The sequence below is a fragment of the Caballeronia zhejiangensis genome (assembly GCF_022879815.1).
Lineage (GTDB): Bacteria > Pseudomonadota > Gammaproteobacteria > Burkholderiales > Burkholderiaceae > Caballeronia > Caballeronia zhejiangensis.
Genome location: NZ_CP084286.1, coordinates 57,672 through 114,079 on the forward strand (window position 1 = coordinate 57,672; position 56,408 = coordinate 114,079).

Below are 56,408 nucleotides of genomic sequence, written 5' to 3' on the forward strand. Positions count from 1 at the left end.
GAAATCGCACCGCAATCGGAGACGCTCTGGGAGCAGGAAGCGTTTCCCTACGCGATCTGGCGGCAGGCCGGCGAACTCGGCTTCACGGGCTTGCCGTATCCCGATGAATTCGGCGGCGGTGGCGGTGACTGGCTGTCGTTCGTGATCGTGCTCGAAGAACTCGCGCGCGTGGACTGCGCCGTCGCCAATGCGCTCATGGCGAACTCGACCATCGCGAGCCTGTTGAACAACTACGGCACGCCGCAGCAGAAAGCGCGTTTCTTGCGCCCGATTCTCGACGGCACGCAGATCGGCGCGATCGGATTGTCCGAGCCCGACGCCGGTTCCGATGCGGCGAATATCGGCACGCGCGCGGTCTTCGACGGCGAACGCTGGATCATCGACGGTGCGAAGACGTTCATCAGCAATTCGGGTACGGAGATCGGCGGGCCGACCGTGATCGCGGCTGTCACCGGCACGCGACCCGACGGCCGCAAGGAGATCTCCAACTTCATCGTGCCGCAAGGAACGCCCGGCTATGGCAAGGGCAGAAAGCTGCGCAAGATCGGCTGGCGCGCATCGATCACGCACGAACTGTTCTTCGAGCAATGCGCGATTCCCGCCGATCAACTGCTGGGCGAACGCGGCGCGGGCTTGCGTCAGACGCTCGCGCAGATCAGCACGGGGCGCATTCTGATCGGCGCGCTCGCGCTCGGCATCCTGCAGGGCTCGCTGGATCGCTCGGTCGCGTACATGAAGGAGCGCCGCGCGTTCGGACGCGCGATCGCCGAGTTCCAGGCGCTGCAATTCAAGATCGCCGACATGGCGGCCGATGCGCACGCCGCGCGTCTGATGCTCTACGACGCCGCCGCGTCGAAAGATGCCGGCGCGCCCTTCGATGTGCAGGCGTCGCAAGCCAAGCTGTTCGCCACCGAGCACGCGATGAAAGCCGCGCATCAGGCATTGCAGATTCACGGCGGCTACGGCGTCATGGCCGAGTTTCCCGTCGCGCGCGCATTCGGCGATGCGAAGGTGCTGGAGATCGTCGAAGGCACGTCGGAAATACAACGCATGATCATCGCGCGCACGCTGCTCGCGTGATCGCGCGCTGAAACCGAGAGGAGAATGTTCATGCTGGAAGGCATCAAGGTGCTGAGTTTCACGCATTTCCTGCAAGGCCCCGCCGCCGTGCAGATGCTCGCCGATGTCGGCGCGAATGTCATCAAGGTCGAACCGCCCGGCGGCGCGTTCGAACGTAGCTGGACCGGCGCGGACGCGTTCATCGAAGGCGTGAGCGTGTTCTTTCTGCTCGGCAACCGCAATCAGCGCAGCATCTCGCTCGATCTGCGCGACGAAGCCGCGCGCGAGATCGTGTGGCGTCTGATACGCGAAGCCGACGTGCTCGTCGAGAACTATCGTCCCGGCGTGCTCGACAAGATGGGCTTCGGCTACGCGCAGGTGCACGAAGTCAATCCGCGTCTCGTGTATTGCTCGTGTACCGGCTACGGTTCGTCCGGGCCTTATCTGAAACGTCCGGGCCAGGATCTGCTCTTGCAGGCGATGAGCGGACTGACCATGCTGTCCGGCGATGCCGAATCGCCGCCCACGCCGGTCGGTTCCGCCATCGTCGATCAGCATGCCGCCGTGCTCGCCGCATTCGGCGTGGTGGCCGCGTTGCAGGCGCGCGAGCGCACGGGCGTCGGCACGCGCATCGAGAGCAATCTGCTCAACGCCGCGCTCGATCTGCAAATCGAGCCGTTCACGTATTACATGAACAAGGGGCCGTTGTGGGCACGCACGCATCCGCCGATGGGCAGCCGTTTTCATCCCGCGCCGTATGGCGTGTACCGGACGCGTGACGGTTATATCGCGATGTCGCTCACGCCGACGCAGAAGCTCGCGAATGCGCTGTCGTGTCCCGCGCTCGCCGAATTCACGCATCCGAAGGACAACGTGCGAAGGCGCGACGAGATCAATCGCCTTGTCTATGACACGCTGAAAACGCGCACGACCGAGGACTGGATGCGCACCTTCGAGGAACACGATATCTGGTTCGCGCCCGTCAACGACTACGAGCAGGTGGAGCAGGACCCGCAAGTCGCGCACAACGAAATGATCCTGTCGTTCGATCACGAGGAAGCGGGACCGGTGCGCGTGCTCGCGCATCCTGTGCGCTACGACGGCGCGGCGCCGCCCTTGCGGCGGCATCCGCCGAAACAGGGACAACATACCCGCGAAGTGCTCGCGGAACTGGGCTACACGCCGCAGGAAATCGACGGCTATGTCGAACGCGGCATCGCATTGACATCGAGGAGAGAAGCATGAGCGCACAACCGAACAACTGGCCGGCGCTCTTGCGCTTCGACGACGTCGAGATCGGCCGTACGCAGGTGAACGTGCACACGGTCACCGAGGCCGAAGTGGACGCGTTCGGGCACCTGTCCGGCGATCTGAACCCGCTGCACATGCAGCACGCCTTCGCCGAATGCTCGCCGTTCGGACGGCGCGTCGTGCATGGCCTGTTGACGGCCGCGCTGGTGTCGGCGGCGCACACCGAACTGACAGGGCCGGGCTTCGTGTATGTCGGACAGGAGCTGCGTTTTCTGGGGCCGGTGTATATCGGCGATACGGTGACGATCAGCGTATGCGTCGTCGAAAAGAAGCCCGCGAAACACATTCTCGTGATGGACACGACCGTGCGCAATCAACAAGGGCACGTCGTGCTGAGCGGACTTTCCGCGCTGAAGGAACTGCGCTTCGATCATGCGCTGATGGCGCGCAGCGCGGCGGCGTGACATCGCCGCGCGGGCCGCATGGTGTAAATGCCAGTTAACCGGCGGGCGCGGGCACGGCTACACTCGTGCAGTTGCCCGCGCAGCGCGGGCATGCAGGCGGGCGCGAAGACACTCGCCGCCGACGGAGGAGACAGTTGGATACCGCATGTTGCTGTCACGTTCCGGTGATCCGGATCGAGGACTACGAATACGGCGCACACGTCAAGACGCCGGACTTTCATCTCGCGCCGATCGAGGCGCTCAAGTCGACGCTGGTCTATCCGCATCGGCACGACTTCTATCACATGATGTGGGTGCTCGCGGGCAGCGGCTCGCATGTGATCGATTCGGTGCGCTACGACGTGCGTCCCAACACGCTCTACTTCATGGCGCCGGGACAGATTCACGATCTGGATCTTTCGGCCGACACGCTCGGCTATTCGCTCAGCTTTTCGTCGGAGTTTTTCGCGTTCCGCGTGCAGAACCGCCATACCGAAACCGAAGTGCCCGTCTACAACTTCGAGCAGCTCGCGCCGTGCGTCAATCTGAGCGACGCGCAGGTGCGCGAACTGGCGCGCGTGATGGACGGCATTCGCCATGAGTATCAGGCGGAACAGGTCGGCTACACCGACGCGATCTGGGCCTACTTGCACGTTTTCCTGATCAAGGTCGCGCGCATGTGCGACGCCGCCGCCATGCGAGATGCCGCCGCGACGCGCAGCGTGCTGCTGTCGCGCCGCTTCAAGAGTCTGCTGGAAAAGCATTTTCGCTCGGTCAACGAGGCGGCCGATTACGCGCGCCTGCTCAACGTCACGGAGCGCGCGCTCAACGAGGCGACGCGTCAGGCGCTCGGCAGCACCGCGCCCAAGCTGATCCGCGAGCGCGTGATGCTGGAGGCCAAACGGCTGCTGCTGCACTCCGAAGTGAATGTCGCGGAGATCGCCGCGATGCTCTCGTTCGACGATCCCGCCTACTTCAGCCGATGCTTTCGCAAGCACACGGGCCGCTCGCCGATCGACTATCGGCGCAGCCTCGACAAGCTGCACATCTGAGCGTCGTCGTGCGCCGCTTCGGTGCGGAAATGTCCAACAGTTCATGCGTTTCATCCTAACGCGCTCGCGCGGGCGCTTCTTAGAATCGTCCTGCGAATGACGAACTCAAGGAGACGCCGTGTCGAACGCAATGAACCCGCTGTCACTCAGCGAGAACCAGGCAAAGCTGTTTCGCGAAACACTCGATAAAACCGCGCAGAAGGTCGCTTCCGACGAGCTGACCTTCGGCGTCGAATTCCCGCAAGTCACCGGTCCCGATGGTCAATGGGTGCGTCTGCCCGCGTCGCTCTCTGCGGGCTACGACGGCGACGCATGGAGCCACGGCAACTGGTTCTGCGGCTTCTGGGTCGGCTTGCTGCTGAGTTCGTATCTGCACACCGGCGAGGCGCGCTTTCTCGAATGGGCGCGTGCCCGCATGCTGCTCGTGCGCCAGCGCGCGCAGGATCCGAACACGCATGACATCGGCTTTATCTTCGATAGCAGCGCGGTGCCGGGGCATCACATCACCGGCGACGCGTGGTTCGCCGATATCGCGCTCGAAGCCGCGGACAAGCTGCGCGCCCGGCTCGTGACCACGCGCGGCGGCGCCTATCTCGCGTCCTGGGGGCCGATCTCCGATCCGCGCGGCCGCAGCGCCTCCGCGATCGACACGATGGCCAATCTGTCGCTGCTCTACTGGGCCGCCAATCACGCCGACGACGGCAGCTACCGGCACGCCGCGGACGCACACGCCGAGATGACCGCGCGCGCCTTCGTGCGCGTCGACGACTCGACCTATCACGCCGTCGAATACGACGTGGAGAGCGGCGCGCGCAAACGCGGCTACACGTTCCAGGGCGCGTTCGACGAATCCGCATGGAGCCGCGGCCAGGCCTGGGCGATCTACGGATATGTGAACTCCGCGCGGGAAACCGGCAAGCGCGGCTATCTGGACCTCGCCGAGCGTCTCGCCGATTACTACCTGCGCCGCCTCGAAGGGCGTCAGGTGCCGCCGTGGGACTTCGATGCGACCGGCCGCGACGCCGAGATCAAGGACACGGCCGCTGCCGCCGTGGTGGCGTCGGCGTTGCTGGAGATGGCACGCGTGCATCCCGATGCGCACGCTGCGGGCAAATGGCAAGGCCACGGCCTCGCGATGCTCGAAGCGCTCTGCCGCGACGAATTCACACGCGACGGTCAGCACGGGCTGCTGCATAACTCGTGTTACTCGAAGCCGCACAATATCGGCGTCGACGGTGCGACCATGTTCGGCGACTTCTACTTCGTCGAGGCGCTATGCCGCGCCGTGCATCCCGGCAAGCTGCGCCCGCTCGACGACACGCGCATTGCGCTCGCCTGAGGGTGTCACGAAGCCATCGCCGGCAACGCGGCGCGCGCAATCGATAACCCGCGCGCGCCGGATTACCGATCTGCGTGGGCAACTGCTCCTCGCATTGCAAAGCTAGCGCGCATTTTCATCGAGCACGAGAAGGTTGTCGTGAGAAAACCCGAGCGCTACCGGCTGCCCGCGCTCCGGCAGGGTCCTGTTGGGATCGTTGAAGACATCGAGCGATACGACCGCGTTGCTGACCCGCGCACGAATGCGCACCACGGCGCCGAGAAAGCTGATCTGCTCGACGGTGGCCGCGAGCGAATTCCGTCCGTTCGACGGCGGCTCCAGGATGATCGCTTCGGGGCGCAGCGCCAGCAATCGTTCCTTGCCGGCATCATCCGGCGGCAGTGGGCGCGACGTCACGAGCTCCTGACCATCGACCGCGATGCGCCCGCTTCCGGGATCGATCACGCGCCCGGCGAGAATGTTCAGCGTCCCGACGAACGATGCGACGAAGCGCGTGCGCGGAAAATTGTAGATGTCGAGCGGCGAGCCGATCTGTTCCACGCGCCCGTCGTTCATCACGACGATGCGGTCGGAGATCGACAACGCCTCTTCCTGATCGTGCGTGACGAAAATCGATGTAATGCCGAGCTCGCGCTGCAGCGCCCGAATGTCCTCGCGTAATGACACGCGGATTTTCGCGTCGAGCGCGGACAGCGGTTCGTCGAGCAACAGCACCTGCGGCTTGCTCGCGAGCGCGCGCGCCAGCGCCACGCGCTGTTGCTGTCCGCCCGACAATTGCCACGGATAACGCGCGGCGAGTTGCGGCAGCTTGATGAGTTCGAGCATCTCGGCGACGCGCGCGTCGATCTCCTTCTGCGAACGCTTCGCGACCTTCAACGCGAAGCCGATGTTCTGCGCCACCGTCATGTTCGGGAAAAGCGCATAGGCCTGAAACACCATGCCGACGGCGCGGTCGCGCGTACGCATGTGCGTGACGTTGCGTCCATTCAGACGGATCGTGCCGCGCGTGGGCGTTTCGAATCCGGCGATCATGCGCAGCACCGTCGTCTTGCCGCAACCCGACGGACCGAGAAACGTGATGAATTCGCCCTGCTCGATCGTCATGTCGAACCGATGCAGCGCGACGTTCGGCCCGAACGTTTTGTGAAGATCGTCGATTTCGAGAAATGGCATAAGTCGCGGCCTCGTCGGCTCAGGTTTTATGGCCGGCCAGTGCGCGCGCCGATCCGAACACCTGGATCAGGCCCATCGATGCCCATGTGACGACGAACGCGATGATCGCCAGCGCCGAGGGCTCGTATGCGCGATTCGCGCCGATCAGTTGCAGATAAGGTCCGAACGCCGGACGGTCCAGCAGGCTCGCGATCGTGAATTCGCCGATCACGACGGCGAACGTCAGGAACGCGCCGGACAGAATGCCCGAGCGCACGTTGGGAAAGATCACGCGGAAAAGGATCGTCGTCCAGCCGGCGCCGAGACATTCGGCGGCTTCGGTCAGCGAGCGGACGTCGACGGCGCGCATGCCCGCATCGACGGCGCGGTACATGTACGGTAACGACAGCGTGACGTAGCCGAAGACGAGCAGCAGATCGGTCGCGCGCTCGTTGCTGGTGAGCGGCAGGATGGAACTGCTGTTATAGATGCGCAGATAACCGAACACGATCACGATGGCCGGTATCACGAGCGGCAGCAAAGTGATGAACTCTACGACGGGCCGCAGCTTCGGCAGACGCAATTGCACCCAGTACGCGGTCGGCACGACGAGCAGCACGCCGATCACGATGGTGAGCAGGCCCATGAGCACCGAGTAGCCGAACGAAGCCTGAAAACGCGGATCGCCGAGAACGACGCGATACGCGTCGAAGCTGTAAGCGTCGCGGCGCATCCGCAGGCTGAATTCGAAGGTGGCGGCGAGCGGAATCACAAAATACATCGTGCCGACGATCATCGCGATCCAGGCGCCCGCGCGCGATTGCGTCTTCATGCGCGTCTTCATGCGCGTCTTCATGTGCGTCTTCATGCGCGTCCCCTTTCGGCCCTCGCGCGCAACCAGATGTAGCCGCCGTTCGACAAGCCCGTGACCACGATCATGCCGAGCGCGAGCGCATAGCCGAGGTTCTGGTTATGCAGCACGTCGCCGCGAATCTGCGCATACAGCAGAATCGGCACGATGTTGAGCGAGCTGCCCGTCAGCGCATAGGCCGTGGCCACTGCGCCGAACGCGTTGGCGAAGAGCAGCAGCGCCGCGCCGAGCACGCTCGGCCACAGGACCGGCAAACCGACGTATCGCCAGTACTGCGCGGCCGTGCCGCCGAGACAGTCGCACGCTTCGCGCCACTCGCGTTTGAGACCGTCGAGCGCGGGCGTGATGATGAGGACCATCAACGGAATCTGGAAGTACAGGTAGGTAATGGTCAGCCCGACGAAGCTGAGGATGCTGAAGCCGGTCGAATACAGATTGACGCCGAGGTATTTGCGCGCCAGCACCGTGACGAGGCCCACGCGTCCCAACGTGCAGATGAATGCGAACGCGAGCGGCACGCCCGCGAAGTTGGACGCGACGCCCGAGAACGTCATGAGCGTCGGACGGATCCACGCCGGCAGCCGGCCATGCACCGCTGCCCAGGCGAGCAACGCGCCGAACAGCGTCCCGCCGGCGGCGGATGCCACGCTCACCTTCACGCTGATCCAGTAGGCATCGAGCACGGCGGGCTGAAACAGTTCGCGAAGATTCGCCAGCGTGAAGCGTCCCTGCGCATCCTGAAACGCGCCGATCATCAGAAAGGTGGTGGGCAACAACAGAAACAGCAGCGCGAACGCAAAGAATGGCGCGACGCCCGCATACGTGAGCCAGCCCGCGCCGCGGCTCGCGCGGGCGGGGCCGGACTGCGGCGCGGGCGCGGCCGGCGTCAGCAGATCCGGGCCCGAAGCGCCTGGCTGCGGAGATGCGCTCATTCCGGCGAACTCGCGGCTACTTCACGTTCGCGCCGACGACCTGATCCCAGCCTTTGGTGACGGCGTCCTTCGTGGCGTTTTGCTGTTCGAGCGTCGGGAACACGGCGTTGCTGTAAGCCGATGCCGGCGGCAGTTTGGCAAGCAGCGCCTGCGGCACTTTCTTCTGCGCGACCAGCTCGTTATAGCGCATCGGATGGCAGTATCCGGCCAGCCAGCCGAGTTGCCCTTCGTCGGAGTAAAGGAATTCCATCCACAATTTCGCGGCGTTCGGATGCGGTGCGTAGGCGCTGATCGCCTGCACATAGACGCCCGCGACGACACCCGTCTTCGGCACGATCACCTGCACTTTCGGATTGCCTTTGAGCGTGTCGCGATCGGCAAGCGCGTTGTAATCCCAGCGCACGATGATCGGCGTCGTCCCCTGCGCGAGCGACGCGGCCTTGCCGATCACCGGCACGAAGTTGCCGCTCTTGTTCAGATCGGCGAAGAACTTGAGGCCCGCCTGGTCGGCCTTCGACGCGTCGCCCTTCGTCTGCGAAAGGCCCGCCGCATGGACAGCCTGAATCGCCTGATTGGCCGAACGCGGGTCGCCCGCGAGCGAGACCGCGTTGCGATAGTCTGACTTGAGCAGATCGCCCCAATCGGACGGCGGCTTGTCGATCATGTCCGCGTTGACTTCGAACGCGAGCACGCCGTAGTAGTCGCCGTACCAGTAGCCTTCCGCATCCTTCGACGCAGCCGGGATCGAATCCCACGTCGACACCTTGTAAGGCTGCAACAAGCCTTCCTTCTTCGCGGACGGACCGAACGACAGGCCGACATCGATCACATCCGGCGCTTGCGGACCCTTGTTGCCCTTGTTGGCCTTGATCGCTTCGATCTCGTCGCCCGAGCCCGCATCCGGATTCAGCTCGTTGACGTGGATGCCGTACTTCCTCTGGAACGTGTCGATCAGCGCGCCGTATCCGCACCAGTCGTGCGGCAACGCGATCGTGGTCAACTGTCCTTCCTGCTTCGCGGCGGCCACGAGCGCCTCGGATGGCGCGGCCGATGCGGCGTCGATGCCGCCCGCCGCGAGTCCCGCTGCCGTGGAGATCGAAAGGAGACGGCCCGCCCAGATACGCTTCATCGTCATCGCTGTTCCCGAAAGGAAGGTAGTGCGTTGAAGAGAACCGCCGATTGCTGATGCAGGCTAGTTTCAAATCCTCAAATTTGCAAGCTGCCAAAAAAGTACAACTTTCGCTTATGACGGATGTAAGCTGAACAACAGCGTGCCAGCGCAATTCTCATTGTTGCTTCCACCATCGAGCATTCCCTATGTGGCAGAAAGACCGTCATCAGCGCATACGCGCGCTCCTGTCGATGCTCGGCCGTGTCTCGAACGAGAGGATCATGGCGGAGCTTTCCGTGTCGCGCGAAACGGTGCGCCGCGACTTGCTCGATCTGGAGCAGGCGGGTGCGCTGCGGCGCGTGCATGGCGGCGCCGTCCCGTCGAGCGACGAGGCGCCCATCGCCGAACGCGCCCGCGCGAACGTGCGCGCGAAGTCGGCCATCGCGCGGGCGGCAATCGGCATCGTTCACGCCGGGCAAACCGTATTCGTCGATGCCGGAACCACGACCGCCATCCTCGCGGACGAGCTTGCGAAGCTCGCCAATCTCACCATCGTCACGAATTCGGTCGATGTCGCGCTGCGGTTGCGCGGCACATCGGGACCGCATGAGCGCGTGCGCGCGATGAACGAAGTCATCCTGCTCGGCGGCATGCTCAGCGAGCGCGCGGCGGCCACGACGGGCGCGACGACCGTGCTCGACATCCGGCGATACCGCGCCGATCTGGCGATGCTCTCGCCTGTCGGCATCGATCAGCGGCACGGGGCGAGCAACTTCGATCGTGCAGAAGCCGAGATTGCCCGGGCGATGGTCGAGAATGCGGACCGCGTCGCGATCCTCGCCGATCACAGCAAGATCGGCCAGCGCAGCCGCATCACGTTTTGCGCGCCTCGCGACATCGACGTTCTCGTGACCGATCGCAAGTCCGGCGAGGCCGCGGATTTGCGCGCGCTCAAGAAGACAGTGGGCGACCTGGTGCTTGCGTGAGCTGCGTCATTCCTTGACGTGCAGCGTGTCGAGCGAGCGCTTGCGCAGACGCGTGTCATGCAGCGCGCCCGCCGCATCGAGCACGGGATACGCCGTCGAACAGAAGAGCGAGTTCAGCCGTTTCATATTGCCGATGAGATCCAGGTGCAGCGCGCTGGTTTCCACGCTGCGCGAGCTTTGTCCCGCCAGCCGGTCCAGATGCTTGTGCGAGTAGGCGCGCTCCAGATCGCGAAAGCGTTCCTTCTCGGCCAGCAACTGCTCGGCGCATCGCAGATCGTTGTTGAGAAACACCGACAATCCGAGCCGCAGGTTACTGATGAGCCGCGCATGCAGATCGTCGAGTTCGCCCAGGCCCTGTTCCGAGAACGCGAGCCGTTGCGAGATTTTCTTCTCTTCGATATCACTGACGATTCGCTCGATGATGTCTCCCGCATGCTCGAGATTGATCGTCAGCGAAATGATGTCCGTCCAGCGACGGCTTTCCGCCTCGTCGAGCTGCTCGCGGGAGATCAGCGTCAGATAGCTTTTCACTTCCGCGTAGAGCTGGTCGACGTCGTCGTCCATGCGCATGGTTTCGCGGGCGACGGCGAGATCGTTGCGTCTCAGCAGATCGGCGACGTTATCGAGCATGACGCGCACGATGTCGCCGATGCGAAGCACTTCACGCGAAGCATTCGCCAGCGCGAGGCTCGGCGTCACGAGGCCTGCCGGATCCAGGTACAGCGGGCGCAACTCGCCGGTCGCGACCGTGCGATCCGGCAGCAAACGCCGGCTGATCGCAGCGACCCGTTCGACGAGGGCGAGACACGCGCAGCAGCGCACGGTGTTGTAGATCACATGGAAACCGACTACGGCTTCGCGCGGATTGGCGATCAGAACCGGCAATCCGCGTGCGAGCAGCGATGCGAAAGGCAGAATGATGATCGCGCCGGCCAGTTTGAATGCGAAGCTGCCAGCGGAAAGACGCCGTGCTGCCGCGTTCTGCGGCAGCGCGTTCAAGAGCGCCAGGAGCCCGCTGCCCAGATTCGCGCCGACGACGAGGCACAAGGCGACCTTCAGCGAGATGACGCCCGACGACGCCAGTGTCGCCGTCAACAGGACTGCGGCGAGGCTCGAATACGAGAGCATCGCGAAGCCCGCGCCCACGAGCGCGTCGAGCATCGTGTCGCCTGTGAGCGCGCCGAACATGACCCTGACGCCGGCGCCCTGCATCATCGGCTGAGCCGCTTCGACGATGAGATGCAGCGCCAGCAGAATCAATCCGAGTCCGATGATGGTTCGGCCCACCTGCCCCGCCCGCGTCTGCTTGCGGGTCAGGAAAAGCGGCACGCCGAACAGGATCAGGATCGGCGAAAGCCATGACAGGTCGAGCGTCAGCACTCGCGCCATTAACGCGGTGCCGACATCCGCGCCGAGCAGAACCGTTAGCCCGGCCGCGAGCGGCACCAGTCCCTGCGCGGCGAACGATGTAATGATGACGGCTGTGGCGTTGCTACTCTGCACGAGGCTCGTCACGCCGATGCCCGCCAGAAACGCGCGCGTCTTGCTGCCGGTGCTACGGCCCAGAATGGCGCGGAGATCGGCGCCGAGCACGCGGAGAATGCCGGTGCGAACGATATGTGAGCCCCAAACCAGGAGGGCGACGCCAGAGAGCAGATTGAGAAGAACCAGCACGGCGAATCGATTTCCTTTGAATGGACGTGACGCTGACGCCAGGCTGTCGAAAATTGGATTGTGACAATAGTGTTACACAGTTCCCACGGCAATTGAGTGAAGTCAATCTTCCATGCAATGCGGCGTTGCGTGCATGCCGCAACTCGCGCATCCGCTTGGAACCAGCGTCTCGCGGGTTTCGCGTCCGCAGCTAGAATCGGCGCTGGCGCATGGAGACCTCGATGGGATACCTGATCGTATTGAGCGTGGGTTGGATGGCGGGTGTTTTGAGCGGCGTGATCGGCACCGGCTCGTCGATGCTGTTGATGCCCGTGCTCGTGCTCATCTACGGCCCGCAGCAGGCCGTTCCGATCATGGCCATCGCCGCGATCATGGGCAATCTCGGCAAGGTCCTGTCCTGGTGGCGCGAGATCGACTGGAAAGCTTCCATTGCCTATGGCGCGACAGCCGCGCCCGGCGCGATATTAGGGGTTCACACGCTGCTTGCGCTCCCGCCGCACGCGGTCGAGCTCGCGCTTGGTCTCTTCTTTATCGCGATGGTGCCCACGCGCCGATGGCTCGCCCGCCGGGCCATGCGCCTCTCGCTCTTCCAGCTCGCGCTGATTGGCGCACCGGTCGGCTTCCTGACGGGCATCGTCGTTTCGACCGGACCGATCACCGTGCCGGTTTTCATGAACTACGGCCTTGTGAAGGGCGCGTTTCTCGCGACCGAAGCTACCGGTTCGCTGATCGTCTACGGTGCGAAAGTCGCGGCCTTTCAGCAGTTCGGCGCCCTGCCCGCTCAAGTGGTCGCTCAAGGGTTGATTACCGGCGCGGCGATCATGGCAGGCACGTTTTGCGCGCGCGGGATCGTCGCGCGCATGTCCGCTAACACCTTCCGGTTCATCGTCGATGCGCTGATGGTGTCGTCGGGTGTGTCATTGCTATGGGCCGCAGTCCGCTGAAGTGAAGGCGTCGCCGTGAACCAGCGCCTGCGCCCGATGCAAATCCCATCGCATTCCCGCAAGTCATACGTCTCTCGTGCTCTGCTCCACTGACGCACGCTTCCCTCCCGCCGCGAAGTGACGCCCCGAGCAGGCGGATCCATCGTTCAGACGGCGTCTGAATCACTCGCATTTACGCGCCGATTCAAAACTTGCGCGCGGCACAGCGCTTGCGCATCAGTGCCGCGCGCATCGACGCCGCAACTCTTCCTGGAGACATCATGAAACTGCTTACTACTCAAGAAGGCCTGCCGCGCCTGTCGTGGGGTTCGATCATCGCGGGCGTCATCCTTTCGATGATCGTCTATCTCATCATGAGCGTGCTCGGCACGGCGATCGGCGCATCGCTCCTGTCGCCGTTGTCGAAGCCCGATACGTTGCACGGCTTCGGTTTCGGCTCGGGCGTATGGGTAATCGTCACGACCGTGCTCGCGGTTTTCGTCGGCTCCTATTACGCCGGACGCTGCGCGCCCGTCCTCGGATGGCTCCACGGTCTGCTGTCATGGGCGGTGATGACGCTGCTCGTCGTGTTCGGCATGACCTCGCTGATTACGGGCGCGGTGAGCACGGCCGGCAGCATCGTCGCAACCACCGCGCAAGTCGGCGCACAAGCCGGCGCGACCGCCGCGAATCAGGCGGGCGGGAACAAGCAGCTCATCGACTCCGCGAAGCAGCAAGTGCAGGCGGCGATGGCATCGGCGGCGTCGGCTGCATCCTCTCCGGATGCCGAACAGAACGCGCGCCAGGCCGCCGACACCGCCGCGCGTGGCGTCGCTCGCGCAAGCTGGTTCTCGTTCGCGGCGCTCGTCGTCGGCGCGATCATCGCGATCGTTTCGGGCGGCGCGGGCTTTCGTCATCAGCCGCCGGTCGAGGAAGGCGGCGGCTCCGCGCTGGATCGCAAGAACGCGGCCCCTCGCAATCGCACCGTGCAGGCAGGCGCCCGCCTTTGAGCGCGCCCGGCCGACGACCTGACCACGCTTCAACGGAGACGCCGATGAGCGCCGATGACAAGCCCACGACCCCGAACGCGACGAACGCGGACTCGTCCGGCACGTCCGACGAGCTCCGGCTTTCCGCCGTGCAGGAAGAATTGTCCGTCGACGTGAAGCGGACGGAGACCGGCGCCGTGCGCGTTCGCAAGGTGGTGCATGAAGAGATGCAGCCGGTCAGCATGCGCCTGAGCGCCGAAGAGGTGGAAGTCAGGCGCGTGGCCGTGAATCGTCCGGTCGAGGAACGTGCCGAGCCGCGTCGCGAAGGCGACACGCTCATCATTCCTGTGTACGAATACGTGCCGGTCGTTCGCATGCAGCTCACGTTGAAAGAAGAGGTGCATGTGACGACGCGAGAGACGCAACAGGACGTCGTCCACCAGGTTCTTCTGAACTCCGAAGAATTGGTGGTTGAACGCCGCGAAGGCACGAGCGGCAAGTGGAAGCCCGATCCGGATGCCGGCTAGATTCACCCGCACCCGAGGCGGGAACGGCCGTTGCGCATATGGACCGGCGCACCTCTCGATACCCGAATCACTCTCACGGAGATAATGCAATGAGCCAGACCATCATCGGTGTATTCAATACGCTTCAGGACGCGGAACTTGCTCAGACGCGCCTCGAAACGGAAGGCGTCGCCCGCACGAATATGAACGTGCATGCGAACGATATGAGCGCGTCCACGTCCGTGTCCGGCGATGCCACCGACCGTCCCGCCGGCGAGCATCACGAAGGCGCGATGGCGCGCATCGAGCACTTCTTCAAGAACCTGTTCGGCGATCACGATCAGCCCGAGGAAATCGGCCACTATCACGAAGCGGTGCGTCGCGGCGGCGCGCTGTTGACGGTGGATGTGATCGACGAATCGTCGATCGAACGCGTGCGCGACGCGCTCTATGCAGCCGGCGCCATCGACATCGACACGCGCGTCGAGCAATGGCGCAGCACGGGCTATAGCGGCTATGACCGCAATGCGCCGGCTTATACGGCCGATGAGATCGCCGCTGAACGGCAGGCCTTTCCCGTCGTGAAGGAATCCGTCGAAGTCGGCAAGCGCGAAGTGCAGACGGGCGGCGTGCGCGTCTATTCGCGGGTGACCGAAACGCCGGTGAGCGAATCGGTGAATCTGCGTGAAGAACACGCGAACATCGAGCGTCGGCCGGTGGATCGTCCGGCGACGGTGGCGGATCTTAAGGAAGGCTTCGTCGAGATCAGGGAAACGGCCGAGCAGCCCGTCGTGGCGAAGACGGCGCGCGTGGTCGAGGAAGTGGTCGTCGGCAAGGAAGAAACGAACCGCACCGAAACCATTCACGACACGGTGCGCGGTACCGAAGTGGAAGTCGAGCGGACGGCGGGCAACCGGGACGTAGCCGACGGCGCGGTTCCGCCGGCGAAAAAGACGCCGCTGTAACGCGTAGTGAGATCGGCCGCTCCCTGCGGAGCGGCTGATTCCGCACGTCTGCGTCCGCTACATTCCCGTTCGCTCAGTCGACGAAAGGCAGCTTGCGGTCGCGCGCTTCCGTCAGCATGGAAACGGTGATCTTGCGCACTTCCAGCTTGCTTTGCGTGATATGCGCGCGCAGCAGCATCGCCGCTTCGCCGCACTTGCCGCGATCGATGAAGCGCAGCATTTTCGCGTGCTCGTCGTAAGTTGCGCTAGTGCGATGCGGCTTCAAGAAATCCAGCCGCCGCACGATGCGGATGCGCTCCGTCACTTCGTTATGCACGCGCAGCATCTCGCCGTTGCCGCTTGCGCGCACGAGTCCGCGGTGAAAGTCCTCGTCCAGGCGAAACATCGCGACGGGATCGCTTTCCTGCGCATCGGGCGAAACGCACCACACCGACTTGAGCGCATCCACTTCCGGATGCGGTGGCGCGCTGCTCGCGAGTTTGTCGAGCGATGCGGTCTCCAGCACGATTCGCAAGTCATACAACTGATCGAGCTGCGCGAAGTTGATCTCCGACACCTTCCAGCCACGCCTGAAACCGACTTCGAGATAGCCTTCGCGCAGCAGGCGGAACAGCGCGTCGCGCATCGGCGTACGCGACACCCCGTAGTATTGCGCGATGTCGGTCTCCGAAAAGCGGTCGCCGGGAAACAGGCGAAAGCTGAAGATGTCCTGCTTCAACTGCTGATAAACCTGCTCGGCAAGCGGATTGGCGCTCTGAATGGCGCGCACGGCACTGCGCTCCGTGAGTTTGGGCGAGTTGATTCGATGTCTCCGTGTAATGCCTCTTCAGGGCGTTTCGATCAGGCTCACGTGCGCCGCGACGATGGTCCACCCCGCGAACGCATTCGATGCATTGCCGATGCGCGCCCACGTCTGCATCTGACGTCCGAGCAAAGGCGTGGCATCGCTCGTGAATTCGGTGCTGACCGAAGCGTAATCCGTGCCGAAAGTCGTGACCACCGTTCGATGCAAACGCCGCGAACGCGGCACCGGCGCGCACGTCTCGCGCCAGCGGCGAATTTCATCGCCGCCATGCTGCACTTCGGCGATGCCGTATCGTACCGTTTCCGGCGCGTGCCAGAAGAGCGCGTTCATGGTAGCCACATCGTTATCGACGAGCGCCTTCTCATAGGCGATGAACGCGCGCTCGACTTCAGCCACCGTTTCCGGACGATTCAGTTCCATCAATTCTCCAGCACATCGGCGAGCGTGGCCGTCCATCCGACGATGCCGCCCTGCGAGCGAATCATCTCGATGGTCGCAGTCTTGAACGACGGTATGTAGCTCGCCGTCGCGTCTTCTATCAGCACGCATTCGTAGCCGCGATCGTTCGCTTCGCGCATGCTCGTCTGCACGCATACTTCGGTCGTGACGCCTGCGAACACGAGATGCGTGATGCCGCATCGCGCAAGCTCTTCGCCGAGGCGCGTTGCGTAAAAGGCGCCTTTGCCGGGCTTGTCGATGACGATCTCGCCCGTAATGGGCGCGACCGCATCGACGATGGCGTTGCCCGGTTCGCCGCGAACGAGAATGCGGCCCATCGGTCCCATATCGCCGATGCGCGCTCGTGGCGCGCCGCGCAGCCGCTTCGCATCCGGACAATCGGAGAGATCGGGCGCGTGCGATTCGCGCGTATGCACGACGAGCCAGCCGCGATCGCGCGCATGTTCGATCAGCTGCGCGACGGTCGGCACGATCGACGTCAGCAGCGACACATCGTTGCCGAGCGCTTCGCCGAAGCCGCCCGGCTCCACGAAGTCGCGCTGCATGTCGATGACGATCAACGCCGTATGCGCTACATCGAACGTGAACGGAGACGGTCGGGCGCGGGTCAGGGTAGGCATGGCGTCAGCCCTCGTATCGGCGTTCGGGTTTCGAAAAACCGCATGACGTCCCGTCTTTCACGACGACTTCGTCCTCCCACGGCAGACGATATTCGCCACGCACCATGTCCTGCATGAACGTGTAAGGACAATCCTGCGCGCCGCCCTTCACGGCGACATAGCCGCGATGTCCGAACTGATAGATGTTGTTTTCGACGCCCCAGTGAATGCGGGCTTCGCGCACGAGATCGGGGCGCATTTCACAGGTGATGATCTCATCCGGGCGATGACTGCCTTCGACCAACACCGTGCCGTCGAAATCGCAGAACATGCCTTCGCCCATCGAGTCGAACGTGCCGTCGCTGCCGCACAGACACACGCTCGCGGTCTGCGCGAGATTCTGGAATGCGTTCGACTGATTGGTGATTTGCCAGGCATGGCGAATGGGCGCGGTATAGCCCGCAGTGCGCAAGATGATTTCCGCGCCCTTGTAAGCGGCTTCGCGCGCCATCTCCGGAAACATGCCGTCATGACAGATGATGAGCGAGAGCTTCGCGCCCTTCGGCCCGATGCACACCGGCACGCCGAGATTGCCCGGCTCCCACGGCTCGACCGGCACCCACGGATGCATCTTGCGATAGTAGAGTCGCACCTCGCCCCGATCGTCGATGATGATCCCGCTGTTATAGGGATTGCCGCCTGGATTGCGCTCCATGATGGAGAAGCATCCCCAGATGCGATGCTCGATGCACGCCGCCTTGAACGCGGCCACTTCGGGACCGTCGAGCGAGCACATGATGGCATCGTTCGTATCCATCGACAGGCCGTGCAGCATGTATTCGGGAAACACGACCAGATCCATCGACGGATTGTTGCGGCGCGCCTTGCCGATCAGTTCGACGATGCGCCGTGTCTGCGCGGCCAGTTGCTCCGGGGTGGCGACAGCCGGATTCTGCAACTGCACGAGACCCACGACGATGCCTTGCGGCGACTTGTTCAATCCACCGAGACCGCTCGAACTCATTCTTCCTTGCTCCTTTATGCGTGAACGGCGAGCGGCTCTGACGCAGCGCGCGTGGCGCTTTCGACATGACCCGCCATGTGTCTTCCCAACGCGACGCGATCCGCGCCGCTCGCAGCCGTTTCGTGTACCAGCCGCCCTTCCGCGATCACCGCGATGCGATCCGCCAGTTCCAGCAGTTCATCGAGGTCTTCGCTGACGAGCAGCACTGCGGCGCCTGCATCGCGTGCGGCGAGAATGCGCGCGTGGATGTCCGCGACCGATGCGAAGTCGAGTCCGAATACGGGATTCGCGACGATCAGCACATCCACCGCTTGCCCGAGCTCGCGCGCGAGCACGGCGCGCTGCACGTTGCCGCCCGACAACGTGCCGATGGCGCGCGCCGGCACCGGCGGTTTCACGTTGAATTCGGCGATGAGACGTTCGGCGCGTCCGCGCATCGCACGGCGATCGAGACGCCAGCCGTGACGCTTCATCGGCGCACGGTCGAAGTCGCGCAAGGCGAGGTTGTCCGCGATGCTCATGTTCGCGACGCACGCATTGCGCAGCGGTTCTTCGGGGAGCGCAAATACGCGCAGCCGCGTCATCTCTTCACGCGTCGCGCGGTATGGCTCGCCATGCATGCGCATTTCACCGCTTTGCACGCGGCGCTGGCCGACGAGCGCTTCGATCAGTTCCTTCTGCCCGTTGCCCGATACGCCCGCGATGCCGAGTATCTCGCCCGACTTCACGCTGAGCGAAACATCGCGCACCGCCCGATGTCCACGATCATCGACGACGTTGAGACTGGACAGCGCGAGACGCACGGGCGAAGCCGCATCGAGCGGCTTGCGTCCGGGCTGCATTCCGGCGAGTTCGGGATCGTCCTGCTTCGCGGATTCACCGCCCATCATCGACGCGGCGAGCTTGTCGCGGCTCGTATCCGCGACCGCGCTCGTCCCGACGAGCTTGCCCTTGCGCAACACTGTGACGTCGTCGGCATACGCCATCACTTCACGGAACTTGTGCGTGATCATCAACACGGTCAGCTCGCCGCGCGTGGCGAGATCGCGCATCAGGCCAAGCACTTCGTCTGCTTCCTGCGGCGTGAGCACGGACGTGGGTTCATCGAGAATGAGGAAACGCTGCTGCAAATAAAGCTGTTTCAGAATCTCGAGCTTCTGCTTTTCTCCTGCGGCGAGACCGGCGACGGGCGCATCGAGAGGCAGACGAAAGGGCATCGAACGCATGAAGGCATCGAGCGCGGCACGTTCCTTCGGCCAGTCGATCTTCCACGGCAATCGCCCGCGCGCCAGCAGCAAATTTTCTTCGACCGACAAGCCCGCCGCCAGCGTGAAATGCTGATACACCATGCCGATGCCGAGCGCCTGTGCATCGCGCGGCGACGCGATTCTCACCTGCCGCGCATCCGCGATGATCTCGCCGTGATCGAGCACGCCATAACCGACGAGCCCTTTCACGAGCGTACTCTTGCCCGCGCCGTTTTCGCCGAGCAGCGCATGCACGGTGCCCGCGCGCACTTTGAGCGTCACGTCGTCGAGCGCGGTGAAAGCGCCGAAACGCTTCGTCGCGCCGAGCACTTCCACGCTCATCGCTTTGGTCGGTGCGTTCATGGTCAGCGTCCCAGCGTCGCGAGCAAAGCCTTCGAATCCGATACCGTGCCGAATACGCCGCCCTGCATCAGCACCATGTTCAGCGCGGCGTCGTGATTGCCCTGATCGGTCGCGCCGCAACAATCCGCGAGAATGGTGCATTCGAAGCCGCGATCGTTCGCTTCGCGCATCGTCGTGTGAACGCAGACATCGGTCGTGATGCCCGTGAGCACCAGATTCACGATGCCGCGCGTGCGCAATACCATTTCGAGGTCCGTTGCGCAGAACGAGCCTTTGCCTGGCTTGTCGATGACGATCTCGCCTTCGATCGGCTTCAGTTCATCGATGATTTCCCAGCCCGGTTCGCCGCGCACGAGTATCTTGCCGCAGGGTCCTTCATCGCCGATGCCGATGCCGTTCGTGCCCGCGCGACGGCTTCTCCATCGCTTGTTGGCGGGCAAATCCGACAGATCGGGCCGGTGCCCTTCGCGCGTATGAATGATCGTGAAGCCTTGCTCGCGCATCAGCGTGAGCACGTTCCTGATCGGTTCGATGGGCGCGCGCGTCATCGAGAGGTCATAGCCCATCTTGTCGACATAACCGCCGATGCCGCAAAAGTCCGTCTGCATGTCGATGATGACGAGCGCGGTGTTCTCCGGCCGCAGATTGCCGTCGTAGGGCCACGGATAGGGACGTGCTTCGATGAAGCGGCTCATGTGTTCGACTCCATGAAAATAGGGTTCAACGCGTGAGACTCAGTTCGCCGGGCGCACCCGCGAGCGTGCGGTCGGGACGGCAATTGACGATCATGATGACGAGCGTGAGGACGTAAGGCGCCGCATTGAAAAGGTAGTAACCGCTCGTCACGCCGATCGCCTGCAACGCGGGTCCGAGCGCGCCCGCTGCGCCGAAGATCAGCGCGGCCCACAGGCATCGCAACGGCTGCCAGCGCGCGAAGATGACGAGCGCGACGGCCATCAGGCCTTGTCCGCTCGACAAGCCTTCGTTCCAGCTTCCGGGGTACACCAGCGACAGATACGCGCCGCCTACGCCCGCGAAGAAGCCGCCGACCGTCGTCGCGAGAATGCGAACGCGCGTGATCGGATAACCCATCGCGCGGGCGCTTTCCGCGTTCTCGCCGACGAGACGCAAAGCCATGCCCCAACGCGTATGTCGCAAGCCCCATTGCAACGCGAACGCCAGCGCGACGCCGATGATGAAGAGCGGATTGACATGCAACGCGTTATGCAACTGCGGCGACGAAGCCCAAGCACCGAGATCGATCGATGACAACATCGGCGCTTGCGGCTCGATGAACGGCTTGCCGAGATAGAACGCGAGGCCGGTGCCGACCAGCATCAGCGCGATGCCGAACGCGATGTCCGACACGCGCGGCAACGAGCACACGAGACCGTGCAGGCAGCCGAGCAGCAACCCCGCGCAGCCGGCCGCGAGCACGCCGAGCCACGGCGAGCCGGACAGATACGCGGCCGCATAACCGGTCATCGCGCCGGATACGAGAATGCCTTCGAGGCCGAGATTGACGCGCCCGCCCTTCTCCGTCAGACATTCGCCGATGCTCACGAACAAATACGGCGTGCTCACGCGGATGGCGCCCGCGAACAACGACAGCAGCAGCACCGCGACGGGTGAATGTGCGTCAAACATGAGTGCCCTCCAGTCGAACCGACGAGCGCGCGACGGTCATCGCCTGCAGCCTGATGCGCCACGCCGCGAGACGACCGCCCATCGCTTCCCACGCGAGCAGGTTGGCAAAGAGCAGACCTTGCAGGACGAGCGTGGTGGCATCGGGCAGACCCAGGCGGCGTTGCAGAAGCGAACCGCTCGCTTCGATACCGCCGACGAGCACCGCGCACAGAATGATCGCCAACGGGTTCTGACGCGCCGCGAACGCCACGAGAATCCCCGCATAGCCGTAACCCGCCAGCAGCGATGCGTTCGCGCTGCCCTGCACCGCCGCGACTTCGAACATGCCCGCGAGACCGGCCGCCGCGCCGCCCATCGCGCAGGCCGCGATCGCGAGCTTGTTCACCGGCAGCCCGACGAGCTTCGCCGCATGGTTGTTGCCGCCCGCGATGCGCATTGCGAAGCCTTTGGTGCTGTAGCGCACGAAGACCCATGCCGCGACGCACGCGAGCGCCCCCCAGAACAAGCCCCAATGCACATCGAGACCCGGCAACGAACCGATCGAGAAGGCATCGGGAACGGGCGGCGTCGAAGGCTTGTTGAGACTCGCGGGATCGCGCAACGGTCCTTCGACGAGATGCTTGAACAATGCAATCGCGATATACGACATCAACAGACTGCTGATCGTCTCGTTGACGCCGCGCCGTTGCCGCATTGCGCCGACCGCGCCGATCCACACGCCGCCCGCGATCATGCCGGTGAGCGCCATCAACGGAGCGACGACGAACCACGGCATCGCGGCAGGCACGACCGTCGCCACGACCGCCGATGCGAGTCCGCCGAGCGCGAGCGCGCCTTCGCCACCGATCACGATCAGCCCGACCTGCGCAGGCAGCGCGACGCACAACGCGGTGAGCATCAGCGGCGCGGCGCGCAGCAACGTGCTCTGCCACGCGAACGACGAGCCGAATGCGCCTTGCGCGATCAGCACGAGCGCATCGTTGGCGGGCTGGCCCTGCACGAGCAGGAATAGCGAGAACAGCACCAGCGTGCCGATGAGCGCGCACAACGTCGGCAAAGCGGGCAATGCGCCCAGCGCCACGCGCGGTAATAGAGGATAGGAACGCATGCCGGCTCCGCGAAGGAATGAATCAGATCTGCCCGACGACGCCCGCGACGAGATAGTTCATGCTTTCCAGCTTGATATCCGTCTGCGCGTAAGCCGTGCCCGATGCGATGGCACTGCCGCCCTTGTTGTCCTTCATCGGGCCTTTGAAGATCACGTAATCGCCCGCGGCCATCTTCGTCTTGATGGCGTCGGCATTGGACTTCGCATCGGCCGTGACTTTCGCGCCGTAGGGCGACATCTTCACGAAGCCTTCCTTCAGGCCGCCGCGCAGAATGTTGGGCTGCGGCTTGCTGGTCTGCGCATCCGTGACGAGTTCCTTGAAAGGCGTCGCCCAATCCCACTCCGCGCCCGTCAGATAACCCTTCGGCGCAAGCGCGGCCTGACTCGCGTGATAGCCGCAACTCATCGCGCCGCGCTTCTCCGCCGTTTCGATGACGACCTTCGGACCGTCGACGTGACAGGTCAGCACATCGCATCCCTGATCGACGAGACTGTTGGCCGCTTCGGCTTCCTTGACCGGCATCGACCAGTCGCCGGTGAAGATGACGTGCGTGGTGATAGACGGATCCACCGATTGCGCGCCGAGCGTGAACGCATTGATATTGCGCAGCACTTGTGGAATCGGCTTGGCGGCGACGAAACCGAGCTTCTTGCTCTTGCTCACGTGTCCCGCGACGACGCCGTTGAGGTACTGACATTCATCGATATAGCCGAAGTAGCTCGCGATATTCGGCGGATTGCCCTGCTTCCACAAACCGCCGCAATGCGCGAAGCGGACCTTCGGATACTTCGCGGCCATCTTCAGCACATGCGGATCGAAATAGCCGAACGAAGTCGCGAAGATGAGCGTCGCGCCGTCCTGTTCGATCATCGCTTCCATCGTCTTTTGCACGGCCACGGTCTCGGGCACGTTCTCTTCCTCGACCACTTTCACGCCCGGCATCTTCTTGATGATCGCGGCGGCCTGAGCCTGCGCCTGGTTATAGCCGTAATCGCCCTTCGCGCCGACATAGATCACGCCGACGGTGAGATTGCTTGCGCCGAAGGCGAGATCGAAGGGCAGCGCGCTGCCGAGCGCGAGCGCGCCCGCGCCTTGGATGAACTGGCGGCGATTGGTCATGATGTAGCTTCCTGTTTGAGTTGATCGCTGGATGAAGAGACGAGGCTGTGCCGATACGCGCGCCAGCCGCCGAAGGAAGTGATGTCGCGTGCGCCGCTGTCCGGCGCGACGGCGGCCGGTTCGCAGATGAAGCCTTTGACGATGCGGCCATCGGCGGTCGTGACCGTGCCGATACCGAGCGGCGCGGGAATCGCCGCGACGAATGCGCCGAAGGTCCGCATAGGCATCTCCCATATCTCGATGGCGATCGCGGCACCCTCGTTTTCGGTGCGCACGAGTCCGGGCTTCGGCGGCTGCGTATCGGCTAATGCGTAGAGCGTGTAGTGCGGCGACGTCATCGCTTCTTCGATGAACCGCGCGCCCGCCTGCTTCATCTGCCATTCGAGCGGCATGCCGCGCAGATGTGCGCCGACTACGGCGAGCTCGATGCTTGGCTCCTGGATCGGCAGCGGATCGATGCTGGCATCGGAAAGTGCCTGAATCTTCGCGCCCAATGCCGCGAGTCTCCGATCCGCGCCCGCTGGCCCAATGAGCGTGATGCCCGCGGGCAAGCCGTCGGCGCGCGGCGGTCCCGGCACGGCGAGCGCGCACAGGTCGAGCAGATTGACGAAGTTCGTATAGACGCCGAGACGGCTGTTCACTTCGACCGGGTTCGCCTGCACTTGCGCGATGGTCGGATGCGTCGGCGTCGTCGGAACGATCAGGATATCGAAACGTTCGAACAACGCTTCCGCCTCACGCTTCAGCAGCGTGAGTTCGTATTGCGCGTTGAATGCGTCGGCGGCGGAGAATGCGTCGGCCTTGCCGATCACTTTCGCTACGGTCGGATCGATGTCATCGCGGTTCGTGACGAAGAAATCGCCCAGCGCCGCGCGGCGTTCCGCGACCCACGGACCGTCGTACAGCAACGCGGCCGCGCGTTGCATCGGTGCGAAGGGAAACGTCGCGGGTTCGAGTTGCAGACGATCCAGCGTCGCCGCGAAGGCGTCGGCCGCGTGCGTGTCGCCGAAGAATTCCAGCGTGTCGGGAATCGCGACGCGCGGCGCATCCGGCAGCAAGCCGCGCGCTGCGACGCGGCGCGAATAACCGTCGAGCGCATCGAAAGTGACCATCTGCTGCAGCACGATCCAGGCATCGGCGACGTCGTGCGCGAAGATCGATAGCGTATCGAGACTCTTGCACGCGGGCACGACCCCGCGCTTGCTGACGAGCCCCAGCGACGGCTTCAATCCGACGATGCCGTTGAAACCCGCCGGCACGCGGCCCGAACCGGCGGTATCGGTGCCGAGCGAAAACGCGACGATGCCCTGCGCCACCGTCACCGCCGAACCGGAACTCGATCCGCCCGACACATATTCCGGATGACTAACTTGTCGCACGGCGCCATGCGGCGAGCGCGTGCCGACGAGACCGGTCGCGAACTGATCGAGATTCGTCTTGCCGATGAGCATCGCGCCCGCATCGATCAAGCGCTGCACGGCGAACGCCGTTTCGCCGGGCGTATAGGCGAACGCCGGACATGCGGCGGTCGTCGGCAAGCCCGCAATGTCGATGTTGTCCTTCACCGCGAACGGCACGCCGAATAAAGGCTTGCGCTCGAAGATCGCGGGTCCGGCTTCGGCGAGCTCGCGTGCAAGCGACGCTGCCGTCGTTTGCAGATCCGCTGCCGGAACGACGAGCGTCCATGCTTCCGGGCGATCACTCGCTTCGATGCGAGCAAGCGTCGCTACGGCGATTCGCTGCGGGTCGGTATCGCCGCGCGCGTACGCATCGAGAAGTGCGCGAACGGTGAGCGGTGCGTGATCGTCGGCAGATGCGGTCGCGTTCATGAGTTCAATCTTGAATACAAGTTGAACGCACAATGCACTGTCCGTGCCAGTGACAGATTCCGCCGTTAAATCAACGATTTGGCATCAGCGTCGCGACTTGCGGCGACCGGGCGTGATCCACGCCGGTTCAGCAATGACCCAGCCGTGTGCGATAAATCCCGCTGACGGTGCAGCGGTCCACGGCTCCGGTGGCGACAGAGTCCGCGTTACTGCGTGTCGCCGATTTCCGGCGCGATGGCCGCATGGTTGACGATCGCGACCATCGATATCCCGCCGATCATGTTCCCGAGAAGCGTCGGCAGCAGGAACACGCCGAAGTAATCGCCGATGCTCGCGGCGTGCGTCATCACGGCATACGCGGCCTCGGCCGAACTGGCGATGACGTGCGTCAGCTTGCTCACGCCGACGGTGTAAGTCACGAGCAGGATGGTGAGCAGGCGCGCGGACCGCGCGCTCGGCAAGAGCCAGACCATCAGCGCGATCAGCCAGCCGGCGAAGACGGCGCGCACCAGCGTCACGCCGAAGCCGGCGCTGAAAGGCGCACGCGCGACCTCCGCGAGCGCCGCGTTGACGTCGGGATCGAACACGTCCTTGAACTGCAGAAGCGCGGCGAATACTGCGGTGCCGACGAGATTGGATAACAACACGATCGACCATAGGCGCAGCGTTTTACCCACTGTGCGCAAGTCACGCCGCGTGAGCACGGGCAGCACCGCTGTCAGCGTGCTCTCGGTGAAAAGCTGCTGACGCCCGAGGATGACGAACACGAAGCCGATCGTATATCCCAGGCTTGCAATCAGATGCTGCGATTTGGATGCAGGCAGCTCGCTTTGCAGAATCGCCTGAACGAGAAAGGAGAAACCCATCGAAAGACCCGCCGCGAGCCCGGACCATATGAGCGCCGAGGCCGTGCGCTCCATCGCGGTTTCGCCCTCTTCGCGCACGATTTCGTGGATGACGAGCGCATGCGGCGTCGAATGATCCGCGGCTTGCTCGCGCTGATCGTGGTCGAGGTGGGGCGACTCGGCGCCTGCTTGCGATTCGGACATTGACTCTTCTCCTGAGGCCGCTGCTGCGTGCGTCGTGCACGATGCGATGCGTGCTTACAGCAGATTCGATGCCTGTCGGGCATAGGGCCTGCTGCTGCGACCTCGTTCACCCGAAACAACCGATCCAACCGATACAAGACCGACGATGAAAACCGAGACCTTTTCCCTTGGCGGCTACGACGTCGAGGTATCGACGAAACAAACGCCAACCGGCGACTGGACACCCGAGCTGCGCGTCACCCGCAACGGACGGCCGGTCGCTCTGCCTCGAGTCGAGACGGTCGAACCCAACTGGCTGACGAGCGCGGAAGCGCTGCGCGGCGGCGTCGAGCAGGCGCGCCGGCTGATCGATCGATATCTCGCCGGCCACGACAATCAGCACACCGGCGGCGCAATCGGCCATCCGGCGAAGCCCGGCGTCCAGGACAAATGATCTGAATCGCGGCGGCGACGTGCCTGCTTCGAGCGCGACCCGCGATCGTCGCGCGTGTGGCCCTTCGATTGCTCGGCGAGCTTATCCGTCATCCGCAAGCAATCGGGCTTGCAGCGAACGGCCCGCAAGGACCGCAAAATGAAGATCGCACAAGTTGCACCGCTCTATGAAAGCGTTCCCCCCAAAGCCTATGGCGCGACCGAACGCGTCGTTTCCGCGCTGACGGAACAACTCGTCGCGTGGGGTCGCGACGTCACATTGTTCGCTGCGGGCGACTCCAAGACCCAGGCGCGCCTTCGCGCGACACATCCGGTGGGACTCTGGCGTGACGAACGCGTGTGGGATACGACGAGCCATCATCTGCGTCAGCTCGACGCCGTCGTACGCCGCTCCGCGCAGTTCGACCTCGTTCACTTCCACGGCGAGCCGTTTCATCTGCCATTGCAGCGGTATATGTCGTGTCCGTCGCTTACGACCGTGCACGGCCGACTGCTCGTGCCCGATCACGGTCCGCTCTACGGGGCTTATCCCGATGCGCCGCTCGTTTCCATCTCGGACAGCCAGCGCAAGGACACACCGCACGCCAACTGGATCGGCACCGTGCATCATGGCCTGCCGCTCGATGCCATGCGCTTCTCTCCGAACGGCGGCGACTATCTGCTTTTCGTGGGCCGCATGATGCCCGAGAAGGGAATCGAGCGCGCCGTCGAGATCGCGCGGCGCGCGGGGCTGCCGCTCAAGATCGCCGCGGCCGTGCATCCCGGCGAACGCGCGTGGTTCAGGGAAGAGATTTATCCGATGCTGGAGGCCTCGCAATCGTTCGTCGAATATCTCGGCGAAGTGGGCGGCGAGACGCGCCTCGAACTCTTCTCCCACGCGCGTGCGTTGATGTTTCCGATCGGCTGGGAGGAGCCCTTCGGCCTCGTGCTCATCGAGGCGATGGCTTCCGGCACGCCCGCGATCGCTTTCCGGCGCGGTGCGGTGCCGGAGATCGTCGAGCATGGCGTGACGGGTTTCATCGTCGACGATGTCGAACAGGCCGTGCGTGCAGTGCAGAAACTCGGCACCATTCGTCGCAACGATTGCCGGCGCAGCTTCGAGCGGCGCTTCAGCGCCGAGCGCATGACGCGCGATTACCTCGCGATTTATCGCACGCTGCTCGCGGATCCAGCGCGAGGCGGCGAGGAATGGGCACCCGGCGACCCGATGCAGGCATGACGATTGCCGTTCCCGGTTGCATTCACTCGCGTAATTGGCCATGCGCATCGCTCAGGTTTCCACTCTTTATGAGAGCGTGCCGCCGCGACGTTACGGCGGCATAGAGCGCGTCGTGTCCTGGCTCACGGAAGAACTCGTGAAGATGGGACACGACGTCACGCTCTTTGCAAGCGCCGACTCGCGCACACGCGCGAAGCTCGTCGCGAGTTCGGACTGCGCCGTGAGACTGCTCGAAGACACCGCCGATCCGCAAGCCTTCCACTTCGCGATGCTCGAGGACGTCGTGCGCGCGTCCGGCGATTTCGACATCGTGCATTTTCATACGGACTACATGAGCTTTCCGTACGCGCGCCGGCTCGATGCCGCGCACGTTACGACGCTTCACTGGCGGCTCGACGTGCCCGGCCTCGACGCGCTTTACCGGCGTTTCGCCGATGTGCCGCTCGTGTCCATCTCCGATGCGCAGCGCGAGCCGATGCCGTGGGCCGGCTGGACCGCGACCGTGCATCACGGCATGCCCGCGGCGTTGCTGCCGTTTCAGGCGCGGGCGGAACGGCATCTCGCGTTCGTCGGACGTATCGCGCCATCGAAGGGACCGGACGCGGCCATCCGCATCGCGCGGCGGGCGAACGTGCCGCTCAGGATCGCGGCGAAGATCGACGAAGCGGATCGCCCCTACTTCATTCGCGATGTCGAACCGCTCATCGAGGCGCCGCACGTCGAATTCGTCGGCGAACTCGACGATCACGGCAAGCGCGGACTGCTCGGCCATGCCCGCGCGATGCTCTTTCCGATCGCCTGGCCGGAGCCCTTCGGCATCGCGATGATCGAAGCGCTCGCGTGCGGCACGCCGGTCATCGCGTTCGGGCGCGGTTCGGTGCCGGAGATCATCGAGCATGGCGTGAGCGGGTTCATCGTGCGCGACGAGGACGAGGCGGTCGAAGCCGTCGCGCGATTGCCGGAGATCGACCGGCGCGCATGCCGCGCGCGCTTCGAGCAGTTTTTCACGGCGGAGCGCATGGCGCGTGCTTATGTCGAGGTCTACGAGCGGCTCGTGCGCGAGCGCACCGCGCGGCTCACATTGACGGAGGTTTGAATGCGCTGCATGGTGCTTGCAAGCGATTACGACGGCACGCTGGCGCAGCATGGCCGCGTCGATGAAGCGACGTGGCGCGCCGTCGACCGGCTGCGCGAATCCGGCCGCCATATGGTGCTCGTCACCGGCCGCGAACTCGACGATCTGCTGAGTCTGTGCGACGGCATCGACCGGTTTTCGTATGTGGTCGCGGAGAACGGCGGCGTGCTCTATCACCCGGCGACGCGCGAACGCACGCTTCTGGCGCCGCCGCCGCCCGCCGCGTTCGTCGAAGCGATGCGGCAACGCGGCGTGAAGCACCTGAGCGTGAGCGAGACGCTCGTCGCCACATCGCGCCCGTACGACGAACAGGCGCACGAAGCGATCCGCGAACTCGGCCTCGATCTGCACGTCGTGTTCAACGGCGACGCGGTGATGATTCTCGCGCCCGGCATCAGCAAGGCGACGGGGCTCGATGCCGCCCTCGATGCGATGGCGTTCTCGCCGCGCAATGCCGTCGGCGTCGGCGATGCGCAGAACGATCATCCGCTGCTGGACGCGTGCGAGTTCGGCGCCGCGGTCGGCAACGCGCTCGATGTGCTGAAGGCGCACGCGGATATCTGTCTCGAAGGCGTCGCCGGGGCGGGCGTCGCGGAACTCATCGACAAGATTCTGGCCGACGACCTCGCACACCTGAGCCGACGCGACGCGCGGCACAACCTGCTGATCGGGCATCGCACCGTAAGCGGCGATGGCGGCGATGAAGACACCGCCGAAACGCTCGAACAGCAAGGCACCGTCGCGCTGCTCGCCGGGCAGTCGGGCGGCGGCAAGTCGACCTTGTTGACCGGACTCATGGAGCGTCTGTGCGCGGCGGGATATCAGTTCTGCGCGCTCGATCCGGAAGGCGATTTCGACAATCTCGAAAAGACGCTCGCCATCGGCAATGCGGAGCACGCGCCCAAAGGCGACGACATCATGAAGTTGCTGCGCCAGCCGCGCCAGCCTGTCGTCGCGAATCTGATGCACGTTGCGTTCGCCGAGCGGCCTTCGTACTGCGCCGAACTGCTCGCCGAGCTGCAATCGACCCGCGCGCTCAACGGGCGACCGCACTGGATATTGTTCGACGAGGCGCATCAGCTTTTCCCGAACGCCGCGAACGCCGCCGACGAAACCCTGCCGGAGCAACTCGGCCCGGCCATCTTCGCGACGGTGCATCCGAACGCGATCTCGCAGCGCGTGCTCGAACGCGTCAACGTGTTCATCGGCGCAGGTCCCGGCGCCTGGGAAGCGCTCGAGGAGTTCGCGCGCGCCGCGGGCATCGCGATGCCGCGCCGGCTATCGGGCGCGCCCGAAGTCGGTCAGGCGCTCGTCTGGCGGCGCGAGCCGCTCAGCGGCGACGCCTGGGGCGATCCGCGCATCGTTCGCGTGGAGCCGGCCAAAACGCAGCGTCGCCGTCATGTGCGCAAATATGCGGCGGGCATGCTTATCCCCGAGCGCAGTTTCTACTTTCGCGGGCCGGAGAATCGGCTCAAGCTGCGCGCGCACAACCTCACGCTTTTCCTCGAACTGGCCGATGGCGTCGATGAAGACACATGGCTCTTTCATCTGCGGCGCGGCGACTATTCGACATGGTTCCGCGATGTAATCGGCGACGCCGAACTCGCCGACGAAACCGCCGCCGTCGAGCGCGAACATCGGGATTCCGCCGAGGAGAGCCTCGCTGCGATCACCCGTCTCGTGCAGGTGCGCTATACGCAGCCCGAGAATCCGGTGTTGCCGAACGTGCTCGCGCCCGGCGCGAAGGGCGGCGAACGAACGCCGCCATGAGAACCGGCTTGCAAGCGTCGCTCCCTTCGAGCGCGCGACCGCATCGCACGATCAGTCTTCTTCGAAGAGATGCCGGTACTGATGCGGCTGCGAGCGCAGATACTGCTTCGGCGCGCGCACCTGTGCGCCCAGCTCCGCCGCGGCGTGCCACGGCCAGCGCGGGTCGTACAGGGCCGTGCGCGCGAGCGCGATCATGTCGGCATCGCCGGTTCCGACGATGGCCTCCGCCTGTTCGATGCCCGTGATCAGCCCGACCGCGATGACCGGCATCCCGACCGCCTGCTTCACGGCGCGCGCGAGCGGCACCTGATAGCTCGGCCCGACCGGAATCTTCTGCGCCGGATGAAGCCCGCCGCTCGATACGTGAACGGCATCGCAGCCGCGCGCTTCGAGCGCTTTGGCGAATGCGACGGTCTGCTCGATGTCCCAGCCGCCTTCGACCCAATCGGTGCCGGACACGCGGATCGTCACCGGCCGCTCGGCGGGAAATGCGGCGCGCACGGCGTCGAACACTTCGAGCGGAAAACGCATGCGGTTCTCGAGCGAACCGCCGTATTCATCGTCGCGCCGGTTCGACAACGGCGACAAGAACTGATGCAGCAAGTAGCCATGCGCCGCGTGGATCTGAATGAGATCGATGCCGAGACGCGCCGCGCGCGTGGCGGCCGCCGTGAACGCATCGCGGATGCGCGCGAGTCCGGCCGCATCGAGCGCGACCGGCGGCGCTTCGCCGTCCTCATAGGCGACGCTCGAAGGCGCTTCGGTCTGCCAGCCATGCGCGTGATCGGCTGAAATCTGGGCGCCGCCTTCCCACGGCACATCGGTCGATGCCTTGCGTCCCGCGTGACTCAACTGGATCGCGACCGGCATGTCCGACCATCGCCGGATGCCGTCGAGCGTGCGCTTCAGCGCCGCTTCGGTTTCGTCGTTCCAGAGACCGACATCCGCATATGTGATGCGTCCCTCCGGCAGCACGGCCGTTGCTTCGATGGTGAGCAAGGCCGCGCCGGACAGCGCGAGCTGACCGAGATGAATCAGATGCCAGTCGTTCATGCAGCCGTCTTCGGCGGAGTACTGGCACATCGGCGCGATCACGATGCGATTGGCGAGGGTCAGATTGCGCAAGCGCGCAGGTTGGAACAGTGCAGGCTGTGACATGGACAGGTTCCTTGGCGGTTGTGACGTCGCGAGGGGCGCGACCCATGCCGTCGTCGCCAGCAATGGCTATTCCGTCGACATTCAAGCCGGGCGCGCGGACATCACAGCAGCTTCGACAACACAGGCAGCAGAACGGGCACGACGAACGCGGTAAACACGCCGTTCAGCCCCATGCCGAGGCCGGCGAACGCGCCCATCTCTTCGCTGACCTGAAAGGCGCGCGCCGTGCCGATGCCATGCGACGCCACGCCGAGCGCGAAGCCGCGCGCCTCGACGTCGGAAACGCGCAGCACATCGAGGATACCCCGCGCGGTGACGGCGCCGAACACGCCCGTCGTGATGACGAGCACCGCCGTCAGCGAAGGCACGCCGCCGATCTCCTTCGCCACGGCCATCGCGATGGGCGTCGTCGCGGACTTCGGCGCGAGCGATGCAATCGACTGACGCGACGCCCCGAGCAAGGCCGCCACGGACACGGCGGATACGATCGCGGTCAGCGAGCCGGCGGCGAGACTCACGAGAATCGGCCACGCGAGTCGCTTCAGATTCGCCCACTGCCGATAAAGCGGCAACGCCAGCGCGACCGTGGCCGGCCCGAGCAGAAAATGCACGAACTGCGCGCCGTCGAAATACGTTTCGTAGGCCGTGCCGCTCGTCTTGAGCACCACGACGACGATGGCCACCGAAATCAGCACCGGATTGGCGAGCGGATTGAAGCGGCACGCCGCGTAGATGCGCTGCGCGATGAGGTACGCGAGCAGCGTGATGGTAAGGCCGAGCAGCGGCGTGGCCGCCAGATAGACCCAGATCGCTCCGAAGTGCGGCACCGGGATCATGTGCGGTCTCCGTGTTCATGGGCGACGCGGCGGCGGCCGCGCAGCATCGCACGCATGACGAGCGCGGTGACGGCGATCGCGAGTGTGGTACTGACTGCAACGGAGAACACGACGGCAAGCACGTCGCCGCGCAGCGCATGCGCCGACACCATGATGCCGACGCCCGCCGGCACGAACAGCAGAGACAGGTGCCGGAGCAGTTCGAGCGCCGTGGGTTCGAGCGTGGCCGCGGCGGCCGGACGCAATGCGCAGTATCCGGCGAGCAGAAGCATGCCGATGACCGGGCCGGGCACCGGCAGGCTGAAGAGATAGGAAAGCCCTTCTCCGAGACACTGGAAAACGAGCAATGTAGCAATTGCGGCGAGCATGGGAAAAACTCCTGGTGCGTGCGATGTTCATGCCTTCTTTCGGCAGCGGACGAAGCGTACCCGAGATGCTCGGGAAGCGCGTGACTCGCCCGCACATCGGGCACGGGCTGGTCGATCCATCTGCCCCGCTCGATGCGACTTTGTGCAAAAAAAAGGCCCGCCTGAAAACGGCGGGCTGAAGCCACGGAAGATAACGCGCCATTCAAGGCGCGCTTGAAGTATCGCGCTTTATTTTCATGTCGCAACAGTACGAAGGGCATCCTAACTATTCGTCGTCATGCCACGAACATGCGCGGCATGACGATTGCGAGTCATCGGGCAGCGCGAAGCGCGATTGCTTCGCTCATCCGTTCACATCGATCCGGGAGACACCATGGCTCAACCGACCGAACACCTGCTCGACTGGCTTCGCGACGCGCACGCGATGGAACAGCAAGCCGAGCAAATGCTGCGCGCGCAGTCCGGGCGCCTCGAGCACTATCCGCAACTGAAGGCGCGTATCGATCAGCATCTGGAAGAAACGCTGGACCAGCAGAAGATCGTCGCCGCGTGCATCGAGCGGCTCGGCGGCAGCACATCGACGGTCAAGGATCTTGCCGCCAAGATGATGGCCTTCGCGCAAGCGGCGGGCGGCATGACGATGACCGACGAAGTCGTGAAAGGCGCCATCATGAGCTATGTATTCGAGAACATGGAGATCGCGTCCTACACCTCGCTAATTGCGGCAGCGACGCGCTGCGGCGATGCCGAAACCCGGGCCGCGTGCGAACGGATCCTGCCTCAGGAGCAGGCAATGGCGCAATGGCTGCTCGAACACATCCCTTCCATCTCGACCGAATATCTCGACCGCTCGGCATCCGGTCAGGAAGCGAAGAAATAAGCCTTGCATAAGGCTTCGACATGTTCGTTCATCCAGTCGTCATACCTAGCCGGAACACACCATGAGCCAGTATCCCGCGACCGACAACCAGCAAGCGAAGGGCCACTCGCTTGCCCGTGGACTCGCATTCTTCAGTCTCGCATTGGGAACCGCCCAACTGCTTGCGCCCCGTACCGTCGCACGCATGTCCGGCCTGCGCGTCAGCCCTGGCCTCGTCAGGCTGTATGGGCTGAGAGAGATTGCCTGCGGCATCGGCATACTTTCGTCGCGCGATCCGTCTCCGTATCTGATGGCGCGCATCGGCGGCGACGCGCTCGATCTGATGACCGTGGCGACGGCGCCACGCGAACGCCGGCAAGGCGCGCACACGCGTGCGCTCGGCGCCTTGCTCAACGTCGCGGGCGTCACCGCGCTCGATGCGCGCGCGGTGACTTCGCTGTCCGATGACCGGGCGCGGCAGCGCAGCGAACGCTCGGAGCATTACGCCCAGCTTTATCTTGACCGCACGGGCTTTCCGCGTCCGGCGGACGAGATGCGCGGCGCAGCGCGAAGCGATGGCAACGGCGCCTGAGTGCGGAGTCGGCAATGCATGCGCTCGTCACGCTGATGGAATAACGCTTGCTCGATCTCACTACCTTCAGCCAATCGAGCGATCACGATGACCCACTTCTTCTTGCCTGCATCGCAGTACACAGCGCGTCTGCCGCTGCTTCAATGGCTGTCGGCTCCCGACGAGGATGCCGACGACGATCTCGACGACGTCCTCGACGAAACCGGCGAGATCACCAACCGCAGCAATGGCAAGAGCGGCACCGATACCACGGCGGAACCCGATCCCAAGCCGGACAACCATCAGGCATCGACGAGGCAATCATGACCGACGAACAGACGCCGCAGCATATCGAAGGGCAGCCGGTGCCGGGACACACCGAGAACATCCCGGCGAACCCGAAGGAGCCGGCGCCGCGCGGCCCCAACGAGGATCGCGCGCCGGACGCCGGTCCCGCTACCAAGCCGGGAACACCGCCGGGCACGCAAAGCGAAGGCGACCGCCTGAAGTCACCCGACTGACATCGGCGCTGCCGGTCGAACGCAGCGCCATTTGACTCGATAAGTCCATGAGGAGCACGCCATGAACCGAACCATCACGATCAGGGCCATGTTGATCGCCGCAGTGACGGCGTCCCTTTGCTTTACGTCGGGCTGCAACCGCAATACGAGCGGCGGAAGCACCGCGGCAAGCGACAGCGCAGGGTCATCCGCGCCGGCTGCCGCCAGCTTCCCGGCGACCGCCGCCAGCGACGCACCCGCCGGTGCGAGCCAGTAAGCGAACAGGTACGACTGGCGAGGCGGCGTCGCGCCGCGCATTGCCAGATCGGCTTCGCCCGCGCCGGGGTTGACCGGCTTCGCCGTCGGTTGGATGCGGTGCGGGTAAGTCGTCGATTGCGGGGTAATTGCATCGGCATCCGAAATATTCACATCGCGAGAACGTCGCCGCCCTCTTCCAGTCGATTACCCGATACCCTATTCTCCCGGTGCCATCGACATATCGGGCGTACCCGCCGACGTGGAACGCGCTTTGGCATCCGTCGAATTTACCTCTCTCGGCATGTCCCCCGGAACTCGATTCCAAGGGCTCGATACCGGCTCACTGTGATACGTCATGCCCGACGTGGCGGCACCGTGAGATCCGCCGCTGCCATTTCCACCGTTGCCATTACCACCTGCAACTGCCGAGCTTGCAGCTAACAACGTCGCGATGGAAACCGACAACGCAAGGGTTCTACGGACATCGAGTCGGTGGAGCATGGGAGTTCTCCAATCTTGTTCAAATTCAAGTAAGTATTACGGCGTCGGCCACAAATCTAGCGACGTATCAGTCAATACGAACGCTCGCCAAACAAAGACGCAGGGCTTCAAGAAAATCGTGCGAGCAAAAAAAGATTCCATGACGCCGTATCTATCCGGCCCTTAAACACGTCGACGACCGCCGCGCCAACGGTAAGTTTGACGTCGTACGAACATCTGAATAGACTTCGCCTTCGCGCCCCGCCCCGAAGTCCCATGATTGCCCATCAGGAAACATCTGTCCCGGACAGCACTGCGCTCGATATCCCCGTTCCGCCACGCGACTTTGGCGTGACCCGGCGCATGCTGCTCGCCGTGCTTGCAGCATCAATCATCACACCATTGCTTTTTCTCGCCACGTACGGTTATTTCGGTTTTCAAACCAGAATCGCGGATTCGACTGAAGGAATCGACAGACTCTCGCGAGTTGCCGAGGAGCAGGCCGTAAAAGTCCTCGACGTGAATCAGGAGGTATCGCTTCGAATAATGGCCTTTCTCGGTGACGACGGGGATGTCCCACTTCGCGCGCGACAGCAATCTGTTCATCGCTTTCTGAGGCAAACCGCCGAGCGGGTGCCATCGGTTTTCTCGATTGCTGTCTTTGGCCGGAAAGGAAATTTGCTTGCCAGCAGCAGCACCTATCCGGTCGGCCTTCAATCGATTGGAGACCGCTCGGATATCTGGTCTGCACGCCATGCCGCTTCTGCGGCAGTTGGCATGCTGCGGCCCGAACAAATATCCGACCCGGCTCGGGACGTTTTCGATGTGACGTTCCCTCGATACGACTCGAGTGGCCAGTATCTCGGTGTCTTGGCCATATCCCTTCGACGCGATTATTTCTCGTCGTTCTACGACCGGCTGACCGCACATGACCGGGCTTTGACGGTGGGCCTTTTCCGAAGCGACGGTACTACGCTCGTTCGATTTCCCGAGCCAAAAGCGCGACGCGCACCGACAAGCAGTCAACCCTTGCTGGAAGCTATTCAGGCTAATCGGCAAAGCGGACGTCTCAAGGGTTTCTCGACGCTCGACGGCGTCGAGAAGCTCCTGGTGTATCGAGAGGTCGGCTCATACCCGCTTTACGTGACCTCCGGAATCCCGGTCTCGACGGTTACATACAGATGGTTGCGACACGACGGTCTTATCGCCATCGCGACGCTGGTTCCATGCGTAGGCATCTGGTTTCTGGTCGTGTTCAGTTTGAGCCGTCTGAAACGTGAACGAACGGCGTGGGACAGATGGAAAGCCGAGTTCGGGATGCGCGTTTCCGCGGAAGCAACAAGCCGTCAGATGAAGCGTATGGGCGCACTCGGCAATCTCGTGGCAAACGTCGCGCATGACTTCAACAATCTCCTCATGGTGGTCAAGGCGAACATGGAACTGGCCCGTCGCAAGCACTTCAACGGACTGGAGAAAGAAGTCATCGCAGTGGAACGGGCTTCCGCTTCGGCGGAGGTCCTGGCAAGGCGGCTACTCAGCGTCGCTCGCAAGCAACCGCTGCGTGAGGAGTTCGTGGATGTCAAAGATTGGCTCGAACGGGAAGCCTCTCTGATTCAGATGTCGCTCAATGAGCGCATCCGCTTTCACATCAGGTCTTCTGACGAAATCTGGCCAATCTACGTTGACCAAACCGAACTTCAATCGGCGCTGATAAACCTTGCGGTGAATGCCAGGGATGCAATGCCCGGCGGCGGCGACTTTACCATTCGCACCAGGAACATCACGCTCGATACTTCGAAAGGAAGCCTGAAGCCCGGTGACTATGTTGTCATCGCTTGTTCCGATACCGGCGTCGGCATGCCGGCATCAGTGATGCAACGCGCCTTCGAGCCGCTTTTTACGACCAAAGCCGCGAACGCTGGCACGGGGCTCGGCCTTGCGCAGGTCATCGCGATGTGCGAGCAGGCGCGCGGAACAGCACGCATCGAGAGCGAGGAAGGTAAAGGAACGACCGTGTCGCTCATTCTTCCCCGTGGCTCCGGGCAGGCCGAAGCCAAAGCCAAAGCGACGACCGTGTCTCCCTCACCACCCGTCACGGTGACGGAGGCGACCAAGGGTTCCATTTTGCTGGTCGAAGACAACGAGGAAGTGGCCGCGGGACTTTCGGCCGTACTGGAGGTGTTCGGCTGGCAATCCCGACACGAACTCACCGGAGATGCAGCGCTAGGTCTGCTGGAGGACGGCGCGAAGTTCGATCTCATTCTCTCCGACATTCAAATGCCTGGGCTCAACAACGGAATCGATGTTGCGGAAAAAGTGCGGCGGAAATGGCCGAAGCAGGCTATTGCGCTGATGACCGGCTATGCCGACGAGTTCGAACGAGCAAAAAACGCCGGTGTAACGATTCTTTCCAAGCCCTTCAACATCGACGACCTTCAGGCTTTGCTGCAGAGCGTAGCACCCGCGATCAGGTGATTCGTCACTCTCGCCCATCGCCGCCAACGCGATGAACATCGTCGCTGCCGCAGCAAATGGAAGCGGAGTCAGCCGCTTCGCCGACTTAAGCCGTCACCGCCGCGCGCTGACGACTGACAAGCTGATTGTCCTTGCCTTCGACGAGGCGAGTCAGCGCGATATCGAACTGAATTTCCTTGTAAGCGTCCGCCTTTAGACCGAGCGCAAAGCCGCCCTTCTTTTCGACGACATGAGGAATCAATTCCTCGCGCGTGGCATACGCGAAGTCATCCCAAATGAGCGGATCGCCCTCGATGTTGATCTGCGTGGTCAGCTTGCGGAAGTTATCGCTCGTCACGAAGAAATGAACGTGTGCAGGACGATTGCCATGCCGTGCAAGCGCGTTCAGCAATTCTTGCGTCGAACCGTGAGGCGGGCATCCATAGCCTACGGGCATGAGCGTGCGGAACTCGTACTTGCCGTCTTGTCCTGTTCTCACCGCGCCACGCAAGTTGAAGTCACTCTGTGCGCCGGTCGGATCGAAATGCGAGTAGAAGCCTTTCGAGTTTGCATGCCAGCACTCCACGACGGCATCCGCGACAGGCTTGCCGTCGGGACCGGTTACGGTGCCGCGAATGACAAGCGGCCCGGCGTCATCGTCCGGATTGAGGTCGATCTTCGCCACACCATCGCGCAACGGTGCGCCCGCCACATACAGCGGACCTTCGATGGTGCGCGGTGTGCCGCCGTGAATGTCCGCGTGACGGTCCTGCGCATCCATGCGAATGTCGAGAAACTTCTCGAGACCGAGACCCGCCGCGAGCAAGGCCGTTTCCCCGTTGCGACCGAGCCGGTTGAAGTAGTTCACGCCTGCCCAGATTTCATCGGGCGTCATATCGAGGTCGTCGATGGCCTTGAACAGGTCGCTTAGCAGCCGATGCGTGATCTGCTTCGCACGTGCATTGCCGTTATCGCTGCCGAGATTGGCGGCGGCCGAAAGCAGGCCCTGAACTTCCTTCGTATCGAATACTTTGACGCTCACGATGTTGTCTCCATAGGTATGGGGGGTACGACACAGGTATTCCGTTCCGCGGTACCACGCGCGGACTCACGCGTCGTCTCGACGACAAATTAGGCCGCACCCGCATATCCGTCAAATAGATCAAATGTGGTTGATGCCATCCGTGAAATGGATGACATCCCGGCGCGAATGTCGGCTGGCTTCAAAACTTGTGGCGGATGCCCACGCGGACCGTGCTTTGACGATCGCTCGTCGACGGCGTGAGGTTGTTGATCGCCGCAACCGCCGCTGTGCCGGTGGAATCGATGCCGGATGCCTTCTGGTACACGCCGATCAGATAGACATCGGTGCGCTTAGACAGGAAGTAATCGGCGCCGAGGGCGCCTTGGTAATACTTGGCGCCGGGATTGTTGCCGGTGGCCGAATCGACGTCACCGCCCTTCGTGTAGTCGAATGCCGCGCCGAGCAGGAGCGCCGGCGTGAGCTGATACCTGAAGTTGACTTCGACGTTATTGAAGTTCGCATTGCCGGAATAGCCGCGCGGATTGGGACCGGAGTTCGCGGTATCGCCGAGGTTCTTGAACTGCACGTTGGAATACGTTGCACCTACCGTGGCCGCGCCGAATGCATAAGCAGCGCCCGCCGCGACCACCTGATAGGTACGAGCCGATGCATAGCCGCTATAGACGGGCGAAGAGATGAAGTTCGCGCTCGCAGCGGGCGGCGTGCTTGCGCCGTTGTCGCCGAAGAAGCCGACGTTCGGATTGCGCGCGTTCAGGTAACCGACGCCCAACGTCAGCGGGCCGTTCGCATAGCCCGCACCGAGCGACCACAATTGGTTGCGCGAGACCGCACCCGCGACGCCGCCCAGGCTGTAGACGCCGCCGAAGGTAACGCCGTAGTAAGCCTTACTGACGAACTTGATCGCGTTGTTCACGCGATACGCGTTGTTGAGGTTATCCAGATCGCCTGGATGCGCGCCGATATATCCCGCCCACTGGGTACCGGACTCGAACGGGCCCACATAATCCACGACCGAATCGTATTGCCGCCCGAGCAACACGGTGCCGTAAGCACTGGACAAGCCCACGTACGCCTGCCGGCCGAACATCAGACCTTGCGTGCTGCCGCGGTTCTTCTGCGCAAGCGAGCCGTTATTCAGGTCGAAGCCGTTCTCGAGTACGAACAGCGCAGCAAGCCCGCCGCCAAGCTCTTCCCTGCCCCTCAATCCCCAGCGGCTGGCCTGCATGACGCCGCTCGACAGGTTGTAGAGATTGTGGCCGCCGGCGTTCGATGTCCAGTTGAAGCCATCGTCGACGATGCCGTACAGCGTCACCGCGCTTTGTGCGTGCGCCGTGCCTGCAACTGCAAGCAGCGCCAGAGAAGTTCCCAAGGCGAGTTTCATACGTGCGTGTTCCATGCGAGTCGTTCTGTTGATTGACGCAATGAAGGCTCATTGCGGTGATGAATGCGATGCGCCACGCAGTCTGCGGCCGCTCGTTTCACGCGGCAAATAAGCCAAAAGCATGACCGGCGATAAGCGCGATCGATATGTCATGCGAGGCAAGGGCTATTCCGTACGACATGCAACGGCACATGCACCAGATTCATGTCGCGCATTTTTGTCTCGAATTTGACCGCGATTATCGAGGCTCATATCGTGGGCCCATCGCATCGCATCGATACGACTCGCACCGCTTCTTGAGCATCAGGGAAGCGGGAACCATCACCTCATGTCTTCCCCAACCATGAACCCTGAAGCTCTGAATTCCGACCTGAGCGCGCTCGCTCAAACCCGATCGGCTCGTCGCCCAAGCAACGTGCGCCGTGCAGTCACGACGGCAGTGCTCGGCCAGATCCTCGAGTGGTATGACTTCTTTCTGTACGGCACCGCCGCCGCGCTCGTCTTCGGCAAGCTGTTCTTTCCGGTCGGCACCGATCCGCTCACGGGCACCATCGCCGCATTCGGCGGCTTCACGGTCGGCTTCATCGCGCGACCCATCGGCGGCGTGCTATGCGGACATATCGGCGACCGTTACGGCCGCAAGGTCGTGATGATGCTGACCCTTCTCACGATGGGCACCGCCACGGTCCTGATGGGCGTTTTGCCGACCTATCAGCAGGTCGGCATTGCGGCGCCCGCGATGCTCGTTCTGTTGCGCATTCTTCAGGGACTGGCCGCCGGCGGCGAATGGAGCGGCAGTATCCTGCTGATCCACGAGAACGCGCCGCAATCGAAGCGCGGCGCGCTCGCGGCGTGGAGCCCGTGTGGCGCGGCACTCGGCTTCGTCCTGTCCACCGGTGCGTTCCTGCTGGTGCAGAACTTGCCGGCGGGCGACTTTCAGAGCTGGGGATGGCGCCTTCCGTTTCTCGCGAGCGCCGCACTCGTTCTTCTCGGCTTGTGGATGCGCCGCTCCGTCGGAGAAAGTGCCGCATTCGCCGAAGTCAAGGCGACGCGCCACGAAAGCCGGATGCCTGTCATCGAAGTGCTGCGCCAATGTCCGCGCGAAGTGCTGACCGTGTTCGGCCTGCGCTTCGGCGAGGGCGCGGCGTCCTACCTCTTCTTCGCATTTTCGATCGCCTACGGGCAGTTTCTGGGCATCAAGTCGAGTTGGGTTCTGAGCGGCCTGTGCATTTCGATGCTGCTGATGATCCCCGTTTCGCTCTTCTTCGGCTGGGTGACCGACAAGGTCGGACGCAAGCCGGTGTATCTCGCCGGCGCAATCGCCATCGTACTGGTCGCGTGGCCGTACTTCGCGCTGCTCGGCTCGGGCGAGTACTGGAAGGTGGTTGCGGCGCTCGTCCTCGCGAACAGCATCACGCTCGGCATTCTCGAAGGCGCGCAGCCCGCGTTCATCAGCGAGATGTTGCCGGTGCACCTGCGTTTCTCGGGACTCGGCATTGGCCGGGAAGTCTCTTCCGTACTCGGCGGCGGCCTCTCGCCGATGATCGCCACCGCGTTGCTCGCCCACTATCACAGCGCCGTGCCAGTCGCCATTTATCTGGGCGTACTCGGCCTGATCACCGTCGTCGCCACGCTGCTCGCACGCGAGACGTATCCCAAAGCGATGCGCGCCGCTGCACGCCGTCAGCCCGAATGACATCGACACACATCGACCGAGAGGTATCACCTATGCAAGCCCTTCGAAGCGAAGCCATCATCGATTCGCAAAACGACTATCCCGAGTACGCCGGACCGCTGCACCTCGATACGCTGATCGAGGAAGTCGAGCGCCGCCGCGACGAGTTCGACGCCCTGTCCCACGTGCCGCGCGATATGGTCGGCAAGATGAAGCGCGCGGGGATTTTCCGCGCGAGCACGCCCAAACGTTTCGGCGGCGATGCGCTGCCGCCCGCGCGCTTCCTCGAGATGCTCGAACGTATCGCGATCGCGGACGGATCGGCCGCCTGGGTCGCGGCGTTCGGCTCCGCGAACACGTACCTGGCTTCACTGCCTGTGGAGACCCAGGCGCGAATCTATGCGGCCGGTCCCGATCAGGTCTTCGCGGGCGGCTTGTATCCGCTGCAAAAGGCCGAGCGCGCGCCCGGCGGATTCCTCGTGTCGGGACAGTGGCGCTTTGCGAGCGGCTGCAAGGGCGCGGACTGGATCGGCGTGGGAATCGGCGGGGCGCCGGCCGGCACCGACGACAAGAACGCCGGCAAGCCTTTTACTGCGGTTTTCCCGGCGAGCGAAGTGGAGATCGTCGATAACTGGAACGTGGTCGGCATGCAGGGCACGGGCAGCCATGATCTGCGCCTGAAGGACAAATACGTCGAGGAACAATGGACCTTCGTGCGCGGCGGCACGCCGCTGATCGATGAACCGCTGTACCGGTATCCCGCCGTCGCGTATCAGGCGCAGGTGCATGCGGCAGTGAACATCGGCCTGGCGCGCGCGGCGCTCGACCTGCTGGCGGGGATGTCCGGCGTGACGAAAACCACGACCGGTGCGCCGCGTCTCGCCGATCGCGCCTACTATCGTTCCGGGCTCGCGCAGGCGGAAGCACAACTGCGCAGCGCGCGGGCGTTCTTCTTCGAGTGCGCGGAAGCATCGTGGCGCACGGTGCTCGCGGGCGACCCGGTGTTGCCTGCCGAAGCAAACTTGCTGCGTCTGTCGGCGACGCACGCCGCCCACACCTGCGCCGATATCGTGATGCAGGCGTACAAGATGGCGGGCATCGGCGCGATCTATCGCGAGAACCGGATGCAGCGTCTGGTACGCGATTCGATCGTCGTCACGCAACACGCCTTTCTCGGCGAAGGCAATTACGACGCATCGGGCGCGATCTTCGTCGGCATTCCGCCCGTTACGCCGTATCCCTGAACCCGCGAATCCTGAAAGGACATCTGCCATGACACACGATCAAGCGCGCACACAGTTTCGCAACGCGATGGCCTCGCTCGGCGCCGCCGTCAACGTCATTACCACCGACGGCCCGCACGGACGCTGCGGTATCACGGCAAGCGCCGTGTGCTCCGTGACCGATACGCCACCCACGATGCTCGTCTGCATCAATCAGTCGAGTTACGTTCACGATGTGTTGCTTGCTAACGGCCGGGCGTGCATCAACGTGCTGGGCGCGCACGCGCAGGAACTGGCGCGCGCGTTCGCGGGCATGGACGGAGGCTCGATGGACGAACGCTTTGCGCGCTGCGGTTCGCGGCCTGGCGCATTGCAACTTCCCGTGCTCGACGATGCAATCGCGAGTCTCGAAGGCCGTATCGTCGACAGCAAGCAGGTCGGTTCGCATTCAGTGCTTTTCGTACAGGTAGAACACATCGGCTCGCGCGAAGACGGCGATGGGCTTGTGTACTTCGGCCGGCAGTTTCATCGGCTCGCGCGCGCGGCTGCTTCCTGCGAGGCGGCGTAAGTATGCAAATCTGCCTGTTTCTGATCGATGCGGGCGGGCAGCGCCCGCTGGTCGATATTGCGCCATTGCAGCGCATCGACGGCTTGCGCAGTCTGGTCGTGCACGAGCCGATATCGCAACACGTCGATCCGCGCATTCCGCCCGCGGCCGATGCGCCATCGTGCGTGCTTCAACTGTATTTCGATGAACTCGCCGCGCTCGAAGCTGCCGCGAGACTCGATGGCCCGATCCATCGCGCGCTTCGAGAACCTTTGATCGCCGGGCGCTTCATGCAGCAAGTCATGGCCGTGCGCGCGCTGGCCTCGCACGCGCCATCCACCCAAGCGCGCATTCAGCGCTGCACCTATCTCGTCGCGTACGAAGGGCCGGCCGAGGACTTCGACACATGGCTCGCGCATTACCTGCGGCATCACGCGCCGTTGATGTCCACCTTGCCGCGATTGCGCGAGCTGGAGATCTACACGCGCATCGATTGCACCATCGGCCTGCCTTGCACGCGCGCGAGTGCGATGCAACGCAACAAGGTCGTCTTCGACGATGCGTCCGCGCTCGCCGACGCACTCGCCTCGCCGGTGCGCGAATCGATGCGGCGCGATTTCCATACCTTGCCGCCCTATCGCGGAGCCACGCCGCATTTTGCAATGCACAGCACATACGGTAATCTCGCCACACATTGATGGCCGCATGGCGCGACCAGCGCTCGTTCGTGAGTCAACCGTGTATGACGAAGCTCAACTCCGGTATCGCCGATCTCAATCTGCTGCGCGTGTTCCTCGCCATCTGGGATTTGCGCAGCCTGACCGCCGCCGGCGAACGTCTCGAACTGACGCAGCCCGCGGTCAGTCATGCGCTACGGCGCTTGCGCACGATCTTCGGTGATCCGCTTTTCGTGCGCACGCCCGCCGGCATGGTGCCGACCGATGCCGCGCATCGGCTGTATCCGCCGCTCGCGCAGGCGTTGTCGATCATCAACGAGGCGGTCCAGCAACTCGCCAGCTTCGATCCCGCGACCGCCCGGCGCGTGTTTCGCATTTCGATGTCGGACATGTCGGAATTCTTTTTTCTGCCGCCGCTCGTCGCGCTGCTCGACCGCGAGGCGCGCGGCATTCGAATCGAAGCGGTCAATGTTCCGGTGGAATCCGTAAGCAGCGCCATGCGCGCCGGAGAAATCGATCTTGCGCTCGGCTATGTGCCGGGTCTCGACGCGGGATGCGTGAGCGAGACGCTATTCGTCGACGAGCATGTATGCGTCGTGCGCGCCAATCATCCGTTACGCAAGTCGCGGCCGACACGCGACGACCTGACCGCCTTGCGCTACGTCTACGCGAGCACCAACGCGACGGGCCATCGCATGGTCGAGCAATGGCTCGACGAGCTGAATTTCAAGCGCGATGTCGCGGTCCGGCTGCCGCATTTCGTCGTGGCGCCCGAAATCGTGATGAACACGGACCTTGCCGTGCTCTTCCCCAAGAGCATCGCGCTGCGCTTCAATCGTAGTAAGGCCTTTCGCATTCTGCCATTGCCTTTTGCGCTGCCGCCCATCGAGATTCAGGTGCACTCGCACACGCAATTCACGAGCGATCCGGGCGTAGCGTGGCTGCGCAATACGATCCATTCGATGTTTCGCCAGCCCGACGCGTGACGCTCATTTGCTGCGCTGATATCACGCGTTCTTTTCGGCGAATTTGACCGGGGTGAGTGTCGCCACGACACTGTTTGTCATGCGAAGCCTCTAGAAGGCTGCAGCCCTTCTCATTCAATGCGAGCAGACATGGCAACAGTTCATACCTCGACCGCCGAAACCAGCGCAGCAATGCCGGATCGCACGCTCAGACGTATCGTCATTGCGTCGGTCGCGGGCAACGCGATGGAGTGGTACGACTTCTTCGTCTACGGAACGGCGGCCGCACTCGTGTTCGGCAGTTTGTTTTTTCCGGCCAATGCGGACCCGCTGATCGGCACGCTCGGCGCGTTCGCGGCATTCGCGATGGGCTTCGTCGCACGGCCGCTCGGCGGTATCGTGTTCGGCCATATCGGCGACCGTTATGGACGGCGCGCGTCGCTCGTCTGGACATTGCTCATCATGGGCTTCGCGACGTTCGGCATCGGCCTGTTGCCGACTTACGATCACGTCGGTCTGTGGGCGCCTGTTGCGCTCGTCGCACTTCGCCTGCTGCAAGGCATCGCGTCCGGCGGCGAATGGGGCGGCGGCGTACTGATGATCAGCGAGAACGCGCCGCCTGAAAAGCGCGGCTATTACGCGGCGTGGAGTCAGCTCGGCGTCGGCGGCGGTTTCGTTCTTTCCTCGGCGGCGTTTCTCGCGGTGCAGGCCTTGCCGCACGATCAGTTCATCTCGTGGGGATGGCGCCTGCCGTTTCTCGCGAGCATCGTGATCTTCGCGCTCGGCGTCTACATTCGTCATAGCCTGCCTGAGAGTCGCGACTTCGAGAACGCGGAAGAAGCGGGCAAGACGTCGCATATGCCGGTGCTCGAAGCGATCAAGCGTCATCCGAAGGAAATACTGATGGCGATGGGCCTGCGCGTCGCGGAGAACGGCGGCGCGTACATCTTTCTCGCGTTTTCGCTGGTGTACGGCAAGTTCATCGGCATTCCGAATTCGACGATGCTCACCGGCGTCATGCTCGCGATGGTCGTCGAAATGATCGCGATGCTGCTGTGGGGCAAGCTCTCCGATCGCATCGGACGCAAGCCCGTGTATATGATCGGCGCCGCATCGCTCGCGGCGATGGCCTTCCCGTTCTTCTGGCTGCTGGACACGCATTCGACGCCGCTCATCTGGCTTGCGCTGGTGCTTGGCACGGCCGTCTGTCACGGCGCGATGATCGGCACCTTGCCTGCGCTCGTCGGCGAATTGTTCAGCACGGAAGTGCGCTACTCGGGCGTTGCGCTCGGGCATGAAGTGGCTTCGATTTTCGCTGGCGGTCTGTCGCCGCTCCTCGCGACCGCGTTGCTTTCGCACTATCACGCGTCCTGGCCCGTCGCGGTGTTTCTCATCGCGCTCAGTCTCGTGACGGTCGTCACGCTGCGCTTCACGCACGAAACGCGTCATCAGTCACATTGATGCGATACACGATTTTTAGCCTATTTTTCTTATTCGGCGTGCGGCTCTAAGATCGATGCATGGTTGTGGGAAACACATCGAAAGGAAGGCGATCATGCAAGCTCAAACCGTGAAAGTCCGAGTCGACGCGTTGCGCGAGGAAGCGCACGGCGTGCGCTCGTTCAGCGTCTCGCGAATCGACGGCGCGCCCTTCGAACCCTATGAGCCCGGCGCGCATATCGATGTGACCGGCCCCTCGGGTGTCACGCGTCAGTACTCGCTCTGCGGCGATCCGGCATGTCTCCGGACGCAGATCTTCGCGGTCAAGAAGGAAGCGCAATCGCGCGGCGGTTCACGCTCGCTTCACGAGGAAGTGACCGTGGGCTCCGAGCTTTCCGTCGGCGCGCCGCGCAGTCTGTTCCAGCTTCACGCGGCCGCAAGCGAGCACATTCTGATCGGCGCGGGCATCGGCATCACGCCCTTGCTGTCGATGGCTTATCGCCTCGTCGCGAGCAATGCGCGCTTCACGCTGCATTACTTCGCGCGCAGCGAGGCGCATGCGGCATTCATGACCTTGCTGACGCGTGCCCCGTTCAACGCGTACGTGAAGCTGCATTTCGGCGTCGAGCGGCACGAGCAGCGCGACAAGCTCGACGAATGTATCCGCGATGCCGGTCCGAACGCACACGTCTACACATGCGGGCCGAGCGCCTTCATGGATGCCGTGGTCGAGACGGCGCAAGCTCGCCTGCCCGCGGACGCGATCCATCTGGAGCGCTTCAAAGCCGAGCCGATTGCCACGGCCGAAGCCTCGTTGGACAGCTTCGAGGTGCAACTCGCAAGCAGCGGACAAACGGTTCGCGTGGACAAGAGCACGTCGATCGTCGATGCGCTCGCCTCCATCGGCATAGAAGTCGATACCTCGTGCGGCGAAGGCGTTTGCGGTACGTGCATGGTGGATGTCGTGAGCGGCGAGCCCGAGCATCGCGATCACTGTTTGAGCAAAGCGGAACGCGCAAGCAACAGCGTGATTTGCTGCTGCGTGTCGCGTTCCCGTTCGCCCGTGCTGGTGCTCGATCTCTGAGCGAAATCACATCGTCTTGAAGCTCGCGAGGGTGTCGGTCATCAGGGCGCGCATCCACGCGTTGCCTTCGTCGTCGTGAAAGTGTTCGTGCCAGTGCATCGTCACGGCCACTCTCGGCAACGGTACAGGCAGCGCGTAAATGTTGAACGCCTCGCCTCTGTTGAGGATATGCGCGAGCTTTTCCGGCAGCGTGGCGAACAGATCCGTTGCAGCCAGCACGCCGGGCACCGCCACGAAATGCGGCAACGCCAGCGCGATATTGCGTCCGACGCCTCGTCCGCGCAGCGCATCGTCGAGCGCGTCATGGCTGTGTTCGAGCGAGCGAACCTGAACGTGCGACGCGGCAAGGAACTGCGCGAGTTTCAGCTTCGTGCCTTCGGGCAGATCGTCGCGCTTGCGGGTCATGCATACATACGACTCCTCGAAGAGCACGCAATGGCGCGTGCGCGGCAATAGCGACGGCAAGTTGCCGATCGCGAAATCCAGCCGGCTCGCGCGCAACGCTTCTTCGATTTCTTCGACCGGCAACGGCTCGACCACCAGCTTCGCGCGCGGCGCGGCATCGTGCAACGCGGCGCAGATCGCCGGCAGATACGCCATCTCCCCCGCATCCGAGAGCGACAGGCGAAAGGTACGCGTGCTCGTCGCCGGATCGAAACGCTCGGCGTAACGCAACGCCTGGCGCACGGTGTCGAGCGCGCGCCCGACGATTTCGGCCAATTCCAGCGCGACGGGCGTGGGCTGCATGCCCGTGCGCGTGCGGATGAATAGCGCGTCGTCGAACAAGGTGCGTAATCGCCCGAGCGAATAGCTGACCGCCGGTTGAGAGAGCGCGAGACGCTCGCCTGCGCGCGTCAGGCTGCGCTCTTCCACGATAGCCTGGAAAACGCGCAGCAGATTCAGATCGATATGGTCGATGGATGTCATGACGGGCCGTCCGAGATATAGGCCGCACTGATTGAACGACCCGTTTTTAATCGATTTGACGCATGATCCTCGAAAAGCGAGACTGATGTCAACGAGAGGATTTGCCGAGCGCCCAGCCAAGCTCGCGTCAGTCGTTCGATCAGCCACTCAACTTCTCCGAGGAATACGATGAGTACGCCGACCTATCAGACCATCGACACCAGCGCGCTCGCCAGGCGCGCGGAGTCCGATCGCATTGCGCCTTCGCTTTACTACGATCCGGAGTTGTTCGAGGCCGAACTCGAACGCATCTTCTACAAGACGTGGGTGTGGGTTGCGCATGACAGCGAGTTGCCGAAGCCCGGCGACTTCGTGACGACGACCATCGGCCGTCAGCCGGTCATCGTCGTGCGCGACAAGACCGGAACCGTGAACGTGTTGCAGAACCGTTGCCGTCATCGGGGCGCGACCGTCTGCGAAGAGCACAAGGGCAACGCCAAGGGTTTCACATGCCCGTATCACAGCTGGTCCTATGCGCTCGACGGCACGCTGCGCGCCCTGCCCTACGGCGATGGTTATGAAGGCGTGTGCGAGAAAGGCGATCTGCCGCTCAAGAAGCTGCGCGTGGGCGTTTATCAAGGGCTGATTTTTGCGAGCTTCGATGAATCGATCGAACCGCTCGAGGACTTCCTCGGCGGCGCCAAACCGTGGATCGATCTTTTCATGAAGCAGGGCGCGGGCTACCCCATCAAGGCGAATGGCGAGCACAAGTTCAGGTTCAAGGGCAACTGGAAGATCCAGCTCGAGAACACGACGGACCTGTATCACTTTCCCGTCGTCCATAAGTCATGGATGAAGTCCATCGACGATGAAACGGCCGCCGTCATCACGAGCTTCATGACGAGCGACAAGGCGTTCTGCCGATCGCTCGGCAATGGTCACAGCCTTGCCGTGCTGATGCCGGAATTCGTCGATCTCGATCAGGACGACGGCGCGCCGCTGCCCGAACGTTTCAATGAACTCGCCGCGCAACTCGCAGAGAAACACACGCCCGAAGAAGTGCGCCGCATCGTGCGTTCGCTGATGGGCGTCGGCTTCAACCTCAATCTGTTTCCGAACCTCGCGCTTTCGATGGCGTTCTTCCGCGTGCTGCGCCCGATCTCCGCGGTGGAAACGGAAATCCGCCACGTCGCGCTGGGAATGGACGGCGGCCCCGAGGAAGCCAATCGCGCGCGCTTGCGCATGCACGAGCACTTCCAGGGCCCGTTGGGCTTCGGCAGCCCTGACGACGCCGAAGCGTGGGAGCGCGTGCAGCGCGGCTCATACGCCGGCCCTGACGTACCTATCCTCGTGAACCGCGGCCTCAACCGCGAAACGACCGCACCGAACGGTGAGAAGACCGCGCATTCGACCGACGAAACCGGCATGCGCGAAGCCTACAGACAATGGCGCGCGATGATGGAGCAAGCATGATGGACGAACGCAACGCACTCTTCACGGACCAGACCTTGGCGCGCGCGATCGCATTCATCTGGCGGGAAGCGGAACTGCTCGACCGCCGGGACTATCGCGCCTGGCTGGATATGTGGGACCCGAAAGGCCATTACGTCGTGCCGATCGATCCGCGGACGACCGACTACGCGTCCACGCTCAACTACGCATACGATGACCATCACATGCGCGAGTTGCGCGTGCAGCGTATGACGTCCGGCTTTTCGGCGTCGGCCTCCGATGCGGCGCGCACGGTACGCACGGTGTCGCGCTTCACGCTCTCTGGCGACAGCGCGGACCTCGTCGAGGTCAAGTCCTCGCAGATCGTGATTGCCTACAAGCGTGGTCTGTCCACGATCTTTGCTGCCGACCTGACGCACAAGATCGATATGTCGAGCGGCGAGCCGCGTCTGTCGGAGAAGGTGATCCGCCTGATCGACTCGACCGAGGCGCTGAGCGCCATCGGCTTTCTGCTTTGAAGTCATGCGCGCGTCGTGTCGATGTCGGTCGTCCGGCATTGCTTTCAGCGATGCGCGCGCTATCCATTCGCTACGTTCATGCCAACACTCGAAGTCTATTTGCCTCAAGGTCACGCCGACGAACGCAAGGCATCGCTCATTCAAGGGCTCACGCAAGCGACCGTCGACGCGATCGATGCGCCGGCCGAATCCGTGCGCATTCTGCTGTCGGAGTTGCCCGCATCCGACAGCGGCCTCGGCGGCAAAGTCAGCGCGGCGGGATTGCCCGTCATCATCGCGATCCTGATTGCTGGCCGCACGCAGACGCAGAAAGAAGCGCTGATCGCGCATCTGTCGGAGACCGGCGCTTCCGTGCTGAATGTGCCGTTGCAGTCCACGCGCGTGATGATCAAAGACATTCCGAATACCGATTTCGGCCTGGGCGGAAAGACCGCTCGCGCCTTGGGCCGATAAGAATACGTGAAGCCATGACGGACAAAATCATCGAGAGCCTGCAGGCGCGCTTGCGCGTGCTCGAAGCGCAGAACGCGGTGCGCAAGACCATCGCCCGATACATGGCGCTCTGCGATGTGCCGGCACGCGCGCTCGAAGGGGAATCGCTGACGGCACTCTTCAGCGATGACGCCGTGTGGGAAGGCATCGGTCCACAGTATGCGGACAAGTTCGGCCGCTTGGCGGGGCCGAACGCTATCGTCGCGATGCTGCAACGCTACCTGCCGCCCACGCCGCACTTCGCGACCAACGTTCACTTCCTGACGAGCGAGCATATCGAAGTGAACGGCGATACGGCGAAGGGCCGCTGGATCATGTTGCAGGCATCCGGATATGTCGATGCACACGCCGAGCTCATCTCGGCGCGGCTCGATGTGGATTTCACTCCGTCGCCTCACGATGAAGACGTTTGGCTGATTCGCCACTTCCGCACCGAACGCCTTTTCGACGCGCCCTGGCAACTCAACCCCGCGCGAGGAGTCCGTGCATGAGCGCCTTTTTGCAGCAATTCGATCTCGCGACGCATGCCGCCGCCGATGCACCGACCATCGCGATCAAGGACAGTATCGACATAGCCGGCTATCCGACGACCGCGGCCAGCCGCGCACTCGCCGATGCGCCGCCCGCACCGCGCCACGCGCAAGTCGTGCAGCGGCTGCTCGATGCGGGCTGGCGCATTACAGCCAAGGCGAACATGCACGAACTGGCGTTCGGCATGACAGGCCTCAACGACTTCAGCGGCACGCCCGTCAATCCCCAAGATCCGGCGCGCATTCCCGGCGGATCGTCGAGCGGCTCGGCATCGGCGGTGGGGCTCGGGCTCGTCGATGCCGCCCTCGGCACCGATACCGGCGGCTCCGTGCGTTGCCCCGCGGCATGCTGCGGCGTGATCGGCCTGAAGCCGACTTTCGGGCGCGTGTCGCGTGAAGGTGTCGCGCCGCGCCAGACGTCGCTCGACTGTGTCGGCCCGTTTGCACGGGAGATGAACACGGTCATCGACGTAATGCTCGCAATCGATCCGTCATTTCAGGGCGGCCGTGCGCGCCGCGACGTGACAGCGATACGCGTCGCGTTGCCCGATGTGCAAGCCGAAGGTCGGATCCGCGACGCGGTGGCGAGCGCGGTCGCGCGCAGCGGACTCGCGTCGCGCGCCGTGCAGCTCGAATCCATTCAGGATGCGTTCACGGCCGGTCTCGCCGTCATCAACGCCGAGACGTGGCGCGCGTTCGGTCATCTCGTCGGCAGCGGAAAGCTTGGCCCGGATATCCTGGCGCGGTTGAGCGCCGCCGCGAACACGCCGGTATCTGAGCTCGATGCAGCCGAGCGCATACGTCGCGACTTCACGGACGAGGTCGATCGCGTGCTGGCGGACGCCGACGTCCTCATTCTTCCGACCATGCCATCGCTGCCGATCACGATCGAGGCCGCGCGCGCGGGCACTCCGGTGATCGCAATGTCGTCGCTTATCCGGCCTTTCAACCTGAGCGGACATCCGGCGCTTACGTTACCGGTTCCGGTTGAAGGGGCCTCGCTCAAGGCGGGATTGCAGATTGTCGGCCGCAAAGGCGATGACGAGACGGTGTGCGCGGTGGCCGCATACCTCGAAGCGATGCTCGCTCCGCATGCGTAACGAGCCGACGAGCCGTGCGCCTCTCAACGCAAGTTCGAGTCGAGCGGCAGACGCACGGTGAAAGTCGCGCCCTGCCCGCGTCCGGCGCTCGCAACATCGACCGTTCCGCCGTGCAGGCTCAGGATGTTCTTGACGAGCCACAGTCCGAGCCCCAGGCCGCCGACGCGTCCGCTCGACTGCGGCGCGATCTGCTGAAAGCGGTCGAAGACGTCCGGCAGCGCATCGGGTGCAATGCCGCGCCCCGTGTCCTGAACGGTCAGCACCGCCTGGCCGTCCGATGTGCTCACGGAAATGGACACGCTGCCCGCGTCCGTGAATTTCACCGCGTTCGTGAGCAGATTCCAGACGACTTGCTCGAGGCGGCTTTCATCCGCCATGACGATGCACGGCTCGACGTGCGGCGTCTGCAATCTCAGGCCCTTGTGCTCCGCGGTCTTGCGGATGTCTTCGACGACGTTGAGCGCGAGCGCACCGATATCCACCGGCTGCAGATGAACCGAGAGCTTGCCGGTAACGACCGCGCCGCTATCGAGCAGATCGTCGACCATATGCGACAGCTGGCGGCCGTTGCGGCGGATCGCTTCGCCCGCCCGCGCGACGTGTGAAGGATCGGCGACGACCTGCAGCAGTTCCGCCCACGAGACGATCGCGTTCAAAGGCGAACGCAACTCGTGACTGACGGCCGCGATGAAATGATCCATTGTCTTGGCGAGCGCTTCGCTGCGCTCGCGCCCCGAACGTTCCTCGCCGGCCGTCGCGGACAGCTCGAGCTCACGTTCCTTGCGCGACGTGATGTCGAGCGTGAAGCCCATCACCGACTGCATGGTGCCGTCGTCCGCGAACTGCCCTGTGCCGCGAATCAGGACCCAGCGCCGGCCACGCGCTCCATCGATGCATCGTTCGCACTCGAAGCTTCGTTTGGCTTGCAGCGCCTGCCAGTGCTCCGCAACCGGATCGGGCTGCTCGATGAACAGCTTTTGCCGATCCAGCCCGGCGATGTCCGGCAAGCCGAGATCTTCGACGCATTGTTCGCTGCAATGCACCGCGCCCGTTCCGACGTCGAGCTCCCATGCGCCCACGCCAGCGAAAGCCAACGCCCGTTCGAACCGAACGCGATGATCGTGCAGGCGCTGCTCGGCTTCTCTCGCAAGAATCTGCCGGAGCCGCGCGTGCGAGCGCAGTCGCGCTTTCTCTCGCCGTTCCGTGCGCGTCGCCAGCGTGTGCATCGTGACGTCATCGAAGCGCAGCAGGATGAGCGGCGGTTCATCGGCGGTCGCGGGAAGATGCGAGACGTGGATCTGCCAGTACCGCGACGGCTGTTCGTGCGTGGCGGCGCGATCCGGCGTGTCCAGGCTGAAAGCGGGCGAGAGGCGGCGCTGACCCGGGTGCAGATTCGCCACGAGCGCGCGGATCAGATGTTCGCATTGCCCCAAAGCCGCTTCGGTCTCGCCGAACATCGCAAGCCATGCCCGGTTCGCGAACACGACTCTCAGGCCCGGATCGAGCATGAGATACGGCTCGATCAAGCGGTCGAAGATCGCCCGGTCGGCCGTGCCGACAGCGCTCGCTTCCGCCGAACGGGAAGTCGAGTCGGTCATCGGAAGAGCCGTGGTGATGTTGCCAGAGGACGCTTCGTCACGATCGATCCTCTCCTTGTCCAAATCCCTGCGTGAGTTCGGCAACGGTCTTCAGGAACTGGTCCATCGAGGCCGGTTTTCTGAGCAAGGCGTTCCAGAGAACGATGCCGCTTGGCCGAGCCACATGGGCGGACGTATGCAGCACGATGGGAATCGCCGCCCATTCCGGCCGCTCGCGAACGGCCCGGCACAATGCCTCTCCGTCCATGCCGGGCATCATCAGGTCTGTGATGAGCAGGTCGGGCACCGAGCGTTGCATCGCGGCAATGGCCTCTCGTCCATCGCGCGCGCGCTCCACCTCGTAGCCGGAATATTCGAGCGCGAAGCTCCACGCTTCGAGCAGATCAGGTTCGTCATCAACGAGAAGGACACGCGTCATGGACCGCTCACAGCCATACAAAAACGGTTGGAATCCCGGCGCGGGACTGAGTCAAATCCTCAGTATCCTGCTTGTTCGTCACTACGGCTGGCCGCGCAATCCGGCGCCGCCTCTTTCAACATGCAATGTCACCAGTTCGATCAGACGATACGGCGGATAAGGCTTTTGCAGTATTGCCGCGAACAACGCCCGATCGGCCGGATCGATCGCGTGCGGGGCGGCGCTGCACAGGACGATCGGAATCCGCCGGAAGTCATCGTCGCCGCTGAGCGCTCGCGCAAGGTCCACGCCTGAACTGACGGGCATCATGAAATCCGTCACCACGAGCGACGGTCTGATGCGCTGGATCGTCTGCAACCCGTCCGCGCCGTTCGAAGCAGCATGCACGACGTGCCCCAAGTCCTGCAGCAGGAACTTCAGGAAATCGGTAACGAGAGGTTCATCGTCCACGACGACAAGATTAGCCATGCGCGCAGCCTGGCTATCGTCCGCTCGCGTCGTCGCCCATTGCGCCTCGCGCCGTGGACATCGTTCCCGTGACGTGCAGCCCATCGCCGAGTCCGGAAATCTGCACTTCCGCGGTCGATGTATCGAAGAGGCTGTCGCGCACCTTGAGCACCGTGATGCTGCGTCGCAAAGGACCACCCGCCGCCTGATGGCGCATCTCGATCACATTGTCGATCTGCGACAGGATTTCCGGCGATGGATTGGTGCGCCACGGCCCCGACAGTTCCTTCGTTTCCCAGGTGCACACCGTCGTCACGCCGATCGCGCGCAGTTCGTTGCTCAACGCGGCGAAGAATTCGACCATGCG

Annotated in this window: 58 protein-coding genes (2 of these 58 cut by a window edge); 31 read left to right on the forward strand and 27 right to left on the reverse strand. The window is 63.5% G+C overall.

The genetic code is table 11. The features are described 5' to 3' along the window. The 5 genes from LDZ23_RS26415 to LDZ23_RS26435 all read left to right on the forward strand — a co-directional run. Positions 1-1,080, forward strand: the 3' portion of a protein-coding gene (locus LDZ23_RS26415; protein WP_008346648.1) for an acyl-CoA dehydrogenase family protein. 84 nt of this gene lie to the left of the window's left edge; 1,080 of the gene's 1,164 nt are visible here — the last part of the coding sequence; the start codon falls outside the window, past its left edge; its stop codon occupies positions 1,078-1,080. A 30-nt stretch (positions 1,081-1,110) separates the two neighbouring features. After that, positions 1,111-2,304 carry a CaiB/BaiF CoA transferase family protein gene (locus LDZ23_RS26420; RefSeq protein ID WP_033535816.1) on the forward strand — a complete coding sequence of 398 codons (1,194 nt, stop codon included), beginning with the start codon at positions 1,111-1,113 and terminating at the stop codon, positions 2,302-2,304. Continuing rightward, a complete protein-coding gene (locus tag LDZ23_RS26425) occupies positions 2,301-2,774 on the forward strand; it encodes a MaoC family dehydratase (protein WP_008346652.1) in 474 nt (157 codons plus the stop codon). Before LDZ23_RS26420 ends, LDZ23_RS26425 begins: the two co-directional genes overlap by 4 nt. A gap of 134 nt (positions 2,775-2,908) precedes the next feature. Beyond that, complete coding sequence (locus LDZ23_RS26430; protein ID WP_008346653.1) at positions 2,909-3,805, forward strand: helix-turn-helix domain-containing protein; 897 nt, start codon at positions 2,909-2,911, stop codon at positions 3,803-3,805. Positions 3,806-3,923: 118 nt separating this feature from the next. Then, complete coding sequence (locus LDZ23_RS26435) at positions 3,924-5,144, forward strand: glycoside hydrolase family 88 protein (protein WP_235366153.1); 1,221 nt, start codon at positions 3,924-3,926, stop codon at positions 5,142-5,144. Between the two features lie 102 nt (positions 5,145-5,246). Here LDZ23_RS26435 and LDZ23_RS26440 read toward each other — a convergent pair whose 3' ends face one another. The 4 genes from LDZ23_RS26440 to LDZ23_RS26455 are packed head-to-tail and all read right to left on the reverse strand — an operon-like array spanning position 5,247 to position 9,234. Further along, positions 5,247-6,317, reverse strand: coding sequence for an ABC transporter ATP-binding protein (locus tag LDZ23_RS26440; protein ID WP_008346656.1), 1,071 nt, complete (start codon positions 6,315-6,317; stop codon positions 5,247-5,249). Positions 6,318-6,336: 19 nt separating this feature from the next. After that, entirely contained in the window at positions 6,337-7,128 is a 792-nt protein-coding gene (locus LDZ23_RS26445) for an ABC transporter permease (RefSeq protein ID WP_008346658.1), read from the reverse strand. A 32-nt stretch (positions 7,129-7,160) separates the two neighbouring features. Beyond that, on the reverse strand, positions 7,161-8,099 hold the full coding sequence (locus LDZ23_RS26450; protein ID WP_008346659.1) for an ABC transporter permease: 939 nt from the start codon (positions 8,097-8,099) through the stop codon (positions 7,161-7,163). Positions 8,100-8,115: 16 nt separating this feature from the next. Continuing rightward, positions 8,116-9,234 carry an ABC transporter substrate-binding protein gene (locus tag LDZ23_RS26455; protein ID WP_008346660.1) on the reverse strand — a complete coding sequence of 373 codons (1,119 nt, stop codon included), beginning with the start codon at positions 9,232-9,234 and terminating at the stop codon, positions 8,116-8,118. A gap of 182 nt (positions 9,235-9,416) precedes the next feature. Here LDZ23_RS26455 and LDZ23_RS26460 point away from each other — a divergent pair, with 182 nt between their 5' ends. Further along, positions 9,417-10,196 (forward strand): DeoR/GlpR family DNA-binding transcription regulator, encoded by a 780-nt coding sequence (locus tag LDZ23_RS26460; protein ID WP_008346661.1) that lies wholly within the window; start codon positions 9,417-9,419, stop codon positions 10,194-10,196. A gap of 6 nt (positions 10,197-10,202) precedes the next feature. Here the strand turns inward: LDZ23_RS26460 and LDZ23_RS26465 are convergent, their stop codons facing one another. Beyond that, positions 10,203-11,870, reverse strand: a complete 1,668-nt coding sequence (locus tag LDZ23_RS26465; RefSeq protein WP_008346662.1) for a Na/Pi cotransporter family protein — start codon at positions 11,868-11,870, stop codon at positions 10,203-10,205. A 221-nt stretch (positions 11,871-12,091) separates the two neighbouring features. Between LDZ23_RS26465 and LDZ23_RS26470 the strand changes: the two genes are divergently transcribed. The 4 genes from LDZ23_RS26470 (at position 12,092) to LDZ23_RS26485 (ending at position 15,253) form a co-directional block, all read left to right on the forward strand. Next, positions 12,092-12,814 carry a sulfite exporter TauE/SafE family protein gene (locus LDZ23_RS26470; protein ID WP_008346663.1) on the forward strand — a complete coding sequence of 241 codons (723 nt, stop codon included), beginning with the start codon at positions 12,092-12,094 and terminating at the stop codon, positions 12,812-12,814. Between the two features lie 260 nt (positions 12,815-13,074). Beyond that, the gene (locus LDZ23_RS26475) at positions 13,075-13,803 is read left to right on the forward strand and encodes a YrzE family protein (RefSeq protein ID WP_008346664.1); all 729 of its coding nucleotides are present in this window, start codon (positions 13,075-13,077) and stop codon (positions 13,801-13,803) included. A gap of 44 nt (positions 13,804-13,847) precedes the next feature. After that, positions 13,848-14,309 carry a YsnF/AvaK domain-containing protein gene (locus tag LDZ23_RS26480; protein ID WP_008346665.1) on the forward strand — a complete coding sequence of 154 codons (462 nt, stop codon included), beginning with the start codon at positions 13,848-13,850 and terminating at the stop codon, positions 14,307-14,309. A gap of 89 nt (positions 14,310-14,398) precedes the next feature. Next, positions 14,399-15,253 (forward strand): YsnF/AvaK domain-containing protein, encoded by an 855-nt coding sequence (locus LDZ23_RS26485; RefSeq protein WP_008346666.1) that lies wholly within the window; start codon positions 14,399-14,401, stop codon positions 15,251-15,253. A gap of 73 nt (positions 15,254-15,326) precedes the next feature. Here LDZ23_RS26485 and LDZ23_RS26490 read toward each other — a convergent pair whose 3' ends face one another. The 11 genes from LDZ23_RS26490 to LDZ23_RS26540 form a co-directional block, all read right to left on the reverse strand. Next, positions 15,327-16,022 (reverse strand): GntR family transcriptional regulator, encoded by a 696-nt coding sequence (locus LDZ23_RS26490; protein ID WP_008346667.1) that lies wholly within the window; start codon positions 16,020-16,022, stop codon positions 15,327-15,329. A gap of 57 nt (positions 16,023-16,079) precedes the next feature. Beyond that, positions 16,080-16,478, reverse strand: a complete 399-nt coding sequence (hpxZ, locus tag LDZ23_RS26495; protein WP_008346668.1) for an oxalurate catabolism protein HpxZ — start codon at positions 16,476-16,478, stop codon at positions 16,080-16,082. Then, the gene (locus tag LDZ23_RS26500; protein ID WP_033535797.1) at positions 16,478-17,137 is read right to left on the reverse strand and encodes a cysteine hydrolase family protein; all 660 of its coding nucleotides are present in this window, start codon (positions 17,135-17,137) and stop codon (positions 16,478-16,480) included. Before LDZ23_RS26500 ends, hpxZ begins: the two co-directional genes overlap by 1 nt. Positions 17,138-17,141: 4 nt before the next feature. After that, entirely contained in the window at positions 17,142-18,140 is a 999-nt protein-coding gene (locus tag LDZ23_RS26505; RefSeq protein WP_008346670.1) for a formamidase, read from the reverse strand. A gap of 14 nt (positions 18,141-18,154) precedes the next feature. Further along, complete coding sequence (locus tag LDZ23_RS26510; RefSeq protein ID WP_008346672.1) at positions 18,155-19,750, reverse strand: ABC transporter ATP-binding protein; 1,596 nt, start codon at positions 19,748-19,750, stop codon at positions 18,155-18,157. 2 nt (positions 19,751-19,752) lie between these two features. Continuing rightward, positions 19,753-20,445: a biuret amidohydrolase gene (gene biuH, locus LDZ23_RS26515; protein ID WP_008346673.1), complete on the reverse strand. Its 693-nt coding sequence runs from the start codon at positions 20,443-20,445 to the stop codon at positions 19,753-19,755. Between the two features lie 25 nt (positions 20,446-20,470). Then, positions 20,471-21,397 (reverse strand): ABC transporter permease, encoded by a 927-nt coding sequence (locus LDZ23_RS26520; protein ID WP_008346674.1) that lies wholly within the window; start codon positions 21,395-21,397, stop codon positions 20,471-20,473. After that, entirely contained in the window at positions 21,390-22,505 is a 1,116-nt protein-coding gene (locus tag LDZ23_RS26525) for an ABC transporter permease (RefSeq protein WP_244808292.1), read from the reverse strand. The genes LDZ23_RS26520 and LDZ23_RS26525 overlap by 8 nt, the downstream gene beginning before the upstream one ends. A gap of 22 nt (positions 22,506-22,527) precedes the next feature. Beyond that, complete coding sequence (locus tag LDZ23_RS26530) at positions 22,528-23,625, reverse strand: BMP family ABC transporter substrate-binding protein (protein ID WP_008346678.1); 1,098 nt, start codon at positions 23,623-23,625, stop codon at positions 22,528-22,530. Beyond that, positions 23,622-25,454 carry an allophanate hydrolase gene (atzF, locus tag LDZ23_RS26535; RefSeq protein WP_008346680.1) on the reverse strand — a complete coding sequence of 611 codons (1,833 nt, stop codon included), beginning with the start codon at positions 25,452-25,454 and terminating at the stop codon, positions 23,622-23,624. Before atzF ends, LDZ23_RS26530 begins: the two co-directional genes overlap by 4 nt. 206 nt (positions 25,455-25,660) lie before the next feature. After that, a complete protein-coding gene (locus LDZ23_RS26540) occupies positions 25,661-26,503 on the reverse strand; it encodes a formate/nitrite transporter family protein (protein ID WP_008346682.1) in 843 nt (280 codons plus the stop codon). 145 nt (positions 26,504-26,648) lie between these two features. Between LDZ23_RS26540 and LDZ23_RS26545 the strand changes: the two genes are divergently transcribed. From LDZ23_RS26545 to LDZ23_RS26560, 4 genes are all read left to right on the forward strand, one after another. Beyond that, positions 26,649-26,936 carry a DUF6566 family protein gene (locus LDZ23_RS26545; RefSeq protein WP_008346683.1) on the forward strand — a complete coding sequence of 96 codons (288 nt, stop codon included), beginning with the start codon at positions 26,649-26,651 and terminating at the stop codon, positions 26,934-26,936. 138 nt (positions 26,937-27,074) lie between these two features. Continuing rightward, positions 27,075-28,154 (forward strand): glycosyltransferase family 4 protein, encoded by a 1,080-nt coding sequence (locus LDZ23_RS26550; RefSeq protein ID WP_244808293.1) that lies wholly within the window; start codon positions 27,075-27,077, stop codon positions 28,152-28,154. A gap of 40 nt (positions 28,155-28,194) precedes the next feature. Further along, complete coding sequence (locus LDZ23_RS26555) at positions 28,195-29,250, forward strand: glycosyltransferase family 4 protein (protein WP_008346687.1); 1,056 nt, start codon at positions 28,195-28,197, stop codon at positions 29,248-29,250. Beyond that, on the forward strand, positions 29,251-31,059 hold the full coding sequence (locus LDZ23_RS26560) for an HAD-IIB family hydrolase (RefSeq protein ID WP_008346689.1): 1,809 nt from the start codon (positions 29,251-29,253) through the stop codon (positions 31,057-31,059). Positions 31,060-31,110: 51 nt separating this feature from the next. Here LDZ23_RS26560 and LDZ23_RS26565 read toward each other — a convergent pair whose 3' ends face one another. From LDZ23_RS26565 to LDZ23_RS26575, 3 genes are all read right to left on the reverse strand, one after another. Then, positions 31,111-32,217, reverse strand: coding sequence for an NADH:flavin oxidoreductase/NADH oxidase (locus LDZ23_RS26565; protein WP_008346690.1), 1,107 nt, complete (start codon positions 32,215-32,217; stop codon positions 31,111-31,113). Between the two features lie 101 nt (positions 32,218-32,318). Beyond that, positions 32,319-33,053 carry an LrgB family protein gene (locus LDZ23_RS26570; RefSeq protein ID WP_244808294.1) on the reverse strand — a complete coding sequence of 245 codons (735 nt, stop codon included), beginning with the start codon at positions 33,051-33,053 and terminating at the stop codon, positions 32,319-32,321. Beyond that, positions 33,050-33,421, reverse strand: a complete 372-nt coding sequence (locus LDZ23_RS26575) for a CidA/LrgA family protein (RefSeq protein WP_008346694.1) — start codon at positions 33,419-33,421, stop codon at positions 33,050-33,052. The genes LDZ23_RS26570 and LDZ23_RS26575 overlap by 4 nt, the downstream gene beginning before the upstream one ends. Positions 33,422-33,794: 373 nt before the next feature. Between LDZ23_RS26575 and LDZ23_RS26580 the strand changes: the two genes are divergently transcribed. The 4 genes from LDZ23_RS26580 to LDZ23_RS26595 all read left to right on the forward strand — a co-directional run bounded on the left by LDZ23_RS26580 (position 33,795) and on the right by LDZ23_RS26595 (position 35,372). Next, positions 33,795-34,301 carry a ferritin-like domain-containing protein gene (locus LDZ23_RS26580; RefSeq protein WP_008346696.1) on the forward strand — a complete coding sequence of 169 codons (507 nt, stop codon included), beginning with the start codon at positions 33,795-33,797 and terminating at the stop codon, positions 34,299-34,301. Positions 34,302-34,362: 61 nt separating this feature from the next. Then, complete coding sequence (locus LDZ23_RS26585; protein ID WP_008346698.1) at positions 34,363-34,872, forward strand: hypothetical protein; 510 nt, start codon at positions 34,363-34,365, stop codon at positions 34,870-34,872. A gap of 87 nt (positions 34,873-34,959) precedes the next feature. Next, positions 34,960-35,178 carry a hypothetical protein gene (locus tag LDZ23_RS26590; protein WP_008346700.1) on the forward strand — a complete coding sequence of 73 codons (219 nt, stop codon included), beginning with the start codon at positions 34,960-34,962 and terminating at the stop codon, positions 35,176-35,178. Further along, positions 35,175-35,372, forward strand: coding sequence for a hypothetical protein (locus tag LDZ23_RS26595; protein WP_008346702.1), 198 nt, complete (start codon positions 35,175-35,177; stop codon positions 35,370-35,372). Before LDZ23_RS26590 ends, LDZ23_RS26595 begins: the two co-directional genes overlap by 4 nt. Here the strand turns inward: LDZ23_RS26595 and LDZ23_RS26600 are convergent. Continuing rightward, positions 35,361-35,780, reverse strand: a complete 420-nt coding sequence (locus LDZ23_RS26600) for a hypothetical protein (protein WP_008346704.1) — start codon at positions 35,778-35,780, stop codon at positions 35,361-35,363. The genes LDZ23_RS26595 and LDZ23_RS26600 overlap by 12 nt on opposite strands. Positions 35,781-36,365: 585 nt before the next feature. On the opposite strand from LDZ23_RS26600, the gene LDZ23_RS26605 reads away from it, so the two are divergent. Then, positions 36,366-38,564: a hybrid sensor histidine kinase/response regulator gene (locus LDZ23_RS26605; RefSeq protein ID WP_008346705.1), complete on the forward strand. Its 2,199-nt coding sequence runs from the start codon at positions 36,366-36,368 to the stop codon at positions 38,562-38,564. Between the two features lie 85 nt (positions 38,565-38,649). On the opposite strand, the gene catA is transcribed toward LDZ23_RS26605, so the two are convergent. Both catA and LDZ23_RS26615 read right to left on the reverse strand, forming a co-directional pair. Then, positions 38,650-39,585 (reverse strand): catechol 1,2-dioxygenase, encoded by a 936-nt coding sequence (gene catA / locus LDZ23_RS26610; RefSeq protein ID WP_244808295.1) that lies wholly within the window; start codon positions 39,583-39,585, stop codon positions 38,650-38,652. A 181-nt stretch (positions 39,586-39,766) separates the two neighbouring features. Continuing rightward, on the reverse strand, positions 39,767-40,969 hold the full coding sequence (locus LDZ23_RS26615) for a porin (RefSeq protein ID WP_008346709.1): 1,203 nt from the start codon (positions 40,967-40,969) through the stop codon (positions 39,767-39,769). A gap of 343 nt (positions 40,970-41,312) precedes the next feature. On the opposite strand from LDZ23_RS26615, the gene LDZ23_RS26620 reads away from it, so the two are divergent. From LDZ23_RS26620 to LDZ23_RS26650, 7 genes are all read left to right on the forward strand, one after another. Further along, a complete protein-coding gene (locus LDZ23_RS26620; RefSeq protein ID WP_081851805.1) occupies positions 41,313-42,665 on the forward strand; it encodes an MFS transporter in 1,353 nt (450 codons plus the stop codon). 32 nt (positions 42,666-42,697) lie between these two features. Then, on the forward strand, positions 42,698-43,888 hold the full coding sequence (locus tag LDZ23_RS26625) for an acyl-CoA dehydrogenase family protein (RefSeq protein WP_008346712.1): 1,191 nt from the start codon (positions 42,698-42,700) through the stop codon (positions 43,886-43,888). A gap of 28 nt (positions 43,889-43,916) precedes the next feature. Further along, positions 43,917-44,435, forward strand: a complete 519-nt coding sequence (locus LDZ23_RS26630) for a flavin reductase (RefSeq protein WP_008346713.1) — start codon at positions 43,917-43,919, stop codon at positions 44,433-44,435. 2 nt (positions 44,436-44,437) lie between these two features. Next, a complete protein-coding gene (locus LDZ23_RS26635) occupies positions 44,438-45,112 on the forward strand; it encodes a hypothetical protein (RefSeq protein ID WP_008346716.1) in 675 nt (224 codons plus the stop codon). Between the two features lie 44 nt (positions 45,113-45,156). Continuing rightward, positions 45,157-46,077: a LysR family transcriptional regulator gene (locus LDZ23_RS26640; RefSeq protein WP_033535823.1), complete on the forward strand. Its 921-nt coding sequence runs from the start codon at positions 45,157-45,159 to the stop codon at positions 46,075-46,077. 129 nt (positions 46,078-46,206) lie between these two features. After that, positions 46,207-47,517, forward strand: a complete 1,311-nt coding sequence (locus LDZ23_RS26645; protein WP_033535799.1) for an MFS transporter — start codon at positions 46,207-46,209, stop codon at positions 47,515-47,517. 94 nt (positions 47,518-47,611) lie between these two features. Then, positions 47,612-48,580 (forward strand): PDR/VanB family oxidoreductase, encoded by a 969-nt coding sequence (locus LDZ23_RS26650; RefSeq protein ID WP_008346721.1) that lies wholly within the window; start codon positions 47,612-47,614, stop codon positions 48,578-48,580. Positions 48,581-48,586: 6 nt separating this feature from the next. Here LDZ23_RS26650 and LDZ23_RS26655 read toward each other — a convergent pair whose 3' ends face one another. After that, on the reverse strand, positions 48,587-49,507 hold the full coding sequence (locus tag LDZ23_RS26655) for a LysR family transcriptional regulator (protein WP_008346723.1): 921 nt from the start codon (positions 49,505-49,507) through the stop codon (positions 48,587-48,589). Positions 49,508-49,675: 168 nt separating this feature from the next. Between LDZ23_RS26655 and LDZ23_RS26660 the strand changes: the two genes are divergently transcribed. The 5 genes from LDZ23_RS26660 to LDZ23_RS26680 all read left to right on the forward strand — a co-directional run bounded on the left by LDZ23_RS26660 (position 49,676) and on the right by LDZ23_RS26680 (position 53,578). Beyond that, positions 49,676-50,959, forward strand: a complete 1,284-nt coding sequence (locus LDZ23_RS26660; protein WP_008346725.1) for an aromatic ring-hydroxylating oxygenase subunit alpha — start codon at positions 49,676-49,678, stop codon at positions 50,957-50,959. Next, positions 50,956-51,456 (forward strand): aromatic-ring-hydroxylating dioxygenase subunit beta, encoded by a 501-nt coding sequence (locus LDZ23_RS26665; protein WP_008346726.1) that lies wholly within the window; start codon positions 50,956-50,958, stop codon positions 51,454-51,456. The genes LDZ23_RS26660 and LDZ23_RS26665 overlap by 4 nt, the downstream gene beginning before the upstream one ends. 78 nt (positions 51,457-51,534) lie before the next feature. Further along, on the forward strand, positions 51,535-51,909 hold the full coding sequence (locus LDZ23_RS26670) for a tautomerase family protein (protein WP_008346728.1): 375 nt from the start codon (positions 51,535-51,537) through the stop codon (positions 51,907-51,909). A 14-nt stretch (positions 51,910-51,923) separates the two neighbouring features. Further along, positions 51,924-52,439, forward strand: coding sequence for a nuclear transport factor 2 family protein (locus LDZ23_RS26675; RefSeq protein ID WP_008346729.1), 516 nt, complete (start codon positions 51,924-51,926; stop codon positions 52,437-52,439). Next, positions 52,436-53,578, forward strand: coding sequence for an amidase (locus LDZ23_RS26680; RefSeq protein WP_008346731.1), 1,143 nt, complete (start codon positions 52,436-52,438; stop codon positions 53,576-53,578). Before LDZ23_RS26675 ends, LDZ23_RS26680 begins: the two co-directional genes overlap by 4 nt. 23 nt (positions 53,579-53,601) lie before the next feature. On the opposite strand, the gene LDZ23_RS26685 is transcribed toward LDZ23_RS26680, so the two are convergent. The 4 genes from LDZ23_RS26685 to LDZ23_RS26700 all read right to left on the reverse strand — a co-directional run. After that, a complete protein-coding gene (locus tag LDZ23_RS26685) occupies positions 53,602-55,176 on the reverse strand; it encodes a sensor histidine kinase (RefSeq protein ID WP_008346732.1) in 1,575 nt (524 codons plus the stop codon). 37 nt (positions 55,177-55,213) lie between these two features. Further along, positions 55,214-55,594, reverse strand: coding sequence for a response regulator (locus LDZ23_RS26690; protein WP_008346733.1), 381 nt, complete (start codon positions 55,592-55,594; stop codon positions 55,214-55,216). Positions 55,595-55,675: 81 nt separating this feature from the next. Beyond that, positions 55,676-56,062, reverse strand: a complete 387-nt coding sequence (locus LDZ23_RS26695) for a response regulator (protein WP_008346734.1) — start codon at positions 56,060-56,062, stop codon at positions 55,676-55,678. A 13-nt stretch (positions 56,063-56,075) separates the two neighbouring features. Then, positions 56,076-56,408, reverse strand: partial view of an ATPase domain-containing protein gene (locus LDZ23_RS26700; RefSeq protein WP_008346736.1) — the 3' end only. It continues 1,107 nt past the right edge of the window; only the last 333 of its 1,440 coding nucleotides appear in the window; its start codon lies off the right edge, out of view; its stop codon occupies positions 56,076-56,078.

Coding starts and splice junctions, on each gene's coding strand:
- LDZ23_RS26560 (WP_008346689.1), top strand. CDS start 29,251: ATGCGCTGCATGGTGCTTGCAAGCGATTACGACGGCACGCTGGCGCAG.
- LDZ23_RS26575 (WP_008346694.1), bottom strand. CDS start 33,421: ATGCTCGCCGCAATTGCTACATTGCTCGTTTTCCAGTGTCTCGGAGAA.
- LDZ23_RS26460 (WP_008346661.1), top strand. CDS start 9,417: ATGTGGCAGAAAGACCGTCATCAGCGCATACGCGCGCTCCTGTCGATG.
- LDZ23_RS26505 (WP_008346670.1), bottom strand. CDS start 18,140: ATGAGTTCGAGCGGTCTCGGTGGATTGAACAAGTCGCCGCAAGGCATC.
- LDZ23_RS26695 (WP_008346734.1), bottom strand. CDS start 56,062: ATGGCTAATCTTGTCGTCGTGGACGATGAACCTCTCGTTACCGATTTC.
- LDZ23_RS26500 (WP_033535797.1), bottom strand. CDS start 17,137: ATGCCTACCCTGACCCGCGCCCGACCGTCTCCGTTCACGTTCGATGTA.
- LDZ23_RS26595 (WP_008346702.1), top strand. CDS start 35,175: ATGACCGACGAACAGACGCCGCAGCATATCGAAGGGCAGCCGGTGCCG.
- LDZ23_RS26670 (WP_008346728.1), top strand. CDS start 51,535: ATGCCAACACTCGAAGTCTATTTGCCTCAAGGTCACGCCGACGAACGC.
- LDZ23_RS26570 (WP_244808294.1), bottom strand. CDS start 33,053: ATGATCCCGGTGCCGCACTTCGGAGCGATCTGGGTCTATCTGGCGGCC.
- LDZ23_RS26510 (WP_008346672.1), bottom strand. CDS start 19,750: ATGAACGCACCGACCAAAGCGATGAGCGTGGAAGTGCTCGGCGCGACG.
- LDZ23_RS26485 (WP_008346666.1), top strand. CDS start 14,399: ATGAGCCAGACCATCATCGGTGTATTCAATACGCTTCAGGACGCGGAA.
- LDZ23_RS26645 (WP_033535799.1), top strand. CDS start 46,207: ATGGCAACAGTTCATACCTCGACCGCCGAAACCAGCGCAGCAATGCCG.
- LDZ23_RS26470 (WP_008346663.1), top strand. CDS start 12,092: ATGGGATACCTGATCGTATTGAGCGTGGGTTGGATGGCGGGTGTTTTG.
- LDZ23_RS26550 (WP_244808293.1), top strand. CDS start 27,075: ATGAAGATCGCACAAGTTGCACCGCTCTATGAAAGCGTTCCCCCCAAA.
- LDZ23_RS26520 (WP_008346674.1), bottom strand. CDS start 21,397: ATGTTTGACGCACATTCACCCGTCGCGGTGCTGCTGCTGTCGTTGTTC.
- LDZ23_RS26555 (WP_008346687.1), top strand. CDS start 28,195: ATGCGCATCGCTCAGGTTTCCACTCTTTATGAGAGCGTGCCGCCGCGA.
- LDZ23_RS26540 (WP_008346682.1), bottom strand. CDS start 26,503: ATGTCCGAATCGCAAGCAGGCGCCGAGTCGCCCCACCTCGACCACGAT.
- LDZ23_RS26440 (WP_008346656.1), bottom strand. CDS start 6,317: ATGCCATTTCTCGAAATCGACGATCTTCACAAAACGTTCGGGCCGAAC.
- LDZ23_RS26665 (WP_008346726.1), top strand. CDS start 50,956: ATGATGGACGAACGCAACGCACTCTTCACGGACCAGACCTTGGCGCGC.
- LDZ23_RS26675 (WP_008346729.1), top strand. CDS start 51,924: ATGACGGACAAAATCATCGAGAGCCTGCAGGCGCGCTTGCGCGTGCTC.
- LDZ23_RS26650 (WP_008346721.1), top strand. CDS start 47,612: ATGCAAGCTCAAACCGTGAAAGTCCGAGTCGACGCGTTGCGCGAGGAA.
- LDZ23_RS26640 (WP_033535823.1), top strand. CDS start 45,157: ATGACGAAGCTCAACTCCGGTATCGCCGATCTCAATCTGCTGCGCGTG.
- LDZ23_RS26525 (WP_244808292.1), bottom strand. CDS start 22,505: ATGCGTTCCTATCCTCTATTACCGCGCGTGGCGCTGGGCGCATTGCCC.
- LDZ23_RS26690 (WP_008346733.1), bottom strand. CDS start 55,594: ATGACGCGTGTCCTTCTCGTTGATGACGAACCTGATCTGCTCGAAGCG.
- LDZ23_RS26635 (WP_008346716.1), top strand. CDS start 44,438: ATGCAAATCTGCCTGTTTCTGATCGATGCGGGCGGGCAGCGCCCGCTG.
- LDZ23_RS26455 (WP_008346660.1), bottom strand. CDS start 9,234: ATGACGATGAAGCGTATCTGGGCGGGCCGTCTCCTTTCGATCTCCACG.
- hpxZ (WP_008346668.1), bottom strand. CDS start 16,478: ATGGAACTGAATCGTCCGGAAACGGTGGCTGAAGTCGAGCGCGCGTTC.
- LDZ23_RS26480 (WP_008346665.1), top strand. CDS start 13,848: ATGAGCGCCGATGACAAGCCCACGACCCCGAACGCGACGAACGCGGAC.
- LDZ23_RS26445 (WP_008346658.1), bottom strand. CDS start 7,128: ATGAAGACGCAATCGCGCGCGGGCGCCTGGATCGCGATGATCGTCGGC.
- LDZ23_RS26620 (WP_081851805.1), top strand. CDS start 41,313: ATGAACCCTGAAGCTCTGAATTCCGACCTGAGCGCGCTCGCTCAAACC.
- LDZ23_RS26530 (WP_008346678.1), bottom strand. CDS start 23,625: ATGACCAATCGCCGCCAGTTCATCCAAGGCGCGGGCGCGCTCGCGCTC.
- LDZ23_RS26605 (WP_008346705.1), top strand. CDS start 36,366: ATGATTGCCCATCAGGAAACATCTGTCCCGGACAGCACTGCGCTCGAT.
- LDZ23_RS26580 (WP_008346696.1), top strand. CDS start 33,795: ATGGCTCAACCGACCGAACACCTGCTCGACTGGCTTCGCGACGCGCAC.
- LDZ23_RS26655 (WP_008346723.1), bottom strand. CDS start 49,507: ATGACATCCATCGACCATATCGATCTGAATCTGCTGCGCGTTTTCCAG.
- atzF (WP_008346680.1), bottom strand. CDS start 25,454: ATGAACGCGACCGCATCTGCCGACGATCACGCACCGCTCACCGTTCGC.
- biuH (WP_008346673.1), bottom strand. CDS start 20,445: ATGAGCCGCTTCATCGAAGCACGTCCCTATCCGTGGCCCTACGACGGC.
- LDZ23_RS26590 (WP_008346700.1), top strand. CDS start 34,960: ATGACCCACTTCTTCTTGCCTGCATCGCAGTACACAGCGCGTCTGCCG.
- LDZ23_RS26420 (WP_033535816.1), top strand. CDS start 1,111: ATGCTGGAAGGCATCAAGGTGCTGAGTTTCACGCATTTCCTGCAAGGC.
- LDZ23_RS26425 (WP_008346652.1), top strand. CDS start 2,301: ATGAGCGCACAACCGAACAACTGGCCGGCGCTCTTGCGCTTCGACGAC.
- LDZ23_RS26680 (WP_008346731.1), top strand. CDS start 52,436: ATGAGCGCCTTTTTGCAGCAATTCGATCTCGCGACGCATGCCGCCGCC.
- LDZ23_RS26565 (WP_008346690.1), bottom strand. CDS start 32,217: ATGTCACAGCCTGCACTGTTCCAACCTGCGCGCTTGCGCAATCTGACC.
- LDZ23_RS26630 (WP_008346713.1), top strand. CDS start 43,917: ATGACACACGATCAAGCGCGCACACAGTTTCGCAACGCGATGGCCTCG.
- LDZ23_RS26450 (WP_008346659.1), bottom strand. CDS start 8,099: ATGAGCGCATCTCCGCAGCCAGGCGCTTCGGGCCCGGATCTGCTGACG.
- LDZ23_RS26660 (WP_008346725.1), top strand. CDS start 49,676: ATGAGTACGCCGACCTATCAGACCATCGACACCAGCGCGCTCGCCAGG.
- LDZ23_RS26585 (WP_008346698.1), top strand. CDS start 34,363: ATGAGCCAGTATCCCGCGACCGACAACCAGCAAGCGAAGGGCCACTCG.
- LDZ23_RS26625 (WP_008346712.1), top strand. CDS start 42,698: ATGCAAGCCCTTCGAAGCGAAGCCATCATCGATTCGCAAAACGACTAT.
- LDZ23_RS26475 (WP_008346664.1), top strand. CDS start 13,075: ATGAAACTGCTTACTACTCAAGAAGGCCTGCCGCGCCTGTCGTGGGGT.
- LDZ23_RS26545 (WP_008346683.1), top strand. CDS start 26,649: ATGAAAACCGAGACCTTTTCCCTTGGCGGCTACGACGTCGAGGTATCG.
- LDZ23_RS26615 (WP_008346709.1), bottom strand. CDS start 40,969: ATGAAACTCGCCTTGGGAACTTCTCTGGCGCTGCTTGCAGTTGCAGGC.
- LDZ23_RS26685 (WP_008346732.1), bottom strand. CDS start 55,176: ATGACCGACTCGACTTCCCGTTCGGCGGAAGCGAGCGCTGTCGGCACG.